The organism is Variovorax robiniae (genome assembly GCF_037889955.1).
GTDB classification, from domain to species: domain Bacteria; phylum Pseudomonadota; class Gammaproteobacteria; order Burkholderiales; family Burkholderiaceae_C; genus Variovorax; species Variovorax robiniae.
The window spans coordinates 1-56,755 of record NZ_JBBKZS010000023.1 but is presented as its reverse complement, the minus strand read 5'-3'; the positions used below and the strand labels follow the sequence as shown (position 1 = coordinate 56,755).

At 66.0% G+C, this 56,755-nt stretch carries 48 protein-coding genes and 2 pseudogenes (1 of these 50 cut by a window edge); 19 read left to right on the top strand and 31 right to left on the bottom strand.

Features of this window, described 5'->3' with window-relative positions; translation table 11 throughout:
- The 3 genes in view from WKW79_RS31290 to WKW79_RS31280 are tightly spaced (at most 23 nt apart) and all read right to left on the bottom strand, a layout consistent with a single transcriptional unit that may run on beyond the window.
- A protein-coding gene (locus tag WKW79_RS31290) for an AI-2E family transporter (RefSeq protein WP_340339134.1) crosses the window boundary here: on the bottom strand, positions 1 to 721 show its 5' portion. It extends 362 nt beyond the left edge of the window; only the first 721 of its 1,083 coding nucleotides appear in the window; the start codon lies at positions 719 to 721; its stop codon lies off the left edge, out of view.
- Positions 722 to 744: 23 nt separating this feature from the next.
- Positions 745 to 1,533, bottom strand: a complete 789-nt coding sequence (locus WKW79_RS31285) for a GntR family transcriptional regulator (RefSeq protein ID WP_422823989.1) — start codon at positions 1,531 to 1,533, stop codon at positions 745 to 747.
- A gap of 11 nt (positions 1,534 to 1,544) precedes the next feature.
- Entirely contained in the window at positions 1,545 to 2,873 is a 1,329-nt protein-coding gene (locus WKW79_RS31280) for a C4-dicarboxylate transporter DctA (RefSeq protein WP_340339133.1), read from the bottom strand.
- 273 nt (positions 2,874 to 3,146) lie between these two features.
- Between WKW79_RS31280 and WKW79_RS31275 the strand changes: the two genes are divergently transcribed.
- A complete protein-coding gene (locus WKW79_RS31275; RefSeq protein ID WP_340339159.1) occupies positions 3,147 to 4,001 on the top strand; it encodes an aldo/keto reductase in 855 nt (284 codons plus the stop codon).
- A 94-nt stretch (positions 4,002 to 4,095) separates the two neighbouring features.
- On the opposite strand, the gene WKW79_RS31270 is transcribed toward WKW79_RS31275, so the two are convergent.
- Both WKW79_RS31270 and WKW79_RS31265 read right to left on the bottom strand, forming a co-directional pair.
- A complete protein-coding gene (locus WKW79_RS31270) occupies positions 4,096 to 5,535 on the bottom strand; it encodes an NCS1 family nucleobase:cation symporter-1 (protein ID WP_340339132.1) in 1,440 nt (479 codons plus the stop codon).
- Between the two features lie 224 nt (positions 5,536 to 5,759).
- Positions 5,760 to 7,247 carry a nucleobase:cation symporter-2 family protein gene (locus WKW79_RS31265; RefSeq protein WP_340339131.1) on the bottom strand — a complete coding sequence of 496 codons (1,488 nt, stop codon included), beginning with the start codon at positions 7,245 to 7,247 and terminating at the stop codon, positions 5,760 to 5,762.
- A 134-nt stretch (positions 7,248 to 7,381) separates the two neighbouring features.
- Here WKW79_RS31265 and WKW79_RS31260 point away from each other — a divergent pair, with 134 nt between their 5' ends.
- From WKW79_RS31260 to WKW79_RS31245, 4 genes are all read left to right on the top strand, one after another.
- A complete protein-coding gene (locus WKW79_RS31260; RefSeq protein ID WP_340339130.1) occupies positions 7,382 to 8,278 on the top strand; it encodes a LysR family transcriptional regulator in 897 nt (298 codons plus the stop codon).
- 90 nt (positions 8,279 to 8,368) lie between these two features.
- Positions 8,369 to 9,424 carry an autotransporter outer membrane beta-barrel domain-containing protein gene (locus tag WKW79_RS31255; RefSeq protein ID WP_340339129.1) on the top strand — a complete coding sequence of 352 codons (1,056 nt, stop codon included), beginning with the start codon at positions 8,369 to 8,371 and terminating at the stop codon, positions 9,422 to 9,424.
- Positions 9,425 to 9,482: 58 nt separating this feature from the next.
- Positions 9,483 to 10,679, top strand: coding sequence for an amidohydrolase family protein (locus WKW79_RS31250; protein ID WP_340339128.1), 1,197 nt, complete (start codon positions 9,483 to 9,485; stop codon positions 10,677 to 10,679).
- On the top strand, positions 10,676 to 11,152 hold the full coding sequence (locus WKW79_RS31245) for a RidA family protein (protein ID WP_340339127.1): 477 nt from the start codon (positions 10,676 to 10,678) through the stop codon (positions 11,150 to 11,152). Before WKW79_RS31250 ends, WKW79_RS31245 begins: the two co-directional genes overlap by 4 nt.
- Here the strand turns inward: WKW79_RS31245 and WKW79_RS31240 are convergent.
- The 12 genes from WKW79_RS31240 to WKW79_RS31185 all read right to left on the bottom strand — a co-directional run bounded on the left by WKW79_RS31240 (position 11,145) and on the right by WKW79_RS31185 (position 23,277).
- Positions 11,145 to 11,813: a TetR family transcriptional regulator C-terminal domain-containing protein gene (locus WKW79_RS31240; RefSeq protein WP_340339126.1), complete on the bottom strand. Its 669-nt coding sequence runs from the start codon at positions 11,811 to 11,813 to the stop codon at positions 11,145 to 11,147. The two genes, WKW79_RS31245 and WKW79_RS31240, sit on opposite strands and share 8 nt — an antisense overlap.
- Positions 11,810 to 12,769: a PDR/VanB family oxidoreductase gene (locus WKW79_RS31235; protein ID WP_340339125.1), complete on the bottom strand. Its 960-nt coding sequence runs from the start codon at positions 12,767 to 12,769 to the stop codon at positions 11,810 to 11,812. Before WKW79_RS31235 ends, WKW79_RS31240 begins: the two co-directional genes overlap by 4 nt.
- A 29-nt stretch (positions 12,770 to 12,798) precedes the next feature.
- Positions 12,799 to 13,389: an NAD(P)H-dependent oxidoreductase gene (locus WKW79_RS31230; protein ID WP_340339124.1), complete on the bottom strand. Its 591-nt coding sequence runs from the start codon at positions 13,387 to 13,389 to the stop codon at positions 12,799 to 12,801.
- A 24-nt stretch (positions 13,390 to 13,413) separates the two neighbouring features.
- A complete protein-coding gene (locus tag WKW79_RS31225; RefSeq protein WP_340339123.1) occupies positions 13,414 to 14,445 on the bottom strand; it encodes an ABC transporter substrate-binding protein in 1,032 nt (343 codons plus the stop codon).
- A gap of 42 nt (positions 14,446 to 14,487) precedes the next feature.
- Positions 14,488 to 15,915: an FAD-binding oxidoreductase gene (locus WKW79_RS31220; RefSeq protein WP_340339122.1), complete on the bottom strand. Its 1,428-nt coding sequence runs from the start codon at positions 15,913 to 15,915 to the stop codon at positions 14,488 to 14,490.
- A complete protein-coding gene (locus WKW79_RS31215; RefSeq protein ID WP_340339121.1) occupies positions 15,905 to 16,789 on the bottom strand; it encodes an ABC transporter permease in 885 nt (294 codons plus the stop codon). Before WKW79_RS31215 ends, WKW79_RS31220 begins: the two co-directional genes overlap by 11 nt.
- Complete coding sequence (locus WKW79_RS31210) at positions 16,767 to 17,570, bottom strand: ABC transporter ATP-binding protein (protein ID WP_340339120.1); 804 nt, start codon at positions 17,568 to 17,570, stop codon at positions 16,767 to 16,769. The genes WKW79_RS31215 and WKW79_RS31210 overlap by 23 nt, the downstream gene beginning before the upstream one ends.
- A gap of 22 nt (positions 17,571 to 17,592) precedes the next feature.
- Positions 17,593 to 18,414, bottom strand: a complete 822-nt coding sequence (locus WKW79_RS31205) for a creatininase family protein (protein ID WP_340339119.1) — start codon at positions 18,412 to 18,414, stop codon at positions 17,593 to 17,595.
- 221 nt (positions 18,415 to 18,635) lie between these two features.
- Entirely contained in the window at positions 18,636 to 19,859 is a 1,224-nt protein-coding gene (locus tag WKW79_RS31200) for a M20 family metallopeptidase (protein WP_340339118.1), read from the bottom strand.
- 3 nt (positions 19,860 to 19,862) lie between these two features.
- Complete coding sequence (gene uraD / locus WKW79_RS31195) at positions 19,863 to 21,632, bottom strand: 2-oxo-4-hydroxy-4-carboxy-5-ureidoimidazoline decarboxylase (protein WP_340339117.1); 1,770 nt, start codon at positions 21,630 to 21,632, stop codon at positions 19,863 to 19,865.
- Between the two features lie 14 nt (positions 21,633 to 21,646).
- Positions 21,647 to 22,585 (bottom strand): allantoinase PuuE, encoded by a 939-nt coding sequence (puuE, locus tag WKW79_RS31190; RefSeq protein WP_340339116.1) that lies wholly within the window; start codon positions 22,583 to 22,585, stop codon positions 21,647 to 21,649.
- A gap of 14 nt (positions 22,586 to 22,599) precedes the next feature.
- Positions 22,600 to 23,277, bottom strand: a complete 678-nt coding sequence (locus tag WKW79_RS31185; RefSeq protein WP_422823992.1) for a GntR family transcriptional regulator — start codon at positions 23,275 to 23,277, stop codon at positions 22,600 to 22,602.
- 76 nt (positions 23,278 to 23,353) lie between these two features.
- Between WKW79_RS31185 and uraH the strand changes: the two genes are divergently transcribed.
- A complete protein-coding gene (gene uraH / locus WKW79_RS31180) occupies positions 23,354 to 23,704 on the top strand; it encodes a hydroxyisourate hydrolase (protein ID WP_340339115.1) in 351 nt (116 codons plus the stop codon).
- On the opposite strand, the gene WKW79_RS31175 is transcribed toward uraH, so the two are convergent.
- Positions 23,705 to 24,202 carry a hypothetical protein gene (locus tag WKW79_RS31175; protein ID WP_340339114.1) on the bottom strand — a complete coding sequence of 166 codons (498 nt, stop codon included), beginning with the start codon at positions 24,200 to 24,202 and terminating at the stop codon, positions 23,705 to 23,707.
- Between the two features lie 80 nt (positions 24,203 to 24,282).
- On the opposite strand from WKW79_RS31175, the gene xdhC reads away from it, so the two are divergent.
- On the top strand, positions 24,283 to 25,092 hold the full coding sequence (gene xdhC / locus WKW79_RS31170; protein WP_340339113.1) for a xanthine dehydrogenase accessory protein XdhC: 810 nt from the start codon (positions 24,283 to 24,285) through the stop codon (positions 25,090 to 25,092).
- 160 nt (positions 25,093 to 25,252) lie between these two features.
- Positions 25,253 to 26,458, top strand: coding sequence for a urate hydroxylase PuuD (locus WKW79_RS31165; protein ID WP_340339112.1), 1,206 nt, complete (start codon positions 25,253 to 25,255; stop codon positions 26,456 to 26,458).
- Positions 26,459 to 26,537: 79 nt separating this feature from the next.
- On the opposite strand, the gene WKW79_RS31160 is transcribed toward WKW79_RS31165, so the two are convergent.
- On the bottom strand, positions 26,538 to 32,444 hold the full coding sequence (locus WKW79_RS31160; RefSeq protein ID WP_340339111.1) for a calcium-binding protein: 5,907 nt from the start codon (positions 32,442 to 32,444) through the stop codon (positions 26,538 to 26,540).
- A gap of 193 nt (positions 32,445 to 32,637) precedes the next feature.
- Positions 32,638 to 34,026, bottom strand: a complete 1,389-nt coding sequence (locus tag WKW79_RS31155) for an 8-oxoguanine deaminase (RefSeq protein ID WP_340339110.1) — start codon at positions 34,024 to 34,026, stop codon at positions 32,638 to 32,640.
- 33 nt (positions 34,027 to 34,059) lie between these two features.
- Here WKW79_RS31155 and WKW79_RS31150 point away from each other — a divergent pair, with 33 nt between their 5' ends.
- Positions 34,060 to 35,400, top strand: coding sequence for a glycerate kinase type-2 family protein (locus WKW79_RS31150; protein ID WP_340339109.1), 1,341 nt, complete (start codon positions 34,060 to 34,062; stop codon positions 35,398 to 35,400).
- On the opposite strand, the gene WKW79_RS31145 is transcribed toward WKW79_RS31150, so the two are convergent.
- On the bottom strand, positions 35,369 to 36,361 hold the full coding sequence (locus WKW79_RS31145) for a LysR family transcriptional regulator (protein ID WP_340339108.1): 993 nt from the start codon (positions 36,359 to 36,361) through the stop codon (positions 35,369 to 35,371). The two genes, WKW79_RS31150 and WKW79_RS31145, sit on opposite strands and share 32 nt — an antisense overlap.
- Before the next feature lie 123 nt (positions 36,362 to 36,484).
- On the bottom strand, positions 36,485 to 36,733 hold the full coding sequence (locus WKW79_RS31140) for a hypothetical protein (protein ID WP_340339107.1): 249 nt from the start codon (positions 36,731 to 36,733) through the stop codon (positions 36,485 to 36,487).
- Positions 36,734 to 36,967: 234 nt separating this feature from the next.
- On the opposite strand from WKW79_RS31140, the gene WKW79_RS31135 reads away from it, so the two are divergent.
- From WKW79_RS31135 to WKW79_RS31125, 3 genes are read left to right on the top strand one after another with little or no spacing between them, the layout of a single operon-like run.
- Entirely contained in the window at positions 36,968 to 38,209 is a 1,242-nt protein-coding gene (locus tag WKW79_RS31135) for a metal-dependent hydrolase family protein (RefSeq protein WP_340339106.1), read from the top strand.
- Positions 38,210 to 38,219: 10 nt separating this feature from the next.
- Positions 38,220 to 38,798, top strand: a complete 579-nt coding sequence (locus tag WKW79_RS31130; protein ID WP_340339105.1) for a nucleoside 2-deoxyribosyltransferase — start codon at positions 38,220 to 38,222, stop codon at positions 38,796 to 38,798.
- Positions 38,798 to 39,703: a LysR family transcriptional regulator gene (locus WKW79_RS31125; protein WP_340339104.1), complete on the top strand. Its 906-nt coding sequence runs from the start codon at positions 38,798 to 38,800 to the stop codon at positions 39,701 to 39,703. Before WKW79_RS31130 ends, WKW79_RS31125 begins: the two co-directional genes overlap by 1 nt.
- A gap of 3 nt (positions 39,704 to 39,706) precedes the next feature.
- Here the strand turns inward: WKW79_RS31125 and WKW79_RS31120 are convergent, their stop codons facing one another.
- Entirely contained in the window at positions 39,707 to 40,510 is an 804-nt protein-coding gene (locus WKW79_RS31120; RefSeq protein ID WP_422823991.1) for an alpha/beta hydrolase, read from the bottom strand.
- Positions 40,511 to 40,786: 276 nt separating this feature from the next.
- Between WKW79_RS31120 and WKW79_RS31115 the strand changes: the two genes are divergently transcribed.
- Both WKW79_RS31115 and WKW79_RS31110 read left to right on the top strand, forming a co-directional pair.
- On the top strand, positions 40,787 to 42,214 hold the full coding sequence (locus tag WKW79_RS31115; protein ID WP_340339102.1) for a nucleobase:cation symporter-2 family protein: 1,428 nt from the start codon (positions 40,787 to 40,789) through the stop codon (positions 42,212 to 42,214).
- A gap of 43 nt (positions 42,215 to 42,257) precedes the next feature.
- Positions 42,258 to 43,658 (top strand): annotated as a pseudogene (locus WKW79_RS31110) (8-oxoguanine deaminase); the annotation flags it as partial.
- Positions 43,659 to 43,807: 149 nt separating this feature from the next.
- Here the strand turns inward: WKW79_RS31110 and WKW79_RS31105 are convergent.
- Together WKW79_RS31105 and WKW79_RS31100 are read right to left on the bottom strand one after the other, a co-directional pair.
- On the bottom strand, positions 43,808 to 44,089 hold the full coding sequence (locus WKW79_RS31105; protein ID WP_340339101.1) for a cupin domain-containing protein: 282 nt from the start codon (positions 44,087 to 44,089) through the stop codon (positions 43,808 to 43,810).
- A gap of 50 nt (positions 44,090 to 44,139) precedes the next feature.
- On the bottom strand, positions 44,140 to 44,607 hold the full coding sequence (locus WKW79_RS31100) for an Lrp/AsnC family transcriptional regulator (RefSeq protein ID WP_340339100.1): 468 nt from the start codon (positions 44,605 to 44,607) through the stop codon (positions 44,140 to 44,142).
- Positions 44,608 to 44,712: 105 nt separating this feature from the next.
- On the opposite strand from WKW79_RS31100, the gene mdeB reads away from it, so the two are divergent.
- The 3 genes from mdeB (at position 44,713) to WKW79_RS31085 (ending at position 48,117) form a co-directional block, all read left to right on the top strand.
- A complete protein-coding gene (mdeB, locus tag WKW79_RS31095; RefSeq protein ID WP_340339099.1) occupies positions 44,713 to 47,355 on the top strand; it encodes an alpha-ketoglutarate dehydrogenase in 2,643 nt (880 codons plus the stop codon).
- 189 nt (positions 47,356 to 47,544) lie between these two features.
- Positions 47,545 to 47,790: a DUF2281 domain-containing protein gene (locus tag WKW79_RS31090; RefSeq protein WP_340339098.1), complete on the top strand. Its 246-nt coding sequence runs from the start codon at positions 47,545 to 47,547 to the stop codon at positions 47,788 to 47,790.
- Positions 47,791 to 47,859: 69 nt separating this feature from the next.
- The gene (locus tag WKW79_RS31085) at positions 47,860 to 48,117 is read left to right on the top strand and encodes a PIN domain-containing protein (protein WP_340339097.1); all 258 of its coding nucleotides are present in this window, start codon (positions 47,860 to 47,862) and stop codon (positions 48,115 to 48,117) included.
- 45 nt (positions 48,118 to 48,162) lie between these two features.
- Here WKW79_RS31085 and garD read toward each other — a convergent pair whose 3' ends face one another.
- From garD to WKW79_RS31065, 4 genes are read right to left on the bottom strand one after another with little or no spacing between them, the layout of a single operon-like run.
- Positions 48,163 to 49,755, bottom strand: a complete 1,593-nt coding sequence (garD, locus tag WKW79_RS31080) for a galactarate dehydratase (RefSeq protein WP_340339096.1) — start codon at positions 49,753 to 49,755, stop codon at positions 48,163 to 48,165.
- A 35-nt stretch (positions 49,756 to 49,790) separates the two neighbouring features.
- Entirely contained in the window at positions 49,791 to 51,167 is a 1,377-nt protein-coding gene (locus WKW79_RS31075; RefSeq protein WP_422823988.1) for an MFS transporter, read from the bottom strand.
- 22 nt (positions 51,168 to 51,189) lie between these two features.
- Positions 51,190 to 52,344 (bottom strand): L-talarate/galactarate dehydratase, encoded by a 1,155-nt coding sequence (locus WKW79_RS31070; RefSeq protein ID WP_340339095.1) that lies wholly within the window; start codon positions 52,342 to 52,344, stop codon positions 51,190 to 51,192.
- 12 nt (positions 52,345 to 52,356) lie between these two features.
- Entirely contained in the window at positions 52,357 to 53,307 is a 951-nt protein-coding gene (locus tag WKW79_RS31065) for a Bug family tripartite tricarboxylate transporter substrate binding protein (protein ID WP_422823990.1), read from the bottom strand.
- A 308-nt stretch (positions 53,308 to 53,615) separates the two neighbouring features.
- Between WKW79_RS31065 and WKW79_RS31060 the strand changes: the two genes are divergently transcribed.
- Positions 53,616 to 54,617: a LacI family DNA-binding transcriptional regulator gene (locus tag WKW79_RS31060; RefSeq protein WP_340339093.1), complete on the top strand. Its 1,002-nt coding sequence runs from the start codon at positions 53,616 to 53,618 to the stop codon at positions 54,615 to 54,617.
- 18 nt (positions 54,618 to 54,635) lie between these two features.
- On the opposite strand, the gene WKW79_RS31055 is transcribed toward WKW79_RS31060, so the two are convergent.
- Together WKW79_RS31055 and WKW79_RS31050 are read right to left on the bottom strand one after the other, a co-directional pair.
- Complete coding sequence (locus WKW79_RS31055; protein ID WP_340339092.1) at positions 54,636 to 55,589, bottom strand: hypothetical protein; 954 nt, start codon at positions 55,587 to 55,589, stop codon at positions 54,636 to 54,638.
- A 15-nt stretch (positions 55,590 to 55,604) separates the two neighbouring features.
- Positions 55,605 to 56,375: an SDR family NAD(P)-dependent oxidoreductase gene (locus tag WKW79_RS31050; protein WP_340339091.1), complete on the bottom strand. Its 771-nt coding sequence runs from the start codon at positions 56,373 to 56,375 to the stop codon at positions 55,605 to 55,607.
- Positions 56,376 to 56,620: 245 nt separating this feature from the next.
- Between WKW79_RS31050 and WKW79_RS31045 the strand changes: the two are divergent.
- Positions 56,621 to 56,755 (top strand): annotated as a pseudogene (locus tag WKW79_RS31045) (4-hydroxyphenylpyruvate dioxygenase); the annotation flags it as partial.

Here is a 56,755-nt window from a genome sequence, read left to right as displayed (position 1 = left end):
ACAGCAGGGCGCCCTGCACGCCGAGGAACCAGAACGCCAGCCCGCCGATCGTGCCCTGCGCGACGGCCACGGCCACGTTGCCCTTGATGGTCGCGCGGATCACGGTGGTGAACTTGTTGAGCAGGTAGTGCGTGTGCGGCTTGGCCATCGGCAGGGCGTTGCGCACCGTCTTCGACAAGTCCGCGCCATCGCGCAGCAGGAAGTACAGCAGGTACAACATGACGAAGAAGCTGACCAGGAAGTCGAAGGTGTTCTGCCCGATCGACAGCGCATGCGTGGCGATCGTCTGGCTCGCCGCCGAGGCACCTTCCGTGATGCGCGACTGCCAGGCCGACATGTCGCCGAGGTCGAAGCGCTTGGCCAGGTCCACGAGCCAGCCCGGAGACGCATCGAGGATCTTCTGGAAGTAGTCCGCGACGTTGATTTTCCCGGAGGTGATCGCCTGCGTGAGCAGGTTGACCTGGTCGATGACGGAGAGGGTGACCAGGATCAACGGCAGGATCACGATGACCAGGCAGATCGTGAGCGTCACAAACGCGGCGAAATTGCGCCCCTTGGGCAGCCGCCTGAACAGCCAGCGGTACATCGGCGTGAACAGGATGGCCAGCGCCATCGCCCAGAACACCGCACCGAAGAAGGGGAGGAGGATCCAGACGAAGCCGGCCGTGACAGCCGCCAGCAATGCCAGGAACACGCCGCGCTGAAGTTGCGATGAATTCATATTCACCGCAGCTTCGCGTGCACTCAGGTCGCCACGCGTCTCCGGGCGACGGGTGCCAGCGTGGCCCGAAGCCGCGTCGGCGCGTCAGGTTCCGCCGCGCGCTCGACCTCGAGTTCCTTCTCCACGTTGCCGATGTGCTGGAGCATCAGCGTGCGGGCCAGCGCGTTGTTGCCGGCTTCCAGCGCGGCGACGATCTCGCCGTGCTCCGCACAGGACTGCGCCGCCTCATGCTTGGACTGGAACAGGGTGGCGGCCAGCGTGGTGCGCGCCGTGAGGTCGCGCAGCATGTCGCTGAGCAGGCGGTGGCCCATCTGCTCGGCCAGGCAGACGTGGAAGTCGGCCAGCAGGAAGGCGCGGGTGGCGGCGTCGGCACCGTCGATGGCGCGCTGCTCGTCGGCGATGTGCTCGCGCAGGCGGCGGATCACCTTCTGCAGCGGCTTGCCCGCGTCGGCCAGGATGCCGGACTCCACGATGCGCCGCGCCGAGAAGGCGTCGCGCGCCTCCTCGGCCGAGGGCTCCACCACGAACCAGCCGCGCTTCGATTGCACCTCGACGAAGCCGCGCGCCTGCAACTGCATCAGCGCCTCGCGCACCATCGTGCGGCTCACGCCGAAGTGGGTGGCCAGGTCCTGCTCGCCGAGCCGCTCGCCGGGGGCGAGCTTCTGGGCGAGGATGGACTCGACCACCTGCTCGGCGATGACGGTGGGCGAGACGGCAAAATCCAGGGCCCCCACGCTCGGCACTTGCGTGTCCTCGCTGCCCCCCGAGGGGGTGCGAGCTTGCTTGGGGCGGCCCGGCGCTGCGCTCGGCATGTCCATGTCGTTCAATGGCTAGGGTTGAGAGCGGGCGACACTACCACGCCCGGCTCGGCCAGCGGTTCGTCGTCCGGCGAGTAGCTGCCATTGAGCACCGCATGCGCACGTTCGCGGTCGATGTCGCCTTCCCATGCGGCGATGGCGACGGTGGCCACGCAGTTGCCGATCAGGTTGCCGAGGGCGCGGGCAATGCCCATGAACCAGTCCACCGAGAGCACCAACACCAGGCCGATCGCGGGAATCGCAGGGATCGCATGCAGTGTCGCCGCCAGCACCACGATCGCGGAGCCCGGCACGCCGTGTGCGCCCTTGGAGGTGACCAGCGCGATCGCCAGGATGGTCAGCAGGTCGGACATCGAGATCGGCGTGTTGGTGGCCTGCGCGATGAACACGGCGGCCAGCGTGATGTAGATCGAGAAAGCGTCGAGGTTGAACGAATAGCCGGTGGGGATGACAAGGCCGACCGTCGAGTCGCGGATGCCCATGTGGCGCAGCTTGCCCATGATCTGCGGCAGCACGCTGTCGGACGAGGTGGTGGCGAAGACGATGGTCAGCTCTTCACGCAGGTAGCGCAACAGCTTGACGAGGCTGAAGCCGGACATCCGCATGATCAGCCCCAGCACGACGAACACGAAGATCAGCACCGACGCGTAGTACAGCGCGACCAGCATGCCGAGTTGCTTGAGCGAGCCGACGCCGTACTTGCCGACCGTGAAGGCAATGGCGCCCAGCACGCCGAGCGGGGCCAGCTTGATGATGATGGCCATGATCTTGAACAGCACCAGGGAGGTCGCGTCCACCACCTGTGCCACCGGCTTGCCGAGGTCGCCGAGCAGCGTCAGCGCACAGCCGAACAGCACCGCGAACAGCAGCACCTGCAGCACGTCGCCGGTGGCGAAGGCATTGATCACCGTGGTGGGAATCAGCTTCATGAGAAAGTCGACCGTGCCACCGCTGGTCAGCTTCTCGGCAGTGGAGGCGTAGGCGCTCATGGCCGAGGCGTCGAGCAGCTTGGGGTCGACGTTCATGCCGACCCCCGGCTTGAAGACATAGGCCAGCACCAGCCCCATCGCGAGGGCGATGGTGGTCAGCACCTCGAAGTAGATCAGCGCCTTGACGCCGACCCGGCCCACGCGCTTCAGGTCGCCCGCGCCGGCGATGCCATGCACCACCACGCAGAAGACCAGCACGGGAATGATCATCTTGATCAGCTTGATGAAGGCGTCGCCAAGCGGCTTGAGCTTGGCTGCAAAGTCGGGCGCCACGATGCCGAGCAGCACGCCGACGACGAGCGCTATGACAACCTGGCCAAAAAGGGATTTCGCGAAACGGGGCATGAAAAGGCTCCTGTTAAGTGCAAGGTTGCATGCAACATCGATCAATCTTGCATGCAAGAAATGTAGGCAAGATCAGGCTGCGGGATGCAGAGGGTATTCCCGAGGGTGAAGGCACCTAGCAAGCGTCGCGCCCGGAAATCCATGCTGGCGCGCGCGCACGAAAAGGCGACCGGCATTCCGGAGACATGACCGTCTGCGTGTCGCGGCAATAGCACCATGGTGCATTGGCGCAGGGGCGCCGTGGCGTGCCGATCTGCGCACAATGGACTGATGATGCGAACCGTCTCCACTCCCTCCGGCGCCGCCATGCCGGCCCTCGGCCTCGGCACCTGGCGACTCGGTGAGGACGCAAGCCTGCGCGCGGCCGAAGTCGCCGCTGTGCGCAGCGCGATCGCCATGGGCTACCGCCTGATCGACACCGCCGAGATGTACGGCGACGGGGGTTCGGAGGAGGTGGTGGGCGAGGCCATTGCACAGGCCATCGGCGCCGGCGAGGTGCGCCGCGACGAGTTGTTCATCGTCAGCAAGGTGCTGCCCCATAACGCCAGCCGCAAGGGCACGGAACAGGCCTGTGCGCGCAGCCTGCAGCGCCTGGGGCTCGATCGCATCGACCTTTACCTGCTGCACTGGCAAGGCTCGCACCCCTTGCGCGACACCTGTGCCGCGTTGCAGGCGCTGGCCGCGCGCGGCGAGATCGGCGAATGGGGCGTGAGCAATTTCGACGTCGACGACATGGCCGACTTGAACGCGCTCGGCGAGGGCAAGGCCTGCGCCGCCAACCAGGTCTACTACTCGCTGAGCGAACGCGGCCCGGAGTTCAGCCTGCTGCCCTGGCTGCGCAAGCACGGCCAGCCGCTGATGGCCTACAGCCCGATCGACCAGGGCACGCTGGCCTTGGATGCGGAGCTGGGAGAGATGGCCGCGCGCCGAGGCGTGACGGCGGCGCAGCTTGCGCTGGCGCGGCTGCTGGCGGAGCCCGGTGTCGTCGCCATTCCGAAAGCCGTTCGGGAAGCGCACCTGCGGGAGAACCTTGCTGCGGCGGACCTCGTGCTCACGCCGGAGGAAGTTGCCGAAGTCGATCGCCTCCACCCACCGCCGCATCGCAAGACGCCGCTGGCGATGATTTGATTGGGCCCCTTCGGGAGCACCCGCGGAGCCGGCTTTGCCGGGCCGCTGGGTGCGTCCCCTCGAGGGGGTGCGCCGCAGGCACTGCGGGTGTGGGCTATACCCGCTTCGCGCCGCGCATCATTGCCATGTAGATCACGGCACCGGCAATCGCGCCGATGAACCAGCCGAAGTTGTTCTCCGGAATCACATGGAACAACTGCGCCGCGAACTCCCAGCCGATCGCGATGACGCTCGCCAGGCCCAGCGCCGTCAGCCCCACCTTGTTCCAGCCGCCGTCATAGTTGTAGCGGCCGTTGGGCGCCATCGTGTAGAGCTGCTCGACATCGACCACCTGCTTCTTCAGCAGGTAGAAGTCCGCGACCATCACACCGAACATCGGTGCCAGCACCGCGCCGAAAACGCTCACGAACACGGTGATCGCCTTCGGGCTGTCCACGAAGATCCAGGGGCAGACGCACACGGCCAGGATCGAGGCGATCAGGCCGCCCTTCTTGAAGCTGATGTGCTTGGGGAACAGGTTGGCAATGTCGAAGGCCGGCGAGACGAAGTTGGCGACGATGTTGATGCCCATGGTCGCGACGATGAAGGTCAGGCTGCCGAGCACGACGGCCCACTTGTTGTCGATCTTCGAGACGATCTCGATCGGGTCCATGATCATGTGGCCGAACACCTTGGCACTGCCCGAGGTCACCACCACCACGATGATCGCGAACAGGATGAAGTTGACCGGCAGGCCCAGGAAGTTGCCGATCTTCATGTCGCGCTCAGTCCTGGCATAGCGCGAGAAGTCGCCGAAGTTCAGCAGCAGCGCAGCGAAGTAGCTCACCACCAGCAGGATGGCATTGCCCATCGCGAACCATGCCTCGGTGCCGGTCAGCGTCTTGTCGCTCAGCGTGAGGTCGAGCGACCAGCCGGCCTTCCAGATGATCCAGCCCATGAGCAGGAACATCACCACGTACACGGCAGGGCCGCAGAAGTCGATGAACTTGCGGATCGCTTCCATGCCGCGCTGGAAGATCAGCAACTGGAAGAACCACATGAACAGGAAGCAGGCCCAGCCCAGCAGGTCGAGTCGCAGGAAGCTCGTGTCGTGCAGCGCCGCCGCGCCGGGGAAGAACACCAGCACCAGCGTGGCCACCGCCTTGGAGGCGAAGTAGGTCTGCACGCCGTACCAGACGATGCCGACCACCCCGCGGATCACGGCCGCGAAGTTGGCGCCCATCACGCCGAGACTGACGCGCGCCATCACCGGAAACGGAATGCCATGCTGCTGGCTCGGCTTCCCGATCCAGTTCATGAGGATGTTGACGACCGAGATGCCGATCACCAGCGCCGCCAGCACCTGCCAGCCGGAAAGGCCGAGCAGGAAAAGGCTGGCCGCGAAGGTGTAGCCGCCGACGCTGTGCACGTCGGACATCCACATCGCGAACACGCTGTAGTAGGACCAGCCCTTGCACGCGCCGGTGACGGGCGCCAAGTCTTCGTTGATGAGCTGGGGGTCCGCGCCCCGGATGCCGTGATCGCCGTGTTCCATGGGTGTCCGCCTGCCTGTGTGAAGGATGAAGGAATGGGATCACCGCGGCGTGCACCGTGGTGTACGCCAAACTGTATACACTTTATCGACAAGCCTATATCGCGGAAAACCCTTGTTTCTCGGTGAACGGAATCGTGCCTTTTAGTGAGGCGGACTGCGTTGCCGGGCCGCCGATGTTGCCCCGGTCGCGGCGCAAGACGTGCGCCACCGCCGGGGGCAGGGCGTCAGTGCGCTTCTGCTTGCTTGGCCGCAGCGATGATCGCGTCCTCATCGTGCTTCGCGCCGTTCAGAAACAGGTTCAACGCCACCGCACAGATCGAGGTCAGCAGGATCCCCGACTCGATCAGCGAGTGAATGCTGTGCGGCATCCATTGCTTGAAGTTGGGCGCGATCAGCGGAATCATGCCGAAGCCGATCGACACCGCCACGATCATCGCGTTGTAGCGGTTGTTCTTGAAGTCCACGTTCGCCAGGATGCGGATGCCGGTCGCGGCCACCATGCCGAACATCACCAGCCCGGCGCCGCCCAGCACCACCGTCGGCAGCGACTCCACCAGCGCCGCCATTTTCGGCAGCAAGCCCAGCACGATCAGGATCACGCCGCCGGCCACGCAGACGAAACGGCTCTTGACGCCCGTCACCGCCACCAGGCCCACGTTCTGCGAAAAGCTCGTGTACGGGAAGGTGTTGAAGATGCCGCCGATCAGCGTGCCCAGGCCGTCGGTGCGGAGCCCCCTTGCCAGGTCCTGCTGCGTGATCTTGCGGCCGGTCATCTCACCGAGCGCAAGGAACATGCCGGTCGATTCGATCATCACCACGATCATCACCAGCGTCATCGTCAGGATCTGCAGCGCATCGAACTGCGGCATGCCGAAGTGGAAGGGCGTCACGATGTCCACCCATTCCGCCTTGCCCACCTTCTCGAAGGTCATGATGCCCATCATCGTGGCCACGATGGCGCCGATGATGATGCCCAGCAGCACCGAGATGTTGGCGATGAAGCCCTTGGCGTACTTGACGATCAGCAGGATCGACACCAGCACCAGCGCAGCGATGCCCACGCCGGTGAGGTCGGCGTACTTGGGATTGGGCACGGTCGGCACGATCGCCAGGCCCTTGGGCACCGGCGGCAGGGCGGAGCCGGGCGCCGTGATGTCCGACAACCACTTGAGGTGCGCCGGGTCGACCACGTTGGGCGCGGTCGGGCCGAAGGGATTGCCGAAGATCCAGTTGATGCCCACGCGCATCAGGCTGATGCCGATCACCGCGATGATCGTGCCGGTCACCACCGGCGGAAAGAAGCGCAGCATGCGACTGACCAGCGGCGCGATCAGTATCGAGATGATGCCCGCTCCGATGATCGAGCCGAACAGCAACTGCGCGCCGGCCGTGCCCGGGTTGGTATTGGCCATGGCCACCATCGGCGCCACCGACGCAAAGGTCACGCCCATCATCACCGGCAGCTTGACGCCGAACCATTGCGTCGCGCCGAGCGACTGGATCAGCGTCGCGATGCCGCAGCAGAACAGGTCGGCCGAGATCAGCATCGCCACCTCGTCCGGGCTCAGCTTGAGCGCGCGGCCGACGATCAGCGGCACCGCGACCGCGCCGGCATACATCACCAGTACGTGTTGAAGTCCCAGCGCCGTCAGCTTGCCGGCCGGCAATCGTTGGTCGATGGGGTGGACGGAAGACGAACCGGCTGAACTCATGAAGGAACTCCTGGGCGGCTGACGAATTGGGGTGGCAAACGAATGCGCAAGGAACGCGTGCGTGCATGCAAAGAATAGGCCCACGGCGCAAATCGAAAAAGACGCACAATCGTATAAATCAATCTGGATTCACGATGAAAGCCTCCCTGGCCGAGTTGCGGGTGTTCGTCACGCTTGGAGAGAGCGGCCATTTCACGCGTGCCGCCGAGCGGCTGGGCATGTCGCAGTCGTCGCTGAGCGCCTCGCTGGTCAAGCTGGAGAAGCAGCTTGGCACCCGGCTGTTCGACCGGCACACGCGGGCCTGCCGCGTCACCGAAGCCGGCGCCGCGCTGTTGCCCGCCGCACGGCGCCTGGTGTCCGACTGGGACCATCTGTTTTCCGATGCGCGCGACTTTGCCCGCTTCTCGCGCGGCCGCGTCACGGTGGCCGCGCCGAACGCGCAATGCGCCTTGCTGCTGCCACCGGCGATCCGGGCCTTTGCGTCCTCGCATCCCGGCGTGCGCGTGGTGCTGCACGACGTGCCGGAGCACGAGGTGCACGAACTGGTGCGCAGCGGGGTGGCCGACCTGGGCATTGCCACACAGACCGACGCGCGCACCGACCTCGTCTCCACGGCCATGTCCTCCGACGAGTGCATCGCGGCGTTGCTGCCGAGCCATCCGCTGGCCGCGCGTCGCTCGCTCGAATGGGCGCAGCTGGCCCGCGAGCCCTTGATCGGCTACCTGCCGGGCAACCCGGTACGGCGCATGCTCGAGGAAAAGCTGGCGGGCCGCGGCATCACCCTGGACTATGCCTACGAGATCGCGCTGCCCTGGACCATGATGGGCCTGGCACGCGAGGGCCTGGGTATCGCCGTGGCGACCATGGCGTTGCGGCCGCTGGCGCAATGGAACGGGCTGGAGGTGCGCACCGTCGGCCGACCCCAGTTCGCACGCACCATGACCTTGCTGCGCGCACCGGGCAATTCCCTGTCGCCGGCGGCGGCGGCGTTCCGGGAGTTGCTGCTCGGCAGCGTTGTCCCGTCGGCGTGACGGCAGGCGCTCGCGGCGTTCAGGTCACAGTCATTTACTTTTATAAGAATCCGGTCACAGAATGCGTCGTCAGACGTGGAGGCTGGATCCGTGCATCGCCCGTTCATTGCAATCGCGGTCTTGCTGTGCGGTGGCACCGGTGGCGCCCTCGCGCAATGCGTGCCGGCTTCTGTGGGCTTCGGCGCCGGCTGTGCCCTTCGACCTGAAACCGGCGCGTACATGGGCAACCGGCGCGTCAGCGATCTCATTCTTGTCTACGGCCTCAGCGACCGGATGGGCGACTATTCGCTGGCGCCGGCAGCGAGCCCGGATGCGTCCGGTTTCGGGCGCGGCTTCTGGATGCGCACGGGCGGCGAGGGCTTCCGCCTGAAGGACAGCGGCATCGGCTTCGGCGTCGACAGCAGGCAGGCCTTCCTGCAGGCCGGGGCTGATGTGTGGAAATGGTCGCTCGGTACTGGCAGCTTGTCGGTGGGTGCGCTGCTCAGCGTCGGCGGCGGGCGCACCGACGGCACTTCACCCGGCAATTTCTTCACCGCGCAAGGTCGCGCCAACGGCGGCGGCTTCGGCTTCTATGCCACCTGGTTCCAGGACGACCAGACCCGGCTCGGCTGGTATGCCGACACCTGGACGCAGTACGCGCGCTTCCGCAACGAGGTCGACAGCCCGCTGATCCGGCAGGTCAGCTACACCTCGCACAACGGCATGGCGTCGGTGGAGGCGGGCTACGCGCTGCGCTTGTCGGACAGCAGCACCTGGGTGATCCAGCCGCAGGGCCAACTCATCTATGCCCACAACCACGCCTACAACGTGACCCAGTCCGACGGCGTCCAGGTCGATGGCGCCAAGCGCGGCGGCTGGACCTCGCGCCTGGGCGTGCGCATGTATCCCGGCTGGATCGGCGAGGGAGACACGCGCATCAAGCCCTATGCGGCCGTCAACTGGCTCTACGACCACCTCGACGACGAACTGACGCTGGGCAGCCAGCTGCCGAGCAAGGACGTGTTTCCGTCCAGTCGCTATGAACTGAAAGCGGGCGCCGACCTGCGCCTCGGACGCAACTGGGCCGGATGGGGGGATGTCGGCTGGCAGGCGGGCTCGTCGTACAGCGCCTGGACGGCGCGGGCGGGGGTGAAGTACAGCTGGTGAGGGCGCGGCGCCGCGGGTCTGTCATGCGCGCACGTACAGTCGCTGCATGCACACCCCCATGTCTTCATTTCAAACGCTTGAAGCGGTCCGCATTCCCCCGCGCCTGCAAGGCTTCGAATCGCACGGCGCCGAGGTCTTCGATGTGAGCCTGGCCGGCGGGCGTGTCGCAGCAATCCAGCCCTCGCGGAAGCCGTCGCGCGGCACCTTGCTGAGCGCGCTGGTCGACGTCCACGCGCACATCGACAAGAACTTCACCGTGCGCGAAGCCGGCGCGGCGCAAGGCAATCTCTTCGCGGCCATCGAGCGCATGGCCACGCATCGCGCGGGCTGGACCCATGACGACCTGCACGCGCGGATGACGCGTGGCATCGACGAGGCATGGCGGGCCGGCACGCGCGCACTTCGTACCCACCTGGATTGGCAGGATGCCGAGGCGCCGCTGTCCCTGGCCGCGTTTTCGGACCTGCGTGAAGCATGGCGGGGGCGGGTCGAACTGCAATTCGTGGCGTTGGTCGCGCTGGATGTCTTTGCGGACGCGAAGGTGGGAGAGCGCATCGCGCAGGCTGTCCGCGATGCGAAGGGCGTGCTGGGCGCCTTCGTCTATCGCAACGCGGACGTCCAGGGCAAGCTTGCCCGCGTGTTCGAACTGGCGAAGGCACACGGGCTGGCTCTCGACTTCCATGTCGACGAAGGGCTCGACCGCGAGGCGACGGGGCTGGCCGACATTGCGGAGCTGACGATCGCGCACGGCATGCAGGGGCGCGTCGTGTGCGGGCATGCCTGCTCGCTGTCGGTGCAGCACGAAGCGAGCGCGCTGCGCACCCTGGCGCGTTGCGCCGAGGCCGGCATCCACTTGGTATCGCTGCCGACCACCAACCTCTACCTGCAGGGTGCCTGGGACGGCACGCCCGTGCACCGCGGCATCACGCGCATCCGCGAGGCGGCGGCGCAGGGCCTGCGTGCCTGCCTGGCCACGGACAACGTGCAGGACTCCTTCTACCCCTATGGCGGCTACGACCTGGTCGAGACCTTCGCCCTCGGCGTGCAGATGGCGCACCTCGCGCCCGCCGACGATTGGCTCGACACCATCACCGTGAACCCCGCGCGGGCCATGGGCCTCGCATGGGACGGGCGCATCGCCATCGGCTGCCCGGCCGACCTGGTGCTGTTGGCCGCCACGGACGAGCACGAACTGCTCGATGGCAAGGGCCGGGCCCGCACCGTGATCCGCGCCGGGGAGACAATCGCAGCATGAGCATGGGAAAACCAATGGCCAACTACGCCGCCGCGAAGCGCGTGGGCGATCTCGTCTTCATGAGCGGGGTGGTCGCAGTCGACCCTTCCACGCGCCGGGCCGTGGCGAGCTACGAAGACATTCCAGAAACGGCGCGCACCGCGTTGCAGAGCCTCGGCTATGCGACCGGCCAGATGTCGGTGGACGTGTTCGAGGCGGCCATCGTCGCCCAGAGCTGGTTTGTGCTGGAGCGCATCCGGCAGATCGCGGCTGAGCATGGCGGCACGATGGACGACGTGGTGAAGCTGGTGCAGTACTTCCGCCACCTTCCGCACTACGCTTTCTACAACCGCGTGCGCGGGCTGTTCTATCCGGGCGAGCCGCCGGTCAGCACCGTGGTCGAGGTCTCGCGCTTCCTGCCGGGCGACGACGTGCTGGTCGAGGTCGAAGCGACGATGTACCTGCCACAGCGCGCGGCTTCCGCGGCTACCTGACGCCTGCGCCCTTCAGCAGGAACGCGGTCACCTGCTCGATCAGTTGGCGGCGCTCCTTGTCATCGCCCTGCAGCGCCTCGGCGCGGTAGTAGGCGGCCTGGGTCGCATGGTCGGCATAGAACTGCGTCACGGCCCAGATGTGGAAGAGCAGCAGCATCGGGTCGCCCTTGTCCATCAAGCCCTGGTTCATCCAGTTCTGGATCACGGCCGCAGCCTGGTCGGTGCGCGCCTTGCTCGTGCCCATCATGTCGTTGAGCACCGGCGCGCCACGCATCATTTCCGCGGTGAAGATGCGCGAGCGCAGGGGATGCTCGAAGGAGAACATCATCTTGCGATGGATCAGGTCGCCCAGCACCTTGCGCGGACCGAAGGCCTCGTCGCTGAAGCCGAACACCACGATCCAGTCGCTCAGGATGTCCTGCAGCACCTGCCGGTACAGCGCTTCCTTGCTCTCGATGTAGTAGTGCAACTGCGCCTTCGACAGGCCGGCCTTGTCCGCGATGGCCTGGGTCGATGCGCCGGCCAATCCCTCGCTGGCGAACACCTCGATCGCCGCCTGGTTGATCAGCGCCAGCACCTGCGTGTACTTGCGCGAACGACCGCGCGTGGCCGGCGCTTCGTTGGCGCCCTCGTCGGAGTGGATGTCGGGTCTCGCACTCACAGTTGCAGCACCAGTTCCTGGCCCTTGGCGCGCGAGCAGCAGAGCGCGATGCGGGTGCGGCGCTCGCTCCCGGTGAGACAGTAGTCGCGGTGCTCCGCGCCTTCGCCATCGCCTTCCACCACGCAGGTGCCGCACAGGCCCTGCTGGCACGACACGGGGATGTCGATGCCGACCTCGTGCAGTGCATCGACCGCGGTCTGGTCGGCGGCCACCGGCACGCTGATCCCGCGTTGCGCGAGCTTGAGCGTGAAGGGCAGGCCGGTGGTGGTGTTGGCATCCGTCGGGGCGGCGAAGTATTCGGCGTGCACCGCGTCTTCGGGCCAGTGTGCCGCGGCATTGCGCACGGCCTGCATGAAGCCGCCGGGGCCGCACACGTAGAGGTGCGTGTTTGCTGCGCGCTCGGCCAGCAGGGCGGCCAGGTCGATGCGTTGGGATGCATCGCCCTGGTCGAGGTGCAGGCGCAGGTGCGGCGCCAGGTCCGGGGCGCGCAAGGCGTCGGCAAAGGCCAGGTGTTCCTCGCCGCGCGCGAACACGCAGAGCGTGAACGACGCGCCGCGTGCAGCCAGCGCCTGCGCCATCGCCAGCAGCGGCGTCATGCCGATGCCACCCGCCAGCAACAGGTGATGCCTTGCTTCCGTCCGCAGCGGGAAAGTGTTGCGCGGCGCGCTGATGGGCAGCAGGTCGCCCTCGCGCACGCGCTCGTGCATCGAGGCCGAGCCGCCACGGCTGGCCAGCTCGCGCTTTACGCCAATCACATACGAACCGGCATCCGACGGCGCACGCGCCAGCGAATACTGGCGCGAGAAGCCGCCAGGCATGTGAACGTCGATGTGCGCGCCGGCCTCATAGCTTGGCAGCGCGCGGCCCCACGGATGGGCCAGCTCGAAGGCCAGGACTTCCGGCGTCTGCCGCGAGATGCGTTCGACGCGGACAGTGAGTGTGCGTTCAAGGCTCATGGTCTTGGTTCCTTGGTCTTGAAGGATTTTCAGATGGACTGCAGCTTGCGTGAAACGTGCGCAATGAAGCGGGCGCGATCCTGCGCGGTGACGGCGTTCATGTCGTGCAACTGCAGCCAGGTCACCTTGCATCGCCACGCGAACAAGGCACGCAACGCGCGGGTGAACAGGCGCCGCCCCGGATCGCCGATCGCGAACACGAACCAGCGCGGCGAGCCGCCCGTGGTCACTACCGTCAGCCGCCGGATATGCCGCAGGCCCGACTTCACCGCTTGTCCCTTGCGCTCCGCCGGCAGGAAGGCAACGCCCGGCAGCCATACCCGCTCCAGCCAGCCTTTGAGCATCGACGGCGGGCCATGGAACCACGTGGGGTAGACGAACACCAGGTGTTCAGCCCAGAGCAGTGCTTCGACATGGGGCTTCACGCGCTCGCGGATCAGTTCCGGGTTGTCGATGTAGGCAATGCGCTCCTGGCACGTCAGCGTGGGATCGAAGCCTTCGGCATAGAGGTCGATGGCTTTCACGGCATGCCGGGGCGCGAGCGTCTCGAGGGCGGTCTGGTAGAGCGCGTGGTTGAAGCTGTCGGGGTTCGGATGGCAGTGGATGACGAGCGTTTTCATGAGGAGACCTCCGCTCGCCGACGCCTACTTCCCGGCGAGTTGCTTGCGGATGTCGAGGCCGACGCCCTTGTTCACGAACTGCGTCGTCGCAACTTTCGACAGGTCGATCTCGCCCGGCTTGTAGAGACCGGCCTTGACCATCTTTTCGTAGAAGTCCTTGATGCGCGCTTCGTCCATGGCGCCGATGCCGCGGGTCAGCGATTCACCGCTGTCGACGATGCCCATCTTCTTGATGAGTTCGATCGAGCCCTGCGACGAAGCGACCGGCGAGTCGGGGTTGAGCTTGGCGATCATCTCGTTGGCGGCCTTGTTGTCGCCGTAGAGGTAGTTGTTCCAGCCGATGATCGAGGCCTCGATGAACTTGCGCACTGTCTCGGGTTTGTTCTTGATGAGGTCGGCGCGCGTCTCGATGGTGTTGGCATAGGTCGAGAAGCCATGATCGGCCAGCAGGTACACCACCGGGTCGAAGCCCGCCTGGGCCTTGATCGACAGCGGCTCGGAGATGGCGTAGCCCTGCTGGATCGACTTCTTGTCGGCCAGGAAGGGCCCGACGTTGAAGGTGTACGGCTTGAGTTGCGCGTCCTTGAAGCCATGCTCCGACTTCATCCACTGCCAGAAGCTGAACTGGCCGTCCTTGCCGATGAAGGCGACGGGCGCCTTGGTCAGGTCCTTGAAGGTGTCGTAGCCCTGGCCGGGGTGGGCAAAGATGGCCTGCGGGTCCTTCTGGAAGAAGCTCGCGACCACCACCGTGGGCACGCCGTTCTTCACGTTGTCGAAGGATTGCAGCAGGTTGCCGGTCATCAGGAAGTCGACTTTGCCGGCCGGCAGCATCGGACGGTTATTGACCATCGGGCCGCCTTGCTGGATGTCGACGTCGAGCCCGTACTTCTTGTAGGTGCCATCCACCAGCGCCTGGTAGAAGCCGCCGTGGCCGGCCTGTGCTTTCCAGTTGGTGGCGAACACGACTTTCTCCTGCGCCTGCGCCGTGAAGGCGGCGCCTGCGAGGGCCAGGCCGAGCGTGAAGCCGCGCAAGAGCGGTGAGGTGGGGGTGTGCATGGCTGCGGGTCTCCTGGTGTGATGGATGGGTATGGAATCGGGTCAGCGGTCGCGGGCCATCGAGGCGTCCCAGCCGCGCGTCTTGCCGGGGTTCATGAGCCCCATCGGGTCGCTGCGCTTCTTGAAATCGATCTGCTGCGTGTCGATGGTCTTCATGCCGCCGTCCTCGATGGTCACGACGTGCGGGTTGAAGATCTTGCAGCCGCCTTGCGACTCGATCTCGCGGATGACTTCGTACTGGTGCGCCTCGCCCTTCCAGCGCACCAGCAGGATGCCAAAGGTGCCGCACTCGCCATTGGCGCGCGCGAAGTCCTGGTGCTGCAGCACGTCGTCGCCAAAGAGGGCGAGGTGCCGCTCGACCACGGCCGGATCGAAGGGCTGCGCATAGGCCACCTGCAGATAGGTCCAGCTGCGATCGGCCTTGAGCGCCTGCAGCGTCGTGTGATTGAACGCGCATTCGTAGGCGGGCGGCAGGCCCTCGGCCAGCAGCTCGGCCTCGGTGCCGGCGACGGAGATGCTGCCGCCGAGCGACTCGGCCAGCGCGCGGAAGTCCGCCATCGAATCGGGCGAGACCATCGCAAACACCGCATGCCGGTCGGCGGGAAAGCGATCGCGCATGGACTTGTAGTAGGGCGAGAAGCGCGCCTCGACCGTGGACAGCAGGAAGATGTCCAGCGTCGGTGCCTGCGCCGCGATGCCGAAGTCGAGCGCGCCGCGGTAGGTCTCGAACAGCACCGTGCAATGAACCCATTCGACGGCGGGGCTCAGGGCCACTTCCACGTCGAGGATCACGCCGTTGGTGCCATAGGCATGGTGTACCTGCTGGATCTCGTCGCCCACCAGTTCGATGATGCGCGGCTCGCGCTCCACCGTCATCACGCGTGCCCGCAACAGGTTGCCGGGGTCGCGCAGGATGCCGTGGCGGAACGAGCCGATGCCACCGAAGCCACCCGCGATGAAGCCGCCGATGGAGGCCACATGCCAGGTCGAGGGCCACATGCGCAGGGCCTGCCCGGTCTCCCGCGCCGTCAGGTCGATGTCGTGCATGCGTGCACCGGCCTCGACGCGGATGCGGCCTTCGCCGATGTCGAGCACCCGGCACATCTGTGTCACGTCGAGCACGATGCCGCCTTCGAGCGGCACGCACTGGCCGTAGTTGCCGGTGCCGCCGGCACGCACGGTGAGCGGCAGCTTCCACTTCGCGGCCACGGCGGCGGCCTGTCGCACGTCCGCCTCGGTGCTGACCTTGACGACCAGGTCGGCCACGCAATCGGCGAGTTGCGCGCTGAGGATGGGGCTGTACCAGAAGAAGTCCTTGGACAACTGCTTGCGCTGGCTGGGCGCGGTGATCAGGTTGAGCCCGCGCAGTTCATGGCGCACGGCATCCCAGTCCACAACGCGTGCGGCCGATTGCTCCGTCAGGCTGATGACGTCCACGGTTTCGACCTCGATCGCCGGTTCAGCGTTCACGGCGCATCTCGCTTTCATGCCAGTGGCCCAGCACCATGCGCGACAGTGCGGCGAACACGATGAAGATCACGATGCCCAGCAGGGACACCAGCAGCAGCGCCGCGAACATCATCGGGATCTCGGTGCGGAAGCTCGATTCCAGGATGCGCGAGGCCAGCCCGGTTTCCTTGCCCGCCGTGCCGGCCGTGAACTCCGCCACCACCGCGCCGATCAGGCTCAAGCCGCCCGCGATCTTCAGCCCCGCCATGAAGTAGGGCAGCGCGCTGGGCGCCAGCAGGTAGCGGAAGGTCTGCCAGGGCGAGGCCTTGTAGAGCTGGAACAGGTCGCGCAGGTTGCTGTCGGCGCTCTTCAGCCCGATGACGGTGTTCGACAGGATCGGGAAGAAGGCCACGATCCAGGCGCACAGCAGCAGCGCCGCCGTGGTGTTCGACACGTAGATCAGGATCAGCGGCGCGATCGCGATGATCGGCGTCACCTGCAGGATCACCGCGATCGGGAACAGCCCGATCTCGACCCACTTGAACAGCGCGAAGGCGATCGCCAGTAGCACGCCGCCGACGATGGCCGCCGTGAGCGCGAGCAGGGTGAGCTTGACGGTGAACCACAGCGCGCTGGACAGCGAATCCCAGTTGTCGAACAGCGTACGCAGGATCAGCGACGGCGCGGGCAGGATGTAGTGGGGGATGTCGTTGGCACGCACCATCCATTCCCAGGCCAGCAGCAGCGCGAAGACGATGACCGCGGGCACGGCCATGCGCAACATCGACTCGCGCCGGCGCAGCTTGTCTTCACGCGCACGCAGCATCTCTGCGGACGGCGTGGCCTCGGTGGTGTTCACGGGCGCCACGGGTTCAATGATCGATGTCGAGGCCATGGAGCGCTCCACGCAAGGATTGGGACACCGCCGTGCAATGGGCGTTGTAGCGGCTCGAGGTGCGGAACTCCTCGCCGCGCGGATAGGGTTCGTCGATGCGGATCTCGTCGATCACCCGGCCCGGCCGCGCCGCCATCACGACGATGCGGTTCGACAGGTACACCGACTCGTAGACGCTGTGCGTGACGAAGACGATCGAGAAGCGGTGCTCCTTCCAGATCGCGAGCAGGTCGTTGTTGAGCTTGATGCGCGTCATCTCGTCGAGCGCGGCAAAGGGCTCGTCCATCAGCAGCAGCCGTGGATGCGTGACCAGCGCGCGGGCGATCGACACGCGCATCTTCATGCCGCCCGACAACTCGCGCGGATAGACGTCGGCAAAGCGCGTGAGGCCCACCAGTTCGAGCACCTGCTGCACCACGGGCGCGGCGGCGTCACGGCTCACGCCGGTGAGCTTGAGCGGCAGCCAGACGTTGTCGAACACCTTGGTCCAGGGCATCAGCGTTGGCTCCTGGAACACGAAGCCGAGGTCGCGATCGCTCGTGCCCTTGACGCTGTTGGCATCCGACCAGCGCATCTCGCCGGAACTGATGCGGGTGAGACCGGCAATGAGCCGCAGCGCGGTGCTCTTGCCGCAGCCCGAGGGGCCGAGGAAGCTGATGAAGTCGTGCTCGCCGACATCGAGGTTCATGCCCTGCAGGGCCAGCGTTCCGTTGCCGAAGCGCTTGCCGACGTTGCGCAGGCTGACCAGCGACGCGGTGGCGGATGGCGTGTGGCTTTCCATGGTGGCTCCCCGGGTCATGGGCTCAGTGCCAGGCCGGCTCGTTGGCCAGGCGCTCGATGGGGAAGCGGTCGACCTCGTGGAGCAACTCGACAAAGCGGCGCCCGACGTGGTCGAGCACCGCGGCGCCCTTGCCGGCCGAGGCACGCGTGGCATCGCCTGCCGCGCCCTGCGGGTTGATGTCGTGCATCTGCCAGCCGAGCTTGCCGCTGGGCGTGATCGACAGGAACTTGCTTTCGTTGGCCATGTCTTCCGTCATCGAGCGGAAGTTCCGGAATTGGTCGCGACGCACATAGTCCGGCGTGAGGTGCAGCATCACCGAACTCTCCAGATCGCCGGCATGGATGCCGTGCTTGCCTTCATGCGCAGTGAAGAGGCCGTCCGGCAGGCCGAGGGTGTACCAGTTGGCTGCGACCACCATCATCCCGTGCGCCTCGCGCAGGTCGCGCGCGACGATGTCCATCACCGACATCTGGCCGCCGTGGCTGTTGTAGAGCACCAGCTTGCGCACGCCGGAACGTGCCACGCAGTCGCCGATGTCTTTCCACATCGAGATCAGCGTGGTGGCCGACACGGTCAGCGTGCCGGGGTAGCGCGAATGCTCGTTGCTCTTGCCGTAGGGCACGGTGGGCAGGAACAGCACCGGCAGGTCGTCGGGCAGGTGTGGCAGCGTGGCCTGCACCATGCCGTCGATGGTGGCCGTGTCGGTCGACATCGGCAGGTGGGGGCCGTGCTGCTCGGTGGCGCCGACGGGCAGCACCGCAATGAGCCGGTTGCGGTCCAGCCGCGAAAACTCTTCACTGGTCAGGTCGGACCAGAAGCGACTGCGTGGGCGGACGTGGGCCATGGGGTGCAACCTTCATCGTGGACGATGGCTAAATTTATCCATTCGGACAAAAATAATAACCTATCGTTTTCCCGTGGTCGCCTGCAACAGCCTGTAATTGCCCTTTGAGCCGCGTTCAGCGTACGGAGGAAGAATGTTTCGAGCGGTCAAAAATAAAGGCGAGCCCATGGGCTCGCCTTTCAGTGCGTGGCGGCGTCCCGCGCCGCGAAGGAGCTATCTGCTCAGGCCAGTAGATCCGCCAGCGTCCGCGCCACCACCTTGGTCGCACGGCGCAGGTCTTCCAGCACCAGCCGCTCGTCGCTGCGCTTGGCATGCGACTCCAGCACGGTGCGCGGGCCGGCGCCATAGATCACGCCGGGGATGCCGGCCTCGCCGTACAGCCGCACGTCGGTGTAGAGCGGCGTGCCGACGGCCTTCAGCGGCTCGCCGAAGATGTCCTGGCCGTGCTTCTGGATCGCATCCACCAGCGGCTTGTTGCCGGGCAGCGGCTGCATCGAGTTGGCCAGCAGCAGGCGCTTGATGTCGACCGTGATGCCGGCCATTTCCGCGGCGGCATCGGCGATCACCTTGCGGATGCTGGCCTCGACCTCGACCGGGTTCTCCTCCGGGATCATGCGGCGGTCCAGCTTGAGCACGACCTTGCCGGGCACCACGTTGGTGTTGGTGCCACCCTCGATGCGGCCGACGTTGAGGTAGGGGTGCGTGATGCCCGCGACTTTGGATGTGATCTGCTGGTAGAGCGTGTTTTGCGCATAGAGCGCCGTGAGGATCTTCGTCGCGCCTTGCAGCGCGTCGACGCCGGTGGTGGGGATGGCGGCGTGGGCCATCTTGCCATGCACCGTCACTTCCATCTGCAGGCAGCCGTTGTGCGCGGTGACGACCTCGTAGCTGAAGCCAGCGGCGATCATCAGGTCGGGTTTGGTCAGGCCCTTCTGCAAGAGCCAACCTGGGCCGAGCAGGCCGCCGAATTCTTCGTCGTAGGTGAAGTGCAGTTCGACACTGCCCTTGGTCGGCTTGGCGACGGCTTCCAAGGCGCGCAACGCAAAGGTGAAGCTCGCGAAGTCGCTCTTGCTGACCGCGGCGGCGCGGCCGTAGAGCGCGCCGTCGACGATCTCGCCGCCGTAGGGGTCATGCGTCCAGCCTTCGCCGGGCGGCACCACGTCGCCGTGGGCATTGAGCGCGACGGTGCGGCCTTCGCCGTACTTGCGGCGCACGATCAGGTTGGTGATGGATTCGAGGCCGTAGTCCTTTACTTCCTGCTCGGGCACGGCATGCTTCTCGGCGTCGAAGCCGAAGTCCTTCAGCAGTTCCGCGGTGCGTTCCGCATGCGGCGCGTTGTTGCCGGGCGGCGTGTCGGTGGGCACCTGCACCATCTGCTGCAGGAACTTCACTTCCTCGTCGAAGTGGGCGTCGATCCAGGCGTCGAGTTTGGCGTAGTCGGTCATTTTTTATTGGACGGTGAGGTTGTTGAGCAGGTGCTGGAAGGCTTCGACGGCGAGCTGCATGTCGTCCGAGGTGCTGGACTCCAGCGGGTTGTGGCTGATGCCCGAGTTGATGCCGCGCACGAAGAGCATGGCCTGCGGCATGACTTCGTGCAGCTTCATCGCGTCATGGCCGGCGCCGCTGGGCATGCGGAACAGCGGCAGGCCGAGCGAGCCAACTGCGTCTTCCCAGCGCTTCTGCCATTCGGGCGCGCTCGGTGCGGCGGCGGCACGCATCGTCTCTTCCAGCGTGTAGCGCACGCTGCGGCGCTCGCAGATTTCCTTCAACGCGGCCAGGATGTCGTTGGCCATGCTGTCGCGCTGCGCGTTGTTGGGCGCACGGATGTCCAGGCTGAACTTGCAGTTGCCCGGCACCACGTTGATGGAGCCGTTGGGCACTTGCAGCATGCCGACCGTGGCGACCGAGTCGCCATCCTTTGCGGCGCGCTGCTCGGCGAAGAGGATCAACTCCGCCACCGCCGCCGCCGCGTCGCAGCGACGGTCCATCGGCGTGGTGCCGGCGTGGCTGGCCATGCCGATGACTTCGCCAACGTAGCGCACGCTGCCGTTGATGGAGGTGACGATGCCGAGCGGCAGGTCCTTCTCGGTCAGCACCGGTCCCTGCTCGATGTGCACTTCGACAAAGCCGAGGTACTTCGACGGATCGCGCTGGATCTTGGGGATGTCTTCTTCCTTCAAGCCCGCGTGCTTCATCGCCTCGCGCATGGTGATGCCGTCCGCATCCTGCTGCTCCAGCCATTCGGGGTTGAAGTGACCGATGAGCGCGCCGGAACCGAGGAAGGTCGCCTTGTAGCGCTGCCCTTCCTCTTCCGCGAAGCCGACCACCTCGAAGGCGAAGGGCAGGCGCTTGCCCTGCCGCTTGAGTTCACGCACGCAGGCCATCGGCACGAAGATGCCGAGCCGGCCGTCGTACTTGCCGCCATTGCGCACCGTGTCGTAATGCGAGCCGGTGATCAGCGCCTTCGCGCCGGGCGTCGCGCCTTCATAGCGGCCGACCACGTTGCCGACCGCGTCGATGTGCACCGAGTCGAAGCCGCATTCGGTCATCCAGGTCGAGATCTGCGCGGCACAGGCACGGTGGGCATCCGTGAGATAGGTGACCGTGAGCTGGCCCAGTTCGCCATAGCCCGGATCGGTGTAGACCGCGAGTTGTTCCTGCCAGTCCCACACGTCGTTGCCGAGCGTGATGTCGCGGCCGAACTTGTCGTTCAGGCGGATCTCCGCGATGCGGTGGATGTTGCGCATCGCCTCGCCCAGTTCGAAGGCGGGATGGTGGTGCAGCCGGCGCTCGAAGGTCTCGATGATCGCTTTCTTGCCGAGCCCCGCGCCACGCGGGCCGCGCACCGCGAGGATGAAGGGAAAGCCGAACTTCTCGCCATAGGCCTTGTTGAGCCCGCGGATGTGCGCGAGTTCTTCCGGCGTGCAGTTGGTCAGCCCCGCCTTGCCTTGCTCGTTGGTCGACTCGGCCGTGAGCGTCTTGGCTTCCATCGCCTTGCCCGCGAGCTCTGGGTGGACGCGGATCAGGCCCAGCTTTTCTTCCTCGCTGGCGCGCTCCAGCACCTGGACCATCGCCAACTTCAGATGCGCGAGCGACTTGAAGGGCCGCTCGGCCAGCGCGCGCTCGCCCACCCAGGGCGAGTGCTCGTAGATGCCGTCGAGCATGGCGACGGCTTCAGGCGCCGAAGCGCTGTTCAGTTGTTCGATGGTCAGTGCCATGAGGGTCTCCCTTGTTAAGCCTTGAACGGATGCACTTTCTTCCAGTGCTGCGCGATGTCGATGCGGCGGCAGATCCAGACCTTGTCGTGCTTCTGCACATGGTCGAGGAAGCGCTTGAGCGCTCCGATGCGGCCGGGCTTGCCGAGCAGGCGGCAGTGCATGCCGATGCTCATCATCTTCGGCGCCTCTTCACCTTCCGCATACAGCGCGTCGAAGCTGTCGCGCAGGTAGTTGAAGAAGTGCTCGCCGGTGTTGAAGCCCTGGGCCTGCACGAAGCGCATGTCGTTGCAATCGAGCGAGTAGGGCACAACCAGGTGCGGCACCACGCTGCCGTCGGTTTTGGTGACTTGCGTCCAGAAGGGCAGGTCGTCGCCGTAGTAGTCGCTGTCGTATTCGTAGCCGCCGTGGTCGGCCAGCAGGCGGCGCGTGTTGGGGCTGTCGCGCCCGGTGTACCAGCCGAGCGGCCACTGGCCCTTGGTCATGTCGCGGATGACGTGCGTGGCCAGTTCCATGTGGCGCTTCTCGTTCGCGGCGGGCAGGTTCTGGTAGTGGATCCAGCGCAGGCCGTGGTTGGCGATCTCGTAGTCGTTCTTCAAGAACACGTCGAGCAATTCGGGGTAGCGCTGCAACGCCATGCCGACGCCGAAGATCGTCATCGGCAGCCCGCGCGATTCGAACTCGCGCAGGATGCGCCAGACGCCGGCGCGCGAGCCGTACTCGTACATCGACTCCATCGTCATGTGGCGGTTTTCGTAGGCCTGGGCGGTGACCAGTTCGGAGAGGAAGGTCTCCGAAGTCGGGTCGCCGTGCAGCACGTTGTTCTCGCCGCCTTCCTCGTAGTTGAGGACGAACTGGACGGCGATCTTCGCGCCGTTGGGCCATTGGGCATGGGGAACATTGCGGCCATAGCCGACCATGTCCCGTGGGTAGGGAGTCTTGGGTGAATCGCTCATGATGGGTTGCGTCGCTAAGACAACGCGAGGGAAATGTCGTTCGTCGGAACCTTGCGGTCGAAGGTCAGGTTGGCCTCGACATGCTCAAGGTGTTCGGTCATCAGGCGCACTGCGCGTTCTTCGTCCCTCGCCGCCAGCGCTTTCACGATGTCGGCGTGCTCATCATTCGAATGTTCTGCTGCACTGGCGCTCTGGTACATCAAGGTGATGAGCGCGCAGCGTGAAATCAGCTCTCCCAGTATCTGGGCCAGCACCGTGTTGCCCATGAGTTCCGCCATGCGCACATGGAAGTCCCCCAGCAACTCGGTGCGGCCCGAGATGTCCTCGCCTTGGACGGCGGATTTCTCCAATGCCACGTGTTCCTTCAGCGCCTTGATCTTGGCCGGCGTGACCGTGCGCACGAATGCGCGCGTCATCTCCGCCTCGAGCATGCGGCGCACCGCGAACACCTGCTTGGCTTCATCCACCGCCGGCGCCGCCACGAAGGCGCCGCGCGCGGGCTCCAGGCGGATCAATCGGTTCTGCGACAACTGGAACAGGGCCTGCCTGACCAGCGTGCGCGACACGCCGAAATGGTCCGCCAGCTTCTGCTCGGCCAGCTTGGTGCCGGGCTGCAGGCGGTGGTCGACGATCGCTTTGGTGAGCGCGTCGACGATGGATCGGGTGGCGGATGAAGTCTCCATGATTTTTATGATAGCCCCAAAGTGAATAACTGTATACACTTTTGTCCACCGGAATTTTCCGCGGCAAGATTCGAGGAGCAAGACCATGGGCTTGAGCACCCACGTACTGGACACGATGCATGGCGGCCCGGCCGCCGGCATGTCGGTGGCGCTGTACACCACCGACGGCGAGCAGGCGACGCTGGTGCGCCAGTTCACGCTGAACCACGACGGCCGCAGCGACGGCCCGCTGTACGACAACAACACCATCAAGGTCGGCACCTATCGGCTGGTGTTCGATGTGGCGGGCTATTTCAAGGCCAAGGGCGTGAAGCTGCCCGAGCCGAATTTTCTGAACAAGGTGGCGCTGGACTTCGGCGTGGCGCACACCGACCAGCACTACCACGTGCCGCTGCTGGTCAGCCCGTGGAGCTATTCCACCTATCGCGGCTCCTGATCAGAGTTGACCTTCGCTGAGAGTGTCGAGTTGGAATCGTCCATCCTTGTCCCACAGCCAGGTGTCCGTCCAGGTCACCTTGCCCAACTTCGTGGCCACGGGGAAGGGCGCGGCGGCGAGCACGGTGCGTTCGATTTCCTTGATGACCTCAGGGGCATGCTGAGGCGCGCGCATCCAGTGCATCGACTGCACCTTGCCGTTGGCGTCGACGTTGACTTCCAGCGTGCCGATCGCGTAGAGCAGGGCAGGAAGCTTGCCTTCGTAGATGCGTTGCGAATTGACGGCATACACGTGCCGCGCGGCATCGCGGCGGTATTCGCGCGGATTGGCGGCGTTGGACGGGCGGGGCGGCGTGCCGGGCGCGCTGCCCTTGGCGACGGTGGCATCGCTCAACTGGCCGGGGACCGTGGGGCCGCTGCTTCCGCAAGCGGCGAGAACCAGGGCGCAGAGCAGGGCGCCGGCGCGGGCGAGATGGCGATGGATGGGCGAGAAGTTCATCGGCGGGGTTATACCGCGCGCGTCCTGACCCGGGGCTGCGCGAGGTTTCGCAGCGTCGCGTACCGCATGAGGGCCCCAGGATGAGCGGCGACGTTGATTTGTTGCTCGACCGCCTGTCGAGGGAGGACGGCGTGCTCGTGCGCATCACGCGCACGCAGGGTTCCGCCCCGCGCGAGGCCGGCACCTGGATGGCGGTGTGGAAGGACGGGCTGACCGCCACCATCGGAGGCGGCCAACTCGAATTCCAGGCCACGCAGGAGGCGCGCGGCTGGCTTTTGGGCGGGACGCCGATCCCTGAAGTGCGCCGCTACCCGCTGGGCCCGAGCCTCGGCCAGTGTTGCGGCGGCGTGGTGTTTCTTTCATATCAATACATCACGGCAGCCGACCGTGCCGCGCTGCAGCAGGAACTCGTGGCCCGGCTGGCGCCGGTGGCGCTGTTCGGCGGCGGCCATGTCGGCGCGGCGTTGGCGCGCCTGCTGGCCGGCCTGCCGTATTCGGTGCGCTGGATCGACAGCCGCGATGGTGTCTTCCCCGAGACCCTGCCGGCCCAGGTCGAAACCGAGTACTCCGAGCCGGTGCAGGATGCGGTGGCGCAACTGGCGCCGGGTTCGCATGTGTTGATCATGAGCTTCAGCCATGCGGAAGACCTGGACATCGTCATCGCCTGCCTGCGACGCTTGCGCGAGCGGGACGACCTGCCCTACATCGGCCTGATCGGCAGCAAGACCAAATGGGCGACCTTCCGGCACCGGCTGGAGGCGCGCGGTTTCACGGAAGACGAGATGGCCAGGGTCACCTGCCCCATCGGCGTGCCCGGCATCACCGGCAAGGAGCCGGAGGTGATTGCGGTTGCAGTTGCGGCACAGTTGTTGCAACGACGCACCGTCTAAAAAATCCTGTACCAGGCGAACCGAAACTGTATACACTTCGGTTCACAAGCCGCAGCGGAGCGAGGGAATCGCGGCTTTCTTGCTGTTCACAGCCCCGCAGTGGTGAACGGTGACAAACATAATCGCGGCGCCATGCAGTGCCGCCAGGGTTGAGAGCATCATGGAAAGCTACTACCTCGATTGGGCCAATCTGCTCCTGCGTTGGGTCCACGTCATCACCGCGGTCGCCTGGATCGGCGCCTCCTTCTACTTCGTGATGCTGGACAACAGCCTCGAGAAGCCCGAGGACCAGGAATCGCTCGACAAGGGCGTGGGCGGCGAGCAATGGGCCGTGCACGGCGGCGGGTTCTACAACTCGCAGAAATACCTGCTGTCCCCCAAGAAACTGCCGGACCACCTGCACTGGTCGTACTGGGAGAGCTACACGACCTGGATCACCGGGTTCACGCTCTTCACCATGTCGTACCTGTGGAACGCGAGCACCTACCTCATCGACAAGAGCAAGATGGACTGGCAGCCGGGCGCGGCCATCGGCGTGGCGCTGGCCTTCTTCGTCGTGTTCTGGATGGTGTACGACGGCATCTGCCAGATCTTCGGCCGGCGCAAGAACGGGGACACCATCGTCGGCGTGCTGATCGCCGTGTTCATCGCGTTCGCGACCTGGCTGGCTTGCCACCTGTTCGCGGGCCGCGCAGCCTTCCTGCTGGTCGGCGCCATGATGGCCACGACCATGAGCGGCAATGTGTTCTTCTGGATCATTCCCGGCCAGCGCAAGAACGTCGCGGCATTGCGCGCCGGCCAGCCGGTCGACCCGGTGCATGGCCAGCGCGGCAAGCAGCGCAGCGTGCACAACACGTATTTCACGCTGCCGGTGCTGTTCGCGATGCTGAGCAACCACTACAGCTTCACCTACACGCACAAGTACAACTGGATCGTGCTGCTGCTGATCATGCTGGGCGGCGCGGCGATTCGCCAGTTCTTCGTGGTGCGCCATCGCTTCAAGCTGGGCAATGCGGGCAACCCGCTGCCGTATGCGCTGTTCGGCATCGCGGTGCTGGGCCTGACCATCGTGTGGATGAGGCCGGAACCGGCCGCGGCGCCGGCGCCGGGCGCGGTGGAGCAGAAGGTGTCCTTCGGCGAGGTGCAGAAGGTGCTGGAGCAACGCTGCTACATGTGCCACGGCACGGCCATGCAGATGAAGAACGTGCGCGTCGATTCGCCGGACCAGGTGGCCGCGCATGCGCAGGGCATCTACCAGCAGGTGGTGGTCACGAAGATCATGCCGATGAACAACGCCACCGGAATGACCGATGCGGAGCGGGCGTTGATCGGCAAGTGGTTCGACGCGGGTGCGCCGACGAAGTAGGCATACCGCCCATCGATTGAAGAAGGCCCCGGATTCGTGATGAATCCGGGGCTTTCTTCTTGGGGGGGGCCGGGGCGTGTCAGTGCCAGTTGGCGGCGATCACGCCTTCAAGCGCGGCCTGGAAGTCGGCCGGCAGGGTGTATTGGCCTGCGGGCGGCGCTTCGAACCCGGCCATCGCGTCCACGAGGTTCTGCACGTCGCTGTTGAGCAATGTCTTGCCGTCCTGGGTCTTGAACTGCTCGACGTTGGGGCCGCCGTAGGCCGCGTCGTACCACTGCTCCACCGTGAGTTCGACGTCCGTGCCGATGATGCTCACCAGCAGGTCATCGCCTTGCCGGGAAAACCAGAGCTGGTCGGCATGGATGCCGGTATCGGTGAACTGGACGACGTCATTGCCCATGTCCGTCCATTCGTTGTTCCATTCCCTCAGGTGGTCTTGTCCGCTTTGCAGGTCGACGAGGTAGATGTCGTCCCCTTCATCGCCCTGGAGGTAGTCGTTGCCCGGGCCGCCGTTCAGCACGTCGTTCCCACCGAAGCCGATGAGGGTGTCATCGCCTTCCGCGCCGACGAGGACATCGTTCCATTGCGAGCCATAGATCGTGTCGTTGCCGGGGGTCGTCTTCTGCTCCAGCAAGAGGGCTTGCACGTCTTGCGGGCGCAGGATGACGCCGTCGGTGAACATGAGCCCCTCGACCGTGCTTGCCACACCCAGGCCCAGGAAGTCGTCGATGTACAAGGTGTCGGATGTGGTCCCACTTTGCTCCTGATTTGCGATGCGGATCGAGAAAGGGGAGTAGGACGTGGCCTCGCCATAGACGACTTCGTCGCTCCGCGCGCCGACATTGACCCAGTCGATGTCCGTGGAAGGGCCGTAGGCCGATTCATGGATCGTGACGGTGCCCGAGCCCCTGCCAAAGACATACTGGTCGCTGCCGTCGCCACCCAGCATCAAACGAGCAAGCCCATTGCTCGTGCCGGGGTCCATCAGGTCGTCTCCACCGAGGCCGTAGATCGTCGAGGCGTACGGGTTGGCGATGATCCGGTCGCTGCCTTCGGTGCCGACGTTCGAACTCCAGCCGTTGTGGGGCAGGTAGGCGGTGATCGCGTCCGGGCCCGCCACGAGGCCGTCGGAGAACTGCAGCATCTGGATGGGCGCGAACACGGCCGGGTCGGCCGGGTCCTGGCTGAAGAAGCCGGGGATTTCCAGCTTTTCTGCTCCCCCGCCTGGCAAGTTCCAATCCTCCGGTGTCGAGTAGGGGTCCATCGGGAGGTAGACCGTCAAGTCCGGACCCTGTCGAAAGAGCGTGACCCTGTCGCTGGTCGCCCGGATGTCGACCCAGTCGATCTTGCCCGGCTTCGCATCCGCTGCATCCTCGATGATCCGGACGGATCCCGAGTAGTCTCCGAATATGTAGTGGTCGTTGCCGGCCCCGCCATGCAGCAGGACCTGGCGTTCCGATCCAAAGACGGAGTACAGCACGTCGTCACCTCCCAGGCCGAAAACCTCGGCCTGATTCACCGTTGCACCAAGTTCGTCATTGCCTTCAGTGCCGTAGATGGGATCGTGGCCCGGTGTCGGTGCCGGGAGGGGTACGTCGGGCGTGACCGGTTCGACGGCCTGGGGCCACATGTGGGGCCCGTTCTGGACCAACCTGTAGACATCTGCCGTCGAGATCACCCTGCCGTCGCTCGTGCGGAACTCGGCGATCGAGTAGGCCGGTCCGGCGATGTCGATCTGGATATCGGTGCCGAGGACCTTGACCTGCAATCCAAACTCGTCGGCGCGCGTGAATTCAATGTCGCTGGCGTCGATGCCGGGTCCGAATTGAACGACGTCCGCGCCGCTGGAGTCATGGATCAAATCGCGTCCGCTGTCGCGGTCGATCACATAGGTGTCGCTGCCGGATCCGCCGTAGAGCTTGTTGTTGCCGGGACCACCGTTCAAGGTGTCGTCGCCGTCGCCGCCATGGAGTTCGTCGTTGCCGGGGCCGCCATCGAGCTTGTCGTTCCCGCCACCGCCATAGAGCTGGTCGTTGCCCCCAAGCCCGAAGAGGACATCGTCCCCATCCGAGCCATGGATGAGGTCGTCGCCGGAGGTCGGTTGCCCCAACCGGAGTTGCACGTCTTCCGGGCGCACGACGACGCCGTCGGCAAACACCAACTGCTCGACTGTTCTTCCCTCGACGAACCCTCTGATCAGCAACTTGTCGGTCACGGTCCCGGGGTGCGCCGGATCCGGAATTCCGATCGAGAGATCCCAAACCCCCGAACTGTGGTCGAAGCCGTAGACCACTTCATCGCTTCGAACGCCGATGTCGACCCGGTCGACATCGGAGGCCGGCGCATCCCACACCTCGAAAACCCTGACGGTGCCCGAGCCTCTTCCAAAGACATATTGATCGCTGCCCTCACCGCCATGGAGGCCCGTCACGATGTCCGGGCCCTTGCTGCTGCCGGGGTCGAGCAGGTCGTCTCCGCCGAGGCCATAGATCACGGAGGAATAGGGGTTGGCGACGATATGGTCGTTGCCCTCGGTGCCTACGTTCGAGCTCCAGCCATTCCCTGGCAAGTACGCCGCCACCGCGTCCGGGCCGGCGACGAGGCCCTCGGAAAACACCAGCCCCTGGATGGGCGCGAACGATGTCGGATCAGCCGGGTCCTGGCCGAAGAAGCCGGGTATCTTGAGCTTGCTCACGCCGTAACCCGAATAAGTCCACAACCCAAGGTTGTCCGAAGAGTCCGGGGGAAGGTAGATCGTCAAATCCGAATCCTGGCGAAACAGCGTGACCCTGTCGCTGCGCGCCTGGATGTTGACCCAGTCGACCTTGCCCGGGGTCGCGTCCAGCGGGTCTTCGATGATCCTTGCCGATACCGATTGGGAGCCGAATACGTATTGGTCGTTGCCTGCGCCGCCGCGAAGAAGGAGGCTTCGAAAGCTTGGCCAGTGGGTGGGGGTGTTTGAATCCAGCAGGTCATCGCCTCCCAGGCCAAAAAGCTCTTGTCCCCAATCGGTCGCGGGCAAATAGTCCTTGCCCTCCGTGCCGTAGATGGGCGTGTAGCCGGGCGTTGGCGCCAGGGTGGCGGCGGCAGCCTGCTCGCCCGCCAGGGGCCAGGGGTGATCGCCGGGAGCACTGTCGACCAGGGTATTGACTGCCGCCTTCGAGACCACCTTGCCGTCACTCGTGCGGAATTCTGCGACCGCGTTTCCGCCTACGAAGTCGTCGTCCTCGTAGATATGGATCTCGGCATCGGTCCCGGCGACTTTCACCCGGAGCCCGCCATCGGCGTCGCGTTGAAATTCGATGTCGCTGGCGCGAATGCCGGGCCCGAACTGCACGACATCGGTTCCACCAGCGGTACTGATCGTGACACGGCCGCTGTCGCGATCGATCACATAGGTGTCGTTGCCGGTCTCGCCGTCGAGGTCGTTGTTGCCGGGGCCGCCGTTCAGGATGTCGTCTCCGGCACCGCCGTTGAGATAGTCGTCGCCGGTGTCGCCGTTCAGGATGTCGTTCCCGTCCCAGCCATAGAGAGTGTCGTTCCCTTGCAGGCCGGAGATCACATCGTTCCATCGCGAGCCGTGGATCAAGTCGTCACCGGAAGTGGCTGCCCCCGCCAGTCGGATGGCCTGGATATCTTCCGGGAGCTGGATGACGCCGTCGGTGAACATCAAGCCTTCGACCGTGTACCCGGAGAGGAAGCCGCGGATGAACAGTTTGTCGCTCACGGTGCCAGGTTGCGCGGGGTCCGGAATGTTGATCGAGGCGAGGTCTCCGTTTTGAAAGTCGTAGACGACTTCGTCGCTGCGAACGCCGATGTTGACCCAGTCGACGTCATCGGGAATGGCCACCAATTCGGTGACGACGACGGAACCCGATCCCCGGTTGAAGACATATTGGTCGCTGCCGGCACCGCCGACCAGGCGGCTCTCGACATCAGGCCCCTTGCTGGGGCCAGGGTCCATCAGGTCGTCTCCGCCCTGGCCATAGAGGACTGCCGAATAGGGATTGGAGACAAGCCAGTCGCTGCCTTCGGTGCCGACATTCGAGCTCCAGCCATTGGCCGGCAGGTATGCCGCCACCGCGTCCGGGCCCACGACCATGCCATCGGCGAACCACAGCATCTGCACAGGCTTGAAAGACGCAGGATCTGCCGGCTCCTGGCCGAAGAAGCCAGGTAGCTCCAGCTTGGCGGTGGCTGGGACAAGGACGGAGAGTGAGAGGCTGTAGTCCCCCAACTGATAGATCGTCAAGTCGGAATCATGGCGAAGAAGCGTGACTGACTTGCTGTCCCACCGGATGTCGACCCAGTCGACCTTGCCGGGACTGGCATCGATGGCGTCCTCGATGATGCGGGCTGAAGTAGCGACCCTGCCGTCATACACATAGTGGTCACTGCCCGCGCCGCCGCGCAGGATGACCTGGCGTGTTCTGTTGGCGCCGGAAGTGGAGTCCAACTGGTCATCGCCACCCAGCCCGAAGAGCTCCTGGTTCCCGCCTGTCGTGCCCAGGTAGTCCGGGCCTTGCGTGCCGTAGATGGAGGTGTAGCCGGGCGTGGGCGCGGGAAGGACCGTCGAGGCAGCAGCGGCCAGCGCCGCGGTCTGGGGCCAGGGCTTGTAAGTGTGCGTGTCAGCGCCCAGCATCTCGACGTCGGACATCGAAACGACCTGGCCATCGCTGGTGCGGAACCAGTCGATGGCGCTCGCTTGGGGATCGTAGATCGAGATACTCGTTTCCGTCCCTCGGATGCGAACGGCCAGTCGATCGTCGGCCCAGCGATAGAACTCGATGTCCTTGGCGTCGATGCCAGGTTCGAACTGGACCGTGTCGGATCCGACGTTGCCGGACCAACTGGTGGCATTGATCGAGTCGAAACCACCGTCGCGGCTGATGACGTAGGTGTCGTTGCCCGGCCCGCCGACCAGCACATCGTTGCCGGGTCCCCCATCCAGCGTGTCGTTGCCATAGCCACCGTAGAGCGCGTCGTCTCCGCCCCTGCCTTCCAGCAGGTCGTCGTCAGCGGTGCCGTAGATCACATCGTTGCCGGGTCCGCCTCCTTGTTGCGCCATGTAGGTCGCCAGGTCGCGGGGGCCGATGACGACGCCGTCCGATAACACCAGCCCCTGGATCGTGCCGGCCCAGTCGGGTCGGTCGGGGGATTCCAGGTCCGCGAAGAATCCACCGATCACGAGGACGTCCCTGGGGTTGTCGCGCAGGGTGATGCGCAACTCGTTGGACTCGCGTCGGATGTCGACCTCATCGCTGCGCGCGCCGATGTTCACCCAATCGGTCCTGTCCGGCGTGGCATCCTGTTCGAACTCATGGATCTCCACATAGGCGGAGCCCTTGTTGAAGACGTACTGGTCACTGCCCGCCCCGCCGTAAAGGTCGTGCCGGTAGCCCTTAGTTCCACCGTCGAGCAAGTCATCGCCGCCCAGGCCGAAAAGGGAGGAGGAAGTGTCGTCCGAGGCGACGAGATAGTCGCTGCCAGGGGTGCCGATTCGTTCGCTGGGGCCCCAGCCATCACCTGGCAGGACGGCGGCAAGGGCGTCCGGACCCACCACGACGCCATCGGAAAAGACCAGGGCCTGGATGGGCGCGTCCGCCGAGAAGAAGCCGGGGATCTCCAGCGTCTCCAGCGAGTTCTCCCATGAAGAAACGACGGGAATGTAGATCGTCAGGTCCGCGCCATGGCGGAAGGTCTTGACTTCGTCGCTGCCGACGTCGAACTTGACCCAGTCGACCTTGCCCGGCGTTGCATTCGTCGGGTCCTCGATGATGGTCGCCGCGCCGTACCGCTGGTCGAACACGTACTGGTCGCCGCCCGGGCCGCCATACAGCACATCGCTTTCGCCGATGGGGGCGCCACGGCCGTCGAGCAGGTCGTCGTCCTCGTGCCCGTAAATGTTCTCGGCCACGGTACGGTCTGAACCGCGCAGATCGTCCTTGCCTGGGGTGCCGATGATGTCGACACGCGTGCTTTGCATATTCGCTCCCTGTTGAAATGTGCGGCGATGCTAGACGGATGGCGGATGCGCGTCGTCCGCCAAAGGTCTACAGGGAGGGAAATCGATAGCTCCGCGGGCCGGCAAGCAATAGGCCCCCGGATTCGCAAAGGAGCCAGGGGCCTGAGTGGGGCGACAACCGCCAGTTCAGGCGGTGGCGCAAGGGCTTGCCGTGTCAGCGCGCGCCTGCCGCCAACTGCACCGCCAGCCGGTTGTGCCTTTCCACCAGCGGCCCCAGGTCCACCGTCGCCAACTGCCCTTCGCGCACGACCACGCGGCCGTTGACGATGGTCCATGCGCTGTTCGGGCTGGCGCACAGCAGCAGGCTCGCGACCGGGTCATGCACCGCGCCGCCGGCAAAGCCCAGCGTGCGCAAATCGAAGAGCGCGAGGTCGGCGCACATGCCCGGCGCGAGGTGGCCGATGTCGGGGCGGCCCAGCACTTCGGCGCCGCCGCGCGTGGCGACTTCGAGCGCGTTGCGCGCGGTCATCTCCGAAGGACCGTGGTCGCAGCCGAAGGGCTCCAGCGCGCGGCCGACACGGGCCAGCAGCAAGGCCTGCCGCGCCTCGTTGACCATGTGCGCGCCGTCGTTGCTGGCGCTGCCGTCCACGCCGAGGCCGACCGGCACGCCGGCATCGATCATCTTGCGGATGGGCGCGATGCCCGAGGCCAGGCGCATGTTGCTGCAGGGGCAGTGGGCGACGCCGGTCCGGGTCTTCGCGAACAGCGCGATGCCTTTGGCGTCCAGCTTCACGCAGTGCGCGTGCCACACGTCGTGGCCCAGCCAGCCGAGGTCCTGCGCGTACTCGGTGGGGGTGCAGTTGAACTTCTCTCGGCTGTAGGCGATGTCGTGGTCGTTCTCGGCAAGGTGGGTGTGCAGGCGCACGCCAAATTGGCGCGCCAGCACGGCCGATTCGCGCATCAGGTCGCGGCTGACGCTGAAGGGCGAGCAGGGCGCCACGGCGACGTTGACCATGGCGCCATGCGCCTTGTCGTGGAAGGTCTCGATGAGGCGCTGCGTGTCCTTGAGGATCGCGTCCTCCTTCTCGACCACGCTGTCGGGCGGCAGGCCCCCCTGCGACTTGCCCACGCTCATGCTGCCGCGCGTGGCGACGAAGCGCATGCCGATCTGGCGCGCGGCCTCGATGCTGTCGTCCAGGCGTACGCCGTTGGGATAGATGTAGAGGTGGTCGCTGCTGGTGGTGCAGCCCGAGAGCAGCAACTCGGCCATGGCCAGTTGCGTGGACACCTGCACCATCTCAGGCGTGAGGCCGGCCCAGATCGGGTACAGGCCGCGCAGCCAGGAGAACAGTTCCGCGTCCTGCACGCCGGGGATGGCGCGTGTGAGCGACTGGTACATATGGTGGTGCGTGTTGACCAGCCCCGGTACCACGAGGTGGCCGCGCGCGTCGATGATCTCGTCAGCAGAGGGGGGCATGTCCGCGTCGGCGCCGATGGCCTCGATGCGGTGATCCCGGATATAAATCGACGCATGCCGCAGTTCGGTGCGTTGATCGTCGAAGGTGGCTATGCACTCTGCATTTCGAATCAATAGCGTGCTCATGGCGCGGTGAATCCCTGATTGAACAAGGCACAAATGATCGCATCAAACACTGGCTTGCAGACATCGCCGGACCCGCGTGCGCAGCCGCGCGAATTCCTGGAGCACCTGTATCGCGTGGCGGTGGATCGGGCGCTGCCCTTGTCCACGATGGGCGCGTACTTGCCGGCGCCGCCCAAGGGCCGCACGCTGGTGCTGGGCGCGGGCAAGGCGGGCGGTTCGATGGCGCAGGCGCTGGAGGCGCTGTGGCCTGCGGACGCGCCGCTGTCGGGCCTGGTGGTCACGCGCTATGAGCACATCCCGCCACGGCCTGAAGGCTTGCCGCAACGCATCGAGATCGTCGAGGCCGCGCACCCGGTGCCGGATGCGGCGGGCGAGCAGGCGGCACAGCGCATCCTGGCGCTGGCCCAGGGGCTCACGGCCGACGATCTGGTGCTGTGCCTGATCTCGGGCGGTGGCTCGTCCCTGCTGGTGCTGCCGGCCGAAGGGCTCACGCTGGCCGACAAGCAGCGCATCAACAAGCAACTGCTCGACAGCGGCGCGGGCATCGGCGAGATGAACTGCGTGCGCAAGCACCTGTCACGTATCAAGGGGGGCAGGCTGGCCGCGGCCTGCGCGCCGGCCAAGGTGGTGACGCTGACGATCAGCGACGTGCCGGGCGATGACCCGGCCATCATCGCCAGCGGTCCGACGGTGCCGGATGAAAGCACCTGCGCCGATGCGCTGGCGATCCTCGACCGCTATCGCATCGAGATCCCCGCGCCGGTGCGGGCGAGCCTCGAAAGCGGCGCGCTGGAAACGCCGGACCCGAAGGATCCGATCTTTGCGACGAACGAGGTGCACCTCTTCGCCACGCCGCAGCAGTCGCTGGAAGCCGCCGCCGCGGCGGCGCGGGCGGCGGGGATCGAGGCGCACATCCTCAGCGACGAGATCGAAGGCGAGTCGCGCGAAGTCGGAAAGGTGCATGCGGCGCTGGCGCGTGCCGTGGCGCATCGGGGAGCGCCCTTTGCGCGGCCCTGCGTGATCCTGTCCGGGGGCGAGACGACAGTGACGATCCGGCCGCGCCAGCCCGGGCAGGCCAAGGGGCGCGGCGGCCGTGCGGGTGAGTTCTGCATGGGGCTGGCGGGCGCGCTGATGGGGCAGGCGTCGGTCTGGGCGCTGGCCGCCGACACCGACGGCATCGACGGCGTGGAAGACAACGCGGGCGCCTTCGTCGCGCCCGACACGCTGGCGCGCGCGCAGGCCACAGGCAGGAAGCTCAGCGACCACCTGGACCGCAATGACGCCTACGGTTACTTCGACGCGATCGGTGATCTGCTGGTGACGGGGCCGACCCACACCAACGTCAACGACTTCCGCGCGATGTTGGTCTTGTAGTCGCCCTGGCGGATCGCTTCGCGCGCCTGGCCGGGTCGGCCTTGCCGCGCGCTTTCGCCGACGGGGCCACGGCGTCGGTCGGCAGCCGGCCCATGATCAACTCGGCCATCGGCGAGGGCGTGCGGCCTCGCAGCGTCACGACGCCCATGACCGCGGAAGCCGGCGGCAAGCCGTCGACATGGAGTTGCTGGAGGCTGCCGCCCTCCACCTCCTGCGCGACGGCGACATGGGGCAGCATCACGGCCGAATCGCATTCGGGCACCAGGCGCTTGAGCAAGGCGGGATCGTCGCATTCGACCGCCAGTGCCAGCTCGTCGGCCGAGCCCAGCCCGAGCATGCGCGCGAGCACGCGGCGCTTGGCGTTCGGTAGTCGCACGGAGAGAACGCCGTACTCCCACACCTGGTTCAGCGTGACGACGGGCTGCGCGAGGAGCGGATGGCCGGCGCGCACGTAGAAGCCGGCAGGCTCCTGGCGCAAGGGGCGGATCTGCAGGCCAGGGTCGGCGGGCAGGTCGGTGATGTCGGCGACGACGAATTCGATGTCCTCCTCGAGCAGCCGCTTGAGCAACAGTTGCCAGTTGCTGATCTCCACCCGCACGTTGATGTCCGGAAACTCGCGCCGCAGCGATGCCAGCAGCGGTGCCGCGAAGCTGGCCGCGGCAAACGGTCCCAGGCCGAAGGCCGTGTCGCCGAGGCCATGGCTGCGGTAGAGCTGAATGTCGCGTTCGATGCAGCGACTGCTGAACACCAATTGGCGCGCACGTTCGACGACGAATTCACCAGCCGGCGTCGGCACGATGTCATGCCCGCGGCGGTCGAACAGCAGCAGCCCGAGCTCCGACTCCGCGGCCTGGATGCTGCGCGTCAGGGCGGGTTGGCTGAGGTGCACCTGCTCGGCCGCGCGCACGAAGCTGCGCCGGTCGGCAACGGCGACGATGTGCGTCCAGCGCCGGAGGTCCATGGGGGATGTCCTGTCGCCAGTTGCGGCGAATGCATCGATCGTAGCTGTGCGATGCAATACAAGGCAACGCAAGCCGGCGGGGCAACCACCGCCCTCTGGCTCCTGCAGCTTCAGGAAGCCTCTTCAGAAAGTCGGCGCAACGATCTGGTTGGTCTGATGGATCCTGGCCAACGCTTCCTCGGTGTCGGAGAGGTGGAGGCGGAAGTGCGTGGCGAAGGCATCGTGCGAATGCTGCACCGCCAGGTAGGCGGGGCTGCCCTCGACGGGCGGCGGCTCGATGAGGCCGCCCGGGGCTGGCAGCACCGCGCAGAAGAAGGGCAGCGAAATCGCGGCGAGCAAAGACGTGCGAAAGAAGGAAATGGCGTGTTCCATGTCGACTCCTTGGCATGCGACCGATGGTGCAATGGCTCATGGTCGCTCCGACGCGGCAGGAAAGCAAAGGTGCAGACGGCGTATACGCCGATTGCCCTAACCCATCGAGGGGAGGTGCATCGCCGCCGATACGGTCCGCGAGGCCGGCCGGAGGCTGGCGCCCCGCGTTCCCCGCCTTGCGGCAGGCGGGCTTCGCGCGGACACTTTGCGACTCCTTTCCACGAAGAGGGAACCATGCTGACACTCATCGAGAACGCGCTGGTCTGGGATGCGGAGCGCGCTGGACGGCGCGCGGCGGATGTGCTGGTCGACGAAGGGCGAATCGCGAGGATCAGCGAGCAGCGTGGCGCCCTGCGCGAGCAGACGGGGGACGTCGGCCGCCATGTGGACGGCACCGGTTGCACCTTGATGCCGGGCCTGGTCGAAGGCCACTGCCACCTGTCGTTCACGGCCCTCACGACCAACGCCGACGTCGGCAACATCCCGCCGGAGGACCATGTGCTGGCCTCCGCGGCGAACGCGACGCTGTTGCTGCGGCATGGTTTCACCAGCGCTTTCTCGGCGGCGTCGGCGCGCATGCGCATCGACGTGGCGCTGCGCAATGCGATCAACGCGGGGCAGTTGGCGGGCCCGCGGCTGCGTGCCGCAGGGCCGGAGTTGACGGTGACCGGCGGCCTCGGCGACGAAGGCCAGATGCACCAGGACCGCATCGGCTTCGGCCTCGTGGCGGACGGCCCGCAGGCCATGCGACTCGCGGCGCGCACCTGCGTGCGGGAGGGCGTGGACAACCTCAAGATCAACATCTCGGGCGACCAGTTCGTGCCGCATGCGCGTGGCGAGCAGACGCCGCTGTGCGTCGACGAACTCGACGCCTTCATGGAGATCGCGCGCAAGTACGGCAAGACCACGGTGGCGCATGCCCGCTCCAGCGAGAGCGTGAAGATGGCGGTGCGCGCCGGCATCGACTGCATCTACCACTGCGACTATGCCGACAGCGAGGCGCTGGACATGCTGGAGGCCAACAAGGACAAGCTCTTCGTCGGCCCGGCCTTCGGACTGTTGCACAACACGGTGAAGGAGCACGAACTCTTCGGCATGCCGCGCGAGATGGTCGAGCAGATGAAGATGGAGCACAAGTTCGAATGCTGCGTGGCCACCTACAAGGAACTGCACAAGCGTGGCGTGCGCATCGTGGTGGGTGGGGACTATGGCTTCAGCCTGACGCCGATGGGGACCAATGCGCGGGACATCTCGCACTTCGTCGAGTTCTTCGGCTTCAGCACGGCGGATGCCTTGCGCTGCGCCACTGCCGTGGGCGCCGACCTGATGGGGCTGGGCCATGAACTGGGGCTGGTGCGCGAGGGCTTCCTGGCCGACCTGCTGCTGGTGGAGGGCGACCCGACCCAGGACGTGAGCCTGCTGCAGAAGCAATCCAAACTGCGCATGGTGATGAAGGAAGGCATCATCTGCTTTTGAGAATGCCGACATGCCATCGATCCCGAGCCCGCCTTCCTCTCCCCGCCGACCCCGTGTGTACCTTGCCGGACCCGATGTGTTCTTTCGCGACTGTGCGTCGATCTTTCGGCTGTTGAAGGCGGAGTGCGAGCGGCTCGGCATGGTCGGCCTGGCGCCGTCGGATGCCGGCATCGACGAGGGATTCGGCGGCACGGAAGACGAACGCGCGCAGCGCATCTACGAGGGCAACATCCGGCTCATCCGCGAAGCGGACGGTGTCATTGCCAACCTCGTGCCGTTTCGCGGACATGAGCCGGATTCGGGCACGGTGTTCGAGGTGGGCTTTGCGGTGGCGCTGGGCAAGCCGGTGGTGGGCTATGGCGTGGCGGAGGGCAGCTACGCGGAACGGGTGTGCGCCGCGATGAAGTGTGTGAGTGATGACGAGGGCGTGCTGCGCGAGGCGGACAGCGGCGTGATGGTCGAGGGGCTGGGGCAGCGGCTCAACCTCATGCTGACGCGCTCGACCGTGCTGGTGCCATCGGCTGGCGATGCGCTGGCGCGCCTGGCCCAGGTTCTTTGCCGGACTCCGGTTCCAGGCGGTTCACCCTGATGCATGCCAAGGTCGTCCGCTATTTCGTCGAGGTGGTGCGCGCGGGCTCGATCCGCAAGGCGGCCGAGCAGTTGCATGTGGTGCCGACGGCGGTCAACCGGCAGATCCTGAACCTCGAAGCCGAACTCGGCGCGCCGCTGTTCGAACGCATCCACAACAAGCTCAAGCTCACGCCGGTCGGCGAGATCGTGCTGGCGCATGCGCGCAGCACCTTGCGCGAGTTCGACGGCGTGCGGCAACAGATCGACGCAGTGCGCGGCTTGCGACAGGGCGAGGCTTCGCTGGCAACCACCGCGGGCCTGGCCAGCGCCTTCCTGCCGACAGTGGCGCAGCGTTGCCGCGCTGGCTACCCCGGCATCTATCTCAAGCTCATCGACATGCAGATCACCGCGCTGCTTCGCGCCGCCACCGAGGGCGACGTGGATGTGGCGCTGGCCTATGACGTGCCCGACAACGCCGGGCTGCGCACGCTGTTCACCAGCGAATGGCCGATCGGCGCGGTGGTACCACCGGGCCATGCGCTGAGCGCGCGCACCTCGACGACGCTGGCCGATTGCGTCGGCTTTCCGCTGATCCTTCCGACCGCCTCGCTGACCTTGCGGCCGATCCTCGACGGTGCGCTGGGTCGCTCGGCCATCAGCGTGGCGCCGGTCATCGAGACCACCTCGACTGCCCTCATGCGCCAGCTCACGCGGCAGGGTGGCGGTGTCAGCCTGCTCAACCGGCTCGACGTCAGCGACGACGTGCGCGCCGGCACGCTGGTGTTCGTGCCGCTGCGCGACAGCGGGTTGCGTCCGCAAAGCCTGGCGCTGGTGACGCGCGCCGGTGCCACCCTGAGCGCGGCGGCGGATGTGCTGGTGCAGCAGGTGATCGTCTGCATCGAGGAGACGATGGTGGCGGGGTAGCCTTCAGCGTGCGGCGGGCTCGGCCAGGAGGAATCGCATCGCGTTGCGCCACCAGGCGTCGTCGACCGAGCGGATCCAGTCGTTGTGGTCCGCGCCTCGTACCACCTCCAGTCGCTTGGGGCCGGGCAGGCCTTCGTACAACGCCGTGCCGAAGCGCGCCGGAACGACTCGGTCGCGTTCGGCGACAACGATCATCACAGGACGGCCGATCGCCGAGAGGTTCGCGGCGCTGTCATAGCGATCGCGCAGCAGCCAGCCCACCGGCAGCCACGGATAGTGATGGCCTGCCACATTTTCGAGCTTGTCCCAGGGCGTGATGAGCATCACGGCCGCGACGCTCTCGCGCTGGCGAGCGCTCGCCGCGGCTGCCACGCCGGCCCCCAGTGACTCGCCGATCACCAGCAAAGGCGCGCCGTGGAGCCGGTGGGCCAACGCAATGGTCTGCGCCGCATCGTCGACCAGGCTGCGCTCGCCCACCTCGCCTTCGCGCGGGCCATAGGCCGGGTACTCGGCCAGGACGACGCGCAGGCCGAGGCGGGTCAGCGTGGTGGCGTAGTAGCTGCGATGCCCCGCATGCCCGGCGTTGCCGTGGAAGACCAGGGCCGTGCCTTTCGCGGAACCGGCCGGCTGCGCGACCAGCCCTCGAAACTCGCCCTCCGACGGCCAGGCTGCGAGCCCGGGGGACACCATCTCGGCCATCGGCACCTTGGCGGGGTAGTAAAGCAGTCGGTCCTGGAACATGGCGGGTGCAGCCAGTGCGATCGCGCAACTGGCGAGGAGCAGCAGCATGACCGAGGCGGGTTTCATCATCAAGGTGGAGGTGTGCGGTCTCGCGCAAAGGCAAGGAGGATCAACGGCTACGGATCATCGCCTGCATCGTCGGGGTCTCGCCAGAGCCCCTCGCAATGCGGTTGATGGCCCCCTGGCGCCCTCCGCCCGCAACCCGGGTCTTCCCGGACGTGCACTTTTAGTGCACATGCCGCGCGATTTATTGACTTTGCGCCAGACCCAGGTGCGCTTCCATACTCCGGTCCCGCCGACAGATGCGCCATTCGAGCGCCCCACTGAGAAAGGTCCAGAGACATGCGTTCCCACACGAACACGACCGCCGCCGGAGACGACAGCACCCGCGACGCGGTCGACCAGAAAGTCCCCCTTCCACGTTGCGCGGCCTTGGGCCTGCAACACGTCCTCGTGATGTACGCGGGCACCGTCGCGGTGCCGCTGATTGTCGGCGGGGCGCTGGGACTCTCGAAGGCCGACATCGCCTTCCTCATCAATGCCGACCTGCTGGCCGCCGGCATCGCCACGCTGATCCAGGCGCTCGGCATCTGGGGCTTCGGCATCCGCATGCCGGTGATGATGGGCGTGACCTTCGCGGCCGTCGGTCCGATGATCGCGATCGGCCTCGACCCCTCGCTGGACATCCGCGCCATCTACGGCGCCACCATCGCGGCCGGCTTCTTCGGCATGCTCGTCGCGCCGATGATGGGGCGCATGCTCGGCGTGTTCCCGCCGCTGGTCACGGGCACCGTGATCACGCTGATCGGCGTCTCGCTGATGGGCGTGGCGTTCAACTGGGCAGGGGGCGGACAACCGACCTCGACGCGCATGATCGACGGCGTGGCGCATGCCGTGGCCAATCCGGGCTACGGCGATCCGGCCAAGCTGGCGATTGCGGCGCTGGTGCTTTGCGTGGTGCTGGCCATCACGCGCTTCGGCCGCGGGCTGTGGGCCAACATCGCGATCCTGCTCGGCATCATCGCGGGCGTGGCGGTGTCGCTGTGCCTCGGCCTGATGAACTTCGACGGCATCGAGGAAGCCAGCTGGCTGGCCCTGACCACGCCGTTCCACTTCGGCATGCCGAGCTTCAGCATGCCGGCCATCGTCTCGATGTGCATCGTCATGATGATCACGCTGGTGGAATCGACCGGCATGTTCCTCGCGCTCGGTGAAATCACCGGCCGCCGCATGACGCCCGAGATGCTGACCCGCGGCCTGCGCGCCGACGGCCTCGGCACCGTGATCGGCGGCGTCTTCAACACCTTCCCGTACACCTCGTTCTCGCAGAACGTCGGCCTGGTCACGGTGACGGGCGTGCGCTCGCGCTATGTGGCGGCCATGGGCGGTGTGTTCCTGATCGTGCTGGCGCTGTTCCCGAAGGTCGCGCACATCGTGGCCTCGGTGCCGACCTTCGTGCTGGGCGGCGCGGGCATCGTGATGTTCGGCATGGTGGCGGCGACGGGCGTGCGCATCCTCGGCTCGATCGACTATGCGGCGAACAAGCATGCGCTGTATGTCATCGCGATCTCGATCGGCCTGGGCCTGATCCCGACGCTGTCGCCGACCTTCTTCCAGCACCTCCCGGCCTGGACCCATCCGATTACGCACAGCGGCATCGTGCTGGGCACCTTGTCGGCGGTGATCCTCAACCTGTTCTATCACGGCGTGTTGTCGCGGGAACGTTCGTTCGCGCTGGCCGCCGGCACCGCGCACTCGGCCGAGGCTTGAGCTTCTGCCCCAAGGGATGACGCAGCGGTCACAAGAAACCCATATGAGCAACAACCTGAAAAAGCATCGCCCCCTGATCCTGCGCCACGCCGACGTGGTCGTCACCATGGACGCCGCGCGGCGCGAGATCGCCGACGGCGCCGTCGTGGTCGACGGTCCGGCCATCGCCTGGGTCGGCCCGACCAGCGAACTTCCTCCGCAATGGCGCGAGGCGATCGTCAGCGGCACGGCCGACACGATCGAACTGCGCGGCCATGTGCTGATGCCGGGCCTGGTCAACACGCACCACCACATGTACCAGAGCCTGACACGCGTGGTTCCCGAGGCGCAGGATGCGGAGTTGTTCGGCTGGCTCACCAACCTCTACCTGCTGTGGGCGCGGCTCACGCCGAAGATGGTGCAGGTGTCGACACAGACGGCGATGGCGGAACTGATGCTGTCGGGCTGCACGACCACCAGCGACCACCTCTACCTGTACCCGAACGGCGCGCGGCTCGACGATTCGATCGAGGCGGCCGAGGCCATGGGCATGCGCTTCCACGCGGCGCGCGGCAGCATGAGCGTGGGCCAGAGCCTGGGCGGCCTGCCGCCGGATTCGGTGGTGGAGAACGAAGCGGCGATCCTCAAGGACAGCGAGCGCCTCATCACGCGCTGGCACGACGCCTCGCGCCACAGCATGCGCCGCATCGTGCTGGCGCCGTGCTCGCCGTTCTCGGTGTCACGCGACCTGATGCGCGAATCGGCCTTCCTGGCGCGCGAGTACGGCGTCTCGCTGCACACGCACCTGGCCGAGAACGACAACGACATTGCCTACTCGCGCGAGAAGTTCGGCATGACGCCGGCCGAGTACGCCGAGGACCTGGGCTGGGTCGGGCGCGACGTCTGGCATGCGCACTGCGTCAAGCTGGACCCGGCCGGTATCGCGCTGTTCGGGCGCACCGGCACCGGCGTGGCGCACTGCCCTTGCTCGAACATGCGGCTGGGCTCCGGCATTGCGCCGATCGGCGCAATGCGGCGCGCGGGCGTGCCGGTCGGCCTCGGCGTGGATGGCAGCGCATCGAACGATGGCGCGCACATGCTGGGCGAGGCGCGGCAGGCGATGCTGTTGCAGCGCGTCGGCTTCGGGCCGGCGGCGCTGACGGCGCGCGAGACGCTGGAGATCGCGACGCTGGGCGGTGCCAAGGTGCTGGGTCGGGATGACATCGGCGCGCTGGCGCCGGGCATGTCGGCCGACCTGGTGGCCTTCGATCTGCGCAGTGTGGGGCATGCGGGCGCGGGGCACGACCCGGTCGCGGCGCTGGTGTTCTGCCAGAGCATCAACGTGTCGCTGAGCGTGATCAACGGGCGCGTGCGGATTCGCGATGGAGAGTTCATCGACGTGGAGCTGGAGCCCTTGCTGGCGATGCATCGGGCGCTGGCGCGCAGCCTGTATGACTCGGCGCGGCATCCGCATACGGCAGGGACGGGGCAGCGGCGGTTCCACCTCGGCGCTGCGGCGGAAGCGCCTGCTTGCAACGAAGAGCCGGCCTGAACATCGGTCCACGAAACGCCCGGTGCGTTTCGTGACTCGCCCTGGATTCACGGGCGGCTGCGTCAGCCCGACTTGGTGCTTCGCCGCGCGACCCAGTAGGTCGCGCCTTCGCTGCCATAGCGCTCCGCGTGCGGCGCGGCGTAGTCCAGTTCGAAGCGATCGCCGGGCGCCAGACGTCGTGTCCGGTCGCCCTCGGTGAGCCACATCTCGCCCCTCACCACCAGCGCCTTCACCGCGAACGGATGCGTGTGCGTGTCGACCACCTGGCCGGGTTCCCAGACGCGCTCCAGCACCTCGTCGAATCCCTGCGCCAGCGCGCTCGCTTCAAAGTCCTGAAAACTCATCGTGTGCATGCGGGTCTCCGCAAAGGGCATCGCAGGATGATGATCCGATCTCAGCCTTTCGGCAAAGGCAGCGCGGTCTTGTAGCGCACCTGCTTCAGCGCAAAGCTGGACCTGATCTTCTCGATGCCGGCGATCGGCGTGAGCTGCTCCAGGATGAACTTCTCCAGCGCCCCGATGTCGGCCACCGCGACGCGGATCAGATAGTCGCTGTCGCCCGTCATGAGGTAGCACTCCATCACCTCGTCGTGCTCGACGATGCGCTGTTCGAAGGCGGCCAGCGAAGCCTTGCTCTGCGTGGTCAGGCTGATGGAGATGAAGACGTTGAGGCCCAGGCCCAGGGCCGCCGAATTGGCGATGGCCACATAGCGGTCGATCACGCCGGCGGCTTCGAGCGCCTTCACCCGCGCCAGGCAAGGGGAGGGTGACAGGTGTACGCGCCGCGCCAGCTCGACGTTCGAGAGCGCGCCGTCGCGTTGCAACTCGTCAAGGATGCGGAGGTCGAGGCTGTCGAGCTTCATTGGATGCCGTCATTTTCTGGATGCGAAGCAGTTTATGCTGTTGATTCACGCGCTTGCATGCCTCGACGGCAACACATTCCGGACCGGCCGCTCTAAAGTGCTGGCATGAACGCCCTTTCTGCCCCGCACCTTGCCGCCCTTGCTTCCGGCGCCGCCGATTCCGATCCGCAGGAGACCGCCGAATGGCGCGAAGCCTTTGCCGCGCTGGTCGCGGCGAACGGGCCGGCGCGTGCGCGGTGGATGCTCGACGAACTCGCTCGCCTGGCGCGAGACCAGCGAATCGGCTGGGCGCCGGAGCTGTGCACGCCCTACGTCAACACCATCGCGGTCGACCAGCAGCCGGCATTCCCGGGTGACCTCGCGATCGAGGAGCGGCTGGCCTCGCTGATGCGCTGGAACGCGCTGGCGATGGTGGTGCGAGCCAATCATTCCTATGGCGAACTCGGCGGACACATCGCCAGCTATGCCAGCGCGGCGGACCTGTTCGAAACGGGCTTCAACCACTTCTTCCACGCGAAGGACGCATCACACGGCGGCGACCTCGTGTTCTTCCAGCCACACAGCGCACCGGGTGTCTATGCGCGGGCCTTCCTCGAAGGGCGCCTCAGCGAAGACGACCTCTCGCACTACCGCCAGGAACTGACCGCACCGGCCTTCACGAAGGGCGAGGGCGCACGCGGCCTGAGCAGCTATCCGCATCCCTACCTGATGCCCGACTTCTGGCAGTTCCCGACCGGCTCGATGGGCATCGGCCCGATCAGCTCGATCTACCACGCGCGCTTCATGCGCTACCTCACGCATCGCAACCTGCTCGACTGCGGCGCGCGAAAAGTGTGGGGCGTGTTCGGCGACGGCGAGATGGACGAGCCCGAATCGATGAGCGCGCTGACCCTGGCCGCCCGCGAGAAGCTCGACAACCTCGTGTGGGTCGTCAACTGCAACCTGCAACGCCTCGACGGCCCGGTGCGCGGCAACGGCCGCATCATCGACGAGCTGGAAAAGCTCTTCGCCGGCGCAGGCTGGAATGTCATCAAGCTGGTCTGGGGCAGCGATTGGGACGGCCTCTTCGCCCGCGACACCACCGGCGCCCTGGCGCGCGCTTTCGCCAACACGGTCGATGGCCAGATGCAGACCTTCGCGGCCAAGGACGGCCGCTTCAACCGCGACACCTTCTTCGGCCAGAACGAGGAACTCGCGCGCCTCGCGCAAGGCATGACCGACGAGCAGATCGACCGCCTGAAGCGCGGTGGTCATGACCTCGTGAAGATCCATGCCGCCTATGCCGCGGCAGCCGCGCACCAGGGCCAGCCGACCGTGATCCTGGCCCACACCAAGAAGGGCTACGGCATGGGCGCGGGGCAGGGCAAGATGACCACGCACTCGCACAAGAAGTTCGAGAGCGCGGACCTCATCGGCTTTCGCAACCGCTTCAACCTGCCGCTCACCGACGAGCAGGCCACCTCGCTCGCCTTCTACAAACCGGCCGATGACAGTGTGGAGATGCAGTATCTGAAGCAGCATCGGCAGGCGCTTGGTGGCGCGATGCCGCGTCGCGAGACGGTGTGCGACGTGGTGCCCAAGCCCGACCTGGCCGCGTATGCGAAGTTCGCCATCGAGGCCGATGGCAAGGACATGAGTACCACCATGGCCTTCGTGCGCATGCTCGGCAACCTGCTGAAGGACAGGCAGATCGGCCCGCGCGTGGTGCCCATCGTGGCCGACGAGGCGCGCACCTTCGGCATGGCCAACCTGTTCAAGCAGGTCGGCATCTATTCGAGCGTGGGCCAGCGCTATGCGCCGGAAGACATCGACACCATCCTCAGCTACCGCGAAGCCACCGACGGCCAGATCCTCGAGGAAGGCATCAGCGAGGCCGGCGCCATCGCGAGCTGGACGGCGGCGGCCACGAGCTACAGCGTGCATGGGCTGGCGATGCTGCCCTTCTACATCTACTACTCGATGTTCGGCTTCCAGCGCGTGGGCGATGCGATCTGGGCCGCGGCCGACCAGCGCTCGCGTGGCTTCCTGCTCGGCGCGACCTCGGGCCGCACCACGCTCGGCGGCGAAGGCCTGCAACACCAGGACGGCACCAGCCACCTGGTCGCCGCGACCATCCCCAACTGCAAGGCCTACGACCCGGCCTTCGCGGGCGAGATGGCGGTGATCATCGATGCGGGCATCCGCGAGATGATGGTCGAGCAGCAGGACGTGTTCTATTACGTCACGCTGATGAACGAGAACTACGCGCAGCCCAGCCTGCCCGCGGAAGTACATGGCGATGTATTGCGCGGGTGCTATCGCTTCGGTCAATTCCCTGCGGATGCGAAAGCGACGCAGGTCACGCTGATGGGCTCCGGCGCGATCCTCACCGAGGTGATCAAGGCCGCAGAATTGCTGGCGGCCGAGGGCATCGCGGTCGAGGTGATCAGCGTGACGAGTTGGAGCGAACTGGCCCGCGACGGTGCGGAGTGTGAAGAGGCCGGGTTGCGGGGAGAGACGTCACGCACACCGTTCATCGCGCAGCAACTGGCACATGGCGCCGGCCCTGTCATCGCCGCTACCGACTATGTGCGCGCCGTGCCGGAAAGCGTTCGCCCGTACCTGCCACAAGGCCGCCGCTACCTCACGCTTGGCACCGATGGTTTCGGCCGCAGCGATACGCGTGCGGCATTGCGGGACTTCTTCGGCGTCGATGCGGCGAGCATTGCGGAGGCCGCGCGGCACGTGGCGACGCAATCGCGTCCCTGAACGTCGGAGGCGCGCATAGGTCTGGTCGTTGCTTGTGGGGCGGAAGTTTGTGTCAGCTGCTGATCTGCGGAATGCCGAAGCATCTCTCTTCATACCTGTATCCTGAAGTGCAGGCGACGTCCAACACCAACTTATCGATCTACGGTACAAATGAAGATCGGCCGCCGCGCGCGGCCTGGAGTTTTATCGATGACCGCACTTGAATTCCGCTTGATCGAACGCCTGAAGCAGTTGCCGCCCGGCCGCGTGGCCGAGGTGGCGGACTTTGTGGAATTTCTCGCCGCACGCGAGCAACGCGCAGCCGCCATCGAAGGATTGCGTGCACTGGACAGGCGCCTGCCTGACGACGAAGAGATGCCGCCCGATTTGGCGGAGGAACTCGAGGAGGAGATTCGCCGAGATCGAGCCGAGCGTCGTCAGGGCAACGGCAACTGATGGCGGGCTCCTCGGTCGCCACGCCCGCCACGGAAGGCCGGTTGGTGCTGGACACCAACGTGGTCGTCAGTGCGTTGTCGGGAGGCCCTCCGCGTGGCAGAGTTGGTGCAGCAATACCAGTCCATCGTGACGCTGGTTCACCCCTTCGACGTGCCGCGCGTTGTCCCCAACGATGTTGACGATGACCACGTGGTGGCTGCGGCGGTGGCTGGCCAGGTCGAAGTGATCGTCTCGGGCGACCGACACCTGCTCCAGATGCAAAGTCATGCAGGCATTGCGATCTTCAACCCGCGGGATGCATGGGAACGCATCTCAGCGCAGCACTAAGCGAGGGCGCGGCGGCGCTCGGTTGACGCCAGGGTGGTGATCCGTTCAGGTCACCGGCGCTGGATTGAACAGCACCAACGCGTTGTGCAACTTCCAGTGCTCCGCCCAGGTCTTCTTGCGCCCACTCGCCACGTCGAGCATCAGCTGGAACATCTCCCAGCCCACGTCCGCAATCGTCTTCTCGCCCGTGGCGATGGTGCCCGCATTGATGTCCATCAGGTCATGCCAGCGCCGTGCCAGATCGGCGCGCGTAGCCACCTTGATCACAGGGACTTCCGCCAGTCCATACGGCGTGCCGCGCCCGGTCGTGAACACATGCAGGTTCATGCCGGCAGCCAGTTGCAAGGTGCCGCAGATGAAGTCGCTCGCCGGCGTGGCCGCGTAGATCAGCCCCTTCTGCTTCAACTTCTCGCCGGGCGAGATCACGCCCGAGATCGGCGAGCTGCCCGACTTCACGATCGACCCCATCGCCTTCTCGACGATGTTCGACAGCCCACCCTTCTTGTTCCCCGGCGTCGTGTTCGCACTGCGGTCCACGCGCCCCTTGTCCAGGTAGGCGTCGTACCAGGCCATCTCGCGGATCATGGCCTCGGCCACTTCGGGCGTGGTGGCGCGTGAGGTGAGCTGGTCGATGCCGTCGCGCACTTCGGTCACTTCCGAGAACATCACCGTCGCACCCGCGCGCACCAGCAGGTCGGTGCAATAGCCCACCGCCGGATTGGCCGTGACGCCGGAGAAGGCATCGCTGCCCCCGCACTGCACGCCCACCACCAGTTCGCTTGCCGGCACCGTCTCGCGCTTGCGGGCGTTAAGGCGTTCCAGATGCTCCTCCGCCTGCCGCATGATCGACTCGACCATCGACATGAAGCCCACATGCGCATCGTCCTGCAGGCAGACCACGTCCAGCTTGGCGCCGGCGTTGTCGCCCACATCGGCGACGTTGCGCTCGTCGATCAGCGGAATCGTGCCGGGCGGCATCAGGCGCTCAGGTTGCAGCTTCTCGCAGCCCAGGCTCACCACCATGACCTCGCCGCCGAAGTTCGGGTTCAGGCTGATGTTGCGCAGCGTGCGGATCGGGATGATGGCGTCGGGTGCATCGATGGCGACGCCGCAGCCGTAGCCGTGCTCCAAGGCGACCACGTCATCGACATTCGGAAAGCGCGGCAGCAGTTCCGACTTGATACGCGAGACAGCGAATTCGGTCACGCCGGCCACGCACTGGACGGTCTGCGTGATCGCCAGGATGTTGCGCGTGCCCACCGAGCCATCGGCATTGCGAAATCCCTCGAAGGTGTAGCCCTCCAGCGGCGGCTGTTCGGGCACCTTGACGGTCGCGATCGGCAGGCCGACCAGCTCGCGCGCAGCCGGCATCTTCAGCAGGCGCTCATGCACCCAGCTGCCCGCCGGAATCGCCTTGATCGCGTAGCCGATCGGCACGTTGTAGCGGCGCACCTCGCCGCCTTCGGGGATGTCGACCAGCGCGACCTTGTGCGCCTGCGGCACCTTGTCCACCAGCGTCAACCCCGAGGGAAATTGCGTGCCGGCCGGCAGTCCGCCGTCGTTGGCCACGATAGCGACATTGTCGGCATCGTGCATGGTGATGTAGAGAGGCGCCTGTGGCAGCGTTTCGATTTTCATGTGGGGCTCCGATGAATCCGTTCGTCGTCAGTCGGTCAGTGCTTGAGTTCGATGCGCTGGATGTCCTTCACGATCACCAGGTACGCGAACACGGTGACCAGGGCATTCAATCCCACGAACACCAGCGCGCCGGCAAACGACCCGGTCGCAGCCAGGATGTAGCCGATGACGATGGGCGTCACGATACCGGCAACCGCGCCGAAAGTGTTGAAGATGCTGCCGGCTAGGCCGATGACTTGCTTGGGCGCCACGTCGGCCATCACGGCCCAGCCCAGCGCGCCGAAGCCCTTGCCGAAGAAGGCGAGTGCCATCAGGCCCACGATCATCCAGTCGGCTGACACGTAGTTGCACAGGATCATGCTCATCGACATCAGCATGCCGACCACGATCGGCGTCTTGCGAGCCGCGGTGGCGGTGAAGCCCCGGCGCAGCATCCAGTCCGACACCACGCCGCCGAACACGCCGCCGATGAAGCCGCAGATGGCCGGCAGCGACACCATGAAGCCGGCCTGCATGATCGTCATGTGCCGTTCCTGCACCAGGTACACCGGGAACCAGGTCAGGAAGAAGTAGGTGAGCACGTTGATCGAGAACTGGCCGATGTACACGCCCAGCAGCATGCGGTTGGTCAACAGTTGCTTCACGTAGAAGGCGGTCTGGCCCTTGGGCAATGCGGCCGCTTTCGGGCCGCCACGTTCGCCCATGTGGATGAGGCCGCCGCCGGCTTCGATGTGGTCGAGTTCGGCCTTGTTGACCGAGGGGTGTTTCGCCGGGCTGTGGATCAGGAACCACCAGGCGATCGCCAGCGCCACGCCCAGCGCGCCCATGAAGATGTAAACGTAGTGCCAGCCGAGCCATTGCGTGACCGCCGCCATGATCGGCGTGAAGACCACCGCCGCGAAGTACTGCGCCGCGTTGAAGATGGCCGATGCCGTGCCGCGCTCCTTGGTCGGGAACCAGCTTGCGACCACCTTGGCATTGGCCGGGAAAGCTGGAGCTTCGGCCATGCCGACGAAGAAGCGCATCACGAACAGCGTCGACACCGCCAGCGCCGCGCTGGTCGCCACGCCGATCGAGGCCTGCGCCAGCGTGAACACCGACCAGAAGAAGATGCTCGCCGCATAGACCTTGCGCGCACCGAAGCGGTCCAGCAACCAGCCGCCCGGCACCTGCGAGAGCACGTAGGCCCAGCTGAAGGCCGAGAAGATGTAGCCCATCTGGATCGTGTCGAAGCCGAATTCCTTGCGCATCGCCGGGCCGGTGATCGACAGGGTGGCGCGGTCGGCGTAGTTCACCGTGGTCACGATGAAGATCATCAGCAGGACCCAGTAGCGCACGCGCGTGCGCCTGGCGGTTTCCTGCGCGACCGGCGTGCTGCCGATCTCTGCGTTGATGGGGAGTGTGGTGCTCATTTCTTGTCTCCTTGGAATGGGGTCAGGCGCGCTTGCCGATCTCGGCGACTTCGCGGGTCCAGGCCTGCGCCTGTTCGCTGAGGCTCAGGCCGAGGCCCGGGCGGGTCGGCACCAGCATGCGGCCGTCCTTGATTTCCAGGCGCTCGTTGAACAGCGGCTCGAGCCAGTCGAAGTGCTCGACCCAGGGCTCCGTCGCGTAGACCGCGCCCAGGTGCACGTGCAGTTCCATCGCGAAGTGCGGGCCCAGGCTCAGGCCGGCGTTCTCGGCTTGCGCGGCGATCTTCAGGAAGGGCGTGATGCCGCCGACGCGCGGGCCGTCGGGCATCAGGTAGTCGGCGGCGCGATGGCGGATCAGCTCGCCGTGCTCGGCAGCGCTGGTGAGCATTTCGCCGGTGGCGATGGGCGTGTCGAAGGTCGCGGCCAGGGCGGCGTGACCTTCGAAGTCGTAGGCGTCCAGCGGCTCCTCGATCCAGACCAGGTCGAACTGCTCGAAGATGCGGCACATCCGCTGCGCGGTCGGGCGGTCCCATTGCTGGTTGGCATCGACCATCAGCGGCGCGTCGTCGCCGAGGTGCTTGCGGATGGCTTCCACGCGCTGGATGTCCAGCTTGCGGTCCGGCTGGCCGACCTTGAGCTTGATGCCGCCGATGCCGCGCTCGCGCGAGGCGGCGGCGTTCACCTTCAACTGGTCCAGCGGCGTGTGCAGGAAGCCGCCCGAGGTGTTGTAGCAGCGGACCGAATCGCGCTGCGAGCCGAGCAGCTTCGACAGCGACAGGCCGGCGCGCCGGGCCTTCAGGTCGTAGAGCGCCACGTCGAAGGCGCCGATGGCTTGCACGCCCATGCCGCTGCGGCCGACCGAGGCGGCGGCCCAGCAGAGCTTGGTCCACAGCTTGGAAATGTCGTTCGGGTCTTCGCCGATCAGGGCCGGTGCGATCTCCTTGGCATGCGCGAACTGGCCGGGGCCGCCGGCGCGCTTCGAGTAGCTGAAGCCGAGGCCGCGATGGCCGTCCTTGGTCTCGATCTCCGCGAACAGCATCGCGATCTCGGTCATCGGCTTCTGGCGGCCGGTGAGGACCTTGGCGTCGCTGATCGGGTTGGCCAGCGGCAGGTAGCAGGAGGAGACGCGGACCCAGGTGATCTGGTCGGCGATGGAAATGGAAGAGGGATTGGTGGTCATGTCGAGTGGCTCTCAGTCAATCGTGATCTTTCCGGCCTCGATCACCTTCTTCCAGCGTGCGTACTCCTTCTGCTGGAAGTCCGCGAACTGGGCCGGCGTGTTGGCGACCATCTCGAAGCCGATCGAAGTGAACTGCTCCTGCACCTTCGGATCCGCCAGCGCCTCGACAAAGGCGGCATGCGCCTTCTCCTTGACGGCAGGCGGCAGCCCCTTCGGCGCGACGATCGCCTGCCACGAGGCGACCTCGACACCCTTCACGCCGGCTTCGGCCAGCGTCGGCACATCGGGCAGCACCGGCGAGCGCTTGGGGCTCGTCACGGCGAGGGCGCGCATCTTGCCGCCCTTGATGTACTGGATCACCGAGTTGATGTTCTGGAAGGAAGCGTCGAGCTGGCTGCCCATGAGGTCGGTGTGGACCGGCGCGCCGCCCTTGTAGGGCACATGCACACCGGTCGTGCCGGTCTGCTGCCAGAACAGTTCGGCCGTCAGGTGGTCGCTGGAGCCATTGCCGGCCGAGCCGAAGCTCATCTTGCCCGGGTTGGCCTTTTCAAACGCGATGACGTCGGCGACGGTCTTGTGCGGCGAGTTGATCGGCACCACCAGCACGTTGGGCGACTGCACCGCGACAGTGATCAGGTCGAAATCCTTCAGCGCGTCGTACTGCAGGCTCTTGACCAGGTGCGGCACGATGACCAACGGGCCGAGCGAGGTGACGAGGAAGGTGTAGCCGTCCGGCGCCGCGCGCTTGACGAAGGTGGCGCCGATGGTGCCGGTCGCGCCGGCCTTGTTGTCGACCAGGAAGGACTGCTTGAACTTGGCGGTCAGCTTGGGGCCGACGGCGCGCGCGACCTGGTCGGTGGAGCCGCCGGGCGGGAAGGGGACGACCAGCGTCACCGTCTTGTCGGGCCAAGTTTGGGCTTGGGCGGCGAGGGCGCTCAGGCCGAGGGCGAGGATGGACAGCATCTTTTTCACGGGGGTGTCTCCAGACAAGATAGATAACGTTGTCATTTCTGGGCGTTGAAGGGCGCCGAGGGATGAATCCTGCGCTGCTTGTCGAATGCTCTTGCGGAGTTCGGATGCAGTGCGGAGTGGGGAAATGATAGCGTTGTCATTTTTGCCGTCAATGGAAAGTTGACTCGGGTTTTCCCTGATCTTATGCGCTGCTTCCCAGTAGAGGAGGCCGATCTTGTCGCCTTCGCAACAGCCGCGGAAGGACGTTCCAGTTGCCTGCCATCCGCGCTATATTGCTAACGTTATCAATCCAAACACCCATGAACGCAACGCTCCCCATCAAGGCCGCCACGCTGCACGACGTCGCGCGCGAAGCCGGCGTCTCGCTGATCACCGCGTCACGCGCCTTGAGCAACCCGGGGCTGGTGTCGGACAAGACGATCGAGCGCGTGAAGCAGGCGGTCGAGGTGACGGGCTACATCCCCAACCTGCTGGCCGGTGGCTTGAAATCGAAGCGCAGCCTGCTGGTCGCCGCGCTGGTGCCGGCGCTGTCGGTGTCGCAGTTCCTGCCGACCGTGCAGTCGCTCAACGAGTCGCTGGCCGAGGCGGGCTACCAGCTCATCCTGGGGCAGACCGGCTACGACAGCGCACGCGAGGAGGCCATGCTCAACACGATGATCAGCCGCCGCCCCGACGGCATCGTGATCACCGGGCTGGTGCAATCGCCGGCGGGCCGCGAGCGGCTCCAGCGCGCCGGCATCCCGGTCGTCGAGACCTGGGATTTCAGCGACCGGCCGGTAGACATGCTGGTCGGCTTTTCGCTGCTCAAGGTCGGTGGCGCGGTGGCGGGCTATTTCCTCGGCAAGGGCTGGCACAAGGTCGGCGTCGCGACCGGGAGCGACCACCGTGCGCTGCTGCGCCGCGAGGGCTTCGTCGCGACCATCGGCCGCGACGTGCCGACGGCCATCGTGCCCGCACCCAGCAGCCTGGAACTGGGGCGCCGTGCGCTGTCGGAGTTGCTGCTGAAGGAGCCGGCGCTGCGGGCGGTGTGTTGCAGTTCGGACCAGTTGGCCCACGGCGTGCTGATCGAGGCCCAGGCGCGTGGGCTGCGTGTGCCGGAGGACCTGGCGATCTGCGGCTTCGGCAATGCGGACTTCTCGGCACACACCGTGCCGTCGATCAGCACGGTGCATGTGGACGGGCCGGAGATCGGACGGCTGGCGGCGCGCATGATCGTGGAGCGCTGCCGGGGCGAGGTGGTGGAGAAGCCGGTGGTCGATATCGGATTCCGGATCGTCGAGCGGGGCTCGACGGCGGCCTGAAGCGAGCGCGTTCGGCGACTAACTTGCTTGACTTTTACAGCGACGCAGGAGGCCTGATCGCGCGAGCGCATCGCGCTCGAAGTCGTTCTCCGGCGGTGGCCAGCCGAGTTCCGCCCAGAACCTTTCGAGTCTCAATTTGCAGCCCTCGCGTTTGTTCCGGGCGTCGCTGGTGTGCTTGATGTCGACCTCTCGTGCGGCGCGCAAGTACCGCCGTACTTTCTTCTCACGCTCTGTCTCGCGCACGGGGTCTTCCGGTCCGCGTTTTGTACGCGGTACCGCCACCCCTGCCTCCGTGCGAGCCGCGACCGCGGCGGCGACTTGCATTCCAGAGGTGGCGGCACCCGTCGACGGGGCCGCGTGACGTGGCGAAGGCCCATTGCGACCCGTGGCCGCCCTGTCCGGTTTGCCTGCCAGGCAGGCGAGCCGCATCCGCGCTCCAAGAACAAAGGCTTCCGAGGACGTCATGTTGGGTCGGCCAGCCGGGTGTATCGCCGCTTGGTAGCCACGCACGCCAAGTGAATCGAGTGCCGCGCGCGCTTCGATGCCCAGCGCCAGGATGATCCGCGGCTGCGTCTTGTCGATCAGGAACCCGAGCACGGCGTGGTTGCGCTCAGTGGCGGGTATGTCGCGTGGCTTGCCGCAAGGGAAAGCAAAGGCGTTCGCCTGCAAGACGTGAAAGCCTTCAGCTGCTTGCGCGATCTGATTGCGGCGCTCCCGCGTGATGCTCGTCCGGCGCTTGCCGACTGAATCGCGCCAGGTTGCGTAGTCACGCTCGAAGGTTTGGAGGTCATATCCGCTCCCGGTGCGCCAGTGCGTCCACCAATCGGTCGGCATGGCCGTCGCGGGATTGGTGCCGACGATCATTGCCTCGCATCGAAGCGGGTCACCCTCGCAGGTAAACGGGCGCAAGAGCGTGGGTTTGCCGATCAGTCGCGCCAGATCTTGCTCGAAGCGTTCCAGGCCGTGCAGCATCGATCTGACTCACCCCTACAGCGACGAGCAAAGATGCCCGCCATCCACCGGCACGCACGCCCCCGTCATCCATGACCCCGCATCGGTCGCCAGCAACAGCAGCAGGCCGTTGAGTTCTTCCGGCTTGCCCAGCCGCCGCATCGGGATGCGCTTGATCAGCGCCTTGCCGTAGTCGGTGTCCCACATGTCCTCCGTCATCTCGGTGCCGATATAGCCGGGTTCGATCGCGTTGACGCGGATGCCGTGGCGCGCCCATTCCAGCGCCAGGCTCTTGGTCATCTGAACGACCGCCGCCTTGGACGTGGAGTAGGGCGTGATGCCCGGCATCACGCGCTCGCCCTGGATGGACGCGATGTTGATGATCGACCCGCCGCGCCCGGCCGCCTGCCAGCGCCGCGCGGCGCGCACCGCGACGAACCAGACGCCTCGCACGTTGATGGCCATCACGTCGTCGAAATCCTTGGTCGGCGCCGTCAGCGCGAGGCCGTCGGGCGCGATGCCCGCGTTGTTGACGACCACATCGAGGATGTCCCCCGAGGCATCGATCGCGGCAAAGGCGTCGTCGACCGACTGCTCGGAGGCAACGTCCATTTCCAGCGCGGTGACCTGCGGCGAACCCAGTTTTTCCAGATCGGCGGCCAGCGCATCGAGCCTGCTCTTGCGCCGCGCCGCGATCACCACCTTGGCCTTGCAGCCCGCGGCAAGCCGCGCGAAGTTCTCACCGAGCCCGGACGAAGCGCCCGTGACCAGTACCCGCTTGCCCGCAAGCATTTCACCCAGATTCATGCTGTTGTCTCCTGGAGTTGTTTGGAAGCACTGCCGCGGACCCATGTTCGCGCGCTTCGGCTGGCTGCGCAATGATGAGAAAAGCGGCGCTCAATCGTTAAATTGACATGAAGAAGTGCAATCGATCAGAGCAATACGCATGATTCATGCGTTTTCAACCTCTCCCATACAAAACTTGCAAGATTGTTGCGGCACAAATCCCTAGCATCGTGGGTATTCGATCCAACCCACACAGAGACCACCGCATGACCGATCTTTTCGACAATCCCATGGGCCTTCAAGGCTTCGAGTTCGTTGAATTCGCTTCGCCCGTCGCGAACACCCTGGAGCCCTTTTTCGAGAAGCTCGGCTTCACGCTGGTCGCCAAGCACCGCTCCAAG

What these genes read in the sequence shown, in the direction of transcription:
- WKW79_RS31215 (WP_340339121.1), bottom strand. Translation starts at nt 16,789, where the DNA reads ATGGCCTCGACATCGATCATTGAACCCGTGGCGCCCGTGAACACCACC.
- WKW79_RS31070 (WP_340339095.1), bottom strand. Translation starts at nt 52,344, where the DNA reads ATGACCACCAATCCCTCTTCCATTTCCATCGCCGACCAGATCACCTGG.
- xdhC (WP_340339113.1), top strand. Translation starts at nt 24,283, where the DNA reads ATGAGCGGCGACGTTGATTTGTTGCTCGACCGCCTGTCGAGGGAGGAC.
- WKW79_RS31250 (WP_340339128.1), top strand. Translation starts at nt 9,483, where the DNA reads ATGTCTTCATTTCAAACGCTTGAAGCGGTCCGCATTCCCCCGCGCCTG.
- WKW79_RS31265 (WP_340339131.1), bottom strand. Translation starts at nt 7,247, where the DNA reads ATGAGTTCAGCCGGTTCGTCTTCCGTCCACCCCATCGACCAACGATTG.
- WKW79_RS31260 (WP_340339130.1), top strand. Translation starts at nt 7,382, where the DNA reads ATGAAAGCCTCCCTGGCCGAGTTGCGGGTGTTCGTCACGCTTGGAGAG.
- WKW79_RS31235 (WP_340339125.1), bottom strand. Translation starts at nt 12,769, where the DNA reads ATGAGCCTTGAACGCACACTCACTGTCCGCGTCGAACGCATCTCGCGG.
- WKW79_RS31075 (WP_422823988.1), bottom strand. Translation starts at nt 51,167, where the DNA reads ATGAGCACCACACTCCCCATCAACGCAGAGATCGGCAGCACGCCGGTC.
- WKW79_RS31120 (WP_422823991.1), bottom strand. Translation starts at nt 40,510, where the DNA reads ATGAAACCCGCCTCGGTCATGCTGCTGCTCCTCGCCAGTTGCGCGATC.
- WKW79_RS31100 (WP_340339100.1), bottom strand. Translation starts at nt 44,607, where the DNA reads ATGAAGCTCGACAGCCTCGACCTCCGCATCCTTGACGAGTTGCAACGC.
- puuE (WP_340339116.1), bottom strand. Translation starts at nt 22,585, where the DNA reads ATGAGCGATTCACCCAAGACTCCCTACCCACGGGACATGGTCGGCTAT.
- WKW79_RS31270 (WP_340339132.1), bottom strand. Translation starts at nt 5,535, where the DNA reads ATGGAACACGGCGATCACGGCATCCGGGGCGCGGACCCCCAGCTCATC.
- WKW79_RS31160 (WP_340339111.1), bottom strand. Translation starts at nt 32,444, where the DNA reads ATGCAAAGCACGCGTGTCGACATCATCGGCACCCCAGGCAAGGACGAT.
- WKW79_RS31050 (WP_340339091.1), bottom strand. Translation starts at nt 56,375, where the DNA reads ATGAATCTGGGTGAAATGCTTGCGGGCAAGCGGGTACTGGTCACGGGC.
- WKW79_RS31275 (WP_340339159.1), top strand. Translation starts at nt 3,147, where the DNA reads ATGCGAACCGTCTCCACTCCCTCCGGCGCCGCCATGCCGGCCCTCGGC.
- WKW79_RS31280 (WP_340339133.1), bottom strand. Translation starts at nt 2,873, where the DNA reads ATGCCCCGTTTCGCGAAATCCCTTTTTGGCCAGGTTGTCATAGCGCTC.
- WKW79_RS31135 (WP_340339106.1), top strand. Translation starts at nt 36,968, where the DNA reads ATGCTGACACTCATCGAGAACGCGCTGGTCTGGGATGCGGAGCGCGCT.
- WKW79_RS31210 (WP_340339120.1), bottom strand. Translation starts at nt 17,570, where the DNA reads ATGGAAAGCCACACGCCATCCGCCACCGCGTCGCTGGTCAGCCTGCGC.
- WKW79_RS31205 (WP_340339119.1), bottom strand. Translation starts at nt 18,414, where the DNA reads ATGGCCCACGTCCGCCCACGCAGTCGCTTCTGGTCCGACCTGACCAGT.
- WKW79_RS31285 (WP_422823989.1), bottom strand. Translation starts at nt 1,533, where the DNA reads ATGCCGAGCGCAGCGCCGGGCCGCCCCAAGCAAGCTCGCACCCCCTCG.
- WKW79_RS31140 (WP_340339107.1), bottom strand. Translation starts at nt 36,733, where the DNA reads ATGGAACACGCCATTTCCTTCTTTCGCACGTCTTTGCTCGCCGCGATT.
- WKW79_RS31145 (WP_340339108.1), bottom strand. Translation starts at nt 36,361, where the DNA reads ATGGACCTCCGGCGCTGGACGCACATCGTCGCCGTTGCCGACCGGCGC.
- WKW79_RS31115 (WP_340339102.1), top strand. Translation starts at nt 40,787, where the DNA reads ATGCGTTCCCACACGAACACGACCGCCGCCGGAGACGACAGCACCCGC.
- uraH (WP_340339115.1), top strand. Translation starts at nt 23,354, where the DNA reads ATGGGCTTGAGCACCCACGTACTGGACACGATGCATGGCGGCCCGGCC.
- WKW79_RS31200 (WP_340339118.1), bottom strand. Translation starts at nt 19,859, where the DNA reads ATGACCGACTACGCCAAACTCGACGCCTGGATCGACGCCCACTTCGAC.
- WKW79_RS31125 (WP_340339104.1), top strand. Translation starts at nt 38,798, where the DNA reads ATGCATGCCAAGGTCGTCCGCTATTTCGTCGAGGTGGTGCGCGCGGGC.
- mdeB (WP_340339099.1), top strand. Translation starts at nt 44,713, where the DNA reads ATGAACGCCCTTTCTGCCCCGCACCTTGCCGCCCTTGCTTCCGGCGCC.
- WKW79_RS31065 (WP_422823990.1), bottom strand. Translation starts at nt 53,307, where the DNA reads ATGCTGTCCATCCTCGCCCTCGGCCTGAGCGCCCTCGCCGCCCAAGCC.
- uraD (WP_340339117.1), bottom strand. Translation starts at nt 21,632, where the DNA reads ATGGCACTGACCATCGAACAACTGAACAGCGCTTCGGCGCCTGAAGCC.
- WKW79_RS31150 (WP_340339109.1), top strand. Translation starts at nt 34,060, where the DNA reads ATGATCGCATCAAACACTGGCTTGCAGACATCGCCGGACCCGCGTGCG.
- WKW79_RS31060 (WP_340339093.1), top strand. Translation starts at nt 53,616, where the DNA reads ATGAACGCAACGCTCCCCATCAAGGCCGCCACGCTGCACGACGTCGCG.
- WKW79_RS31155 (WP_340339110.1), bottom strand. Translation starts at nt 34,026, where the DNA reads ATGAGCACGCTATTGATTCGAAATGCAGAGTGCATAGCCACCTTCGAC.
- WKW79_RS31175 (WP_340339114.1), bottom strand. Translation starts at nt 24,202, where the DNA reads ATGAACTTCTCGCCCATCCATCGCCATCTCGCCCGCGCCGGCGCCCTG.
- WKW79_RS31105 (WP_340339101.1), bottom strand. Translation starts at nt 44,089, where the DNA reads ATGAGTTTTCAGGACTTTGAAGCGAGCGCGCTGGCGCAGGGATTCGAC.
- WKW79_RS31090 (WP_340339098.1), top strand. Translation starts at nt 47,545, where the DNA reads ATGACCGCACTTGAATTCCGCTTGATCGAACGCCTGAAGCAGTTGCCG.
- WKW79_RS31165 (WP_340339112.1), top strand. Translation starts at nt 25,253, where the DNA reads ATGGAAAGCTACTACCTCGATTGGGCCAATCTGCTCCTGCGTTGGGTC.
- garD (WP_340339096.1), bottom strand. Translation starts at nt 49,755, where the DNA reads ATGAAAATCGAAACGCTGCCACAGGCGCCTCTCTACATCACCATGCAC.
- WKW79_RS31230 (WP_340339124.1), bottom strand. Translation starts at nt 13,389, where the DNA reads ATGAAAACGCTCGTCATCCACTGCCATCCGAACCCCGACAGCTTCAAC.
- WKW79_RS31225 (WP_340339123.1), bottom strand. Translation starts at nt 14,445, where the DNA reads ATGCACACCCCCACCTCACCGCTCTTGCGCGGCTTCACGCTCGGCCTG.
- WKW79_RS31245 (WP_340339127.1), top strand. Translation starts at nt 10,676, where the DNA reads ATGAGCATGGGAAAACCAATGGCCAACTACGCCGCCGCGAAGCGCGTG.
- WKW79_RS31055 (WP_340339092.1), bottom strand. Translation starts at nt 55,589, where the DNA reads ATGCTGCACGGCCTGGAACGCTTCGAGCAAGATCTGGCGCGACTGATC.
- WKW79_RS31130 (WP_340339105.1), top strand. Translation starts at nt 38,220, where the DNA reads ATGCCATCGATCCCGAGCCCGCCTTCCTCTCCCCGCCGACCCCGTGTG.